The organism is Arthrobacter sp. BB-1 (genome assembly GCF_006151685.1).
GTDB lineage: Bacteria > Actinomycetota > Actinomycetes > Actinomycetales > Micrococcaceae > Arthrobacter.
Window position 1 is genome coordinate 1 of sequence record NZ_VDEV01000043.1, and the last position, 54,367, is coordinate 54,367.

General features: G+C 64.0%; 60 protein-coding genes, 1 pseudogene and 1 riboswitch (1 of these 62 cut by a window edge). Of the genes and pseudogenes, 45 read left to right on the forward strand and 16 right to left on the reverse strand.

What is annotated here, in order from left to right; translation table 11 throughout:
* Positions 1-25: 25 nt before the first annotated feature.
* Positions 26-809: pseudogene (locus FHJ30_RS20245) on the forward strand (IS5 family transposase); the annotation flags it as partial.
* Positions 810-844: 35 nt separating this feature from the next.
* The gene (locus FHJ30_RS21810) at positions 845-940 is read left to right on the forward strand and encodes a hypothetical protein (RefSeq protein WP_373683164.1); all 96 of its coding nucleotides are present in this window, start codon (positions 845-847) and stop codon (positions 938-940) included.
* 44 nt (positions 941-984) lie between these two features.
* On the opposite strand, the gene FHJ30_RS20255 is transcribed toward FHJ30_RS21810, so the two are convergent.
* On the reverse strand, positions 985-1,581 hold the full coding sequence (locus FHJ30_RS20255) for a recombinase family protein (protein ID WP_139031052.1): 597 nt from the start codon (positions 1,579-1,581) through the stop codon (positions 985-987).
* 643 nt (positions 1,582-2,224) lie between these two features.
* Here FHJ30_RS20255 and FHJ30_RS20260 point away from each other — a divergent pair.
* The 3 genes from FHJ30_RS20260 to FHJ30_RS21470 all read left to right on the forward strand — a co-directional run bounded on the left by FHJ30_RS20260 (position 2,225) and on the right by FHJ30_RS21470 (position 3,761).
* Positions 2,225-2,845: a DUF2202 domain-containing protein gene (locus FHJ30_RS20260; protein ID WP_139031053.1), complete on the forward strand. Its 621-nt coding sequence runs from the start codon at positions 2,225-2,227 to the stop codon at positions 2,843-2,845.
* Between the two features lie 121 nt (positions 2,846-2,966).
* Positions 2,967-3,317 carry a hypothetical protein gene (locus FHJ30_RS20265; protein WP_306669399.1) on the forward strand — a complete coding sequence of 117 codons (351 nt, stop codon included), beginning with the start codon at positions 2,967-2,969 and terminating at the stop codon, positions 3,315-3,317.
* Positions 3,318-3,617: 300 nt separating this feature from the next.
* Complete coding sequence (locus tag FHJ30_RS21470; protein ID WP_171059149.1) at positions 3,618-3,761, forward strand: hypothetical protein; 144 nt, start codon at positions 3,618-3,620, stop codon at positions 3,759-3,761.
* Positions 3,762-3,996: 235 nt separating this feature from the next.
* Here FHJ30_RS21470 and FHJ30_RS20270 read toward each other — a convergent pair whose 3' ends face one another.
* Together FHJ30_RS20270 and FHJ30_RS20275 are read right to left on the reverse strand one after the other, a co-directional pair.
* On the reverse strand, positions 3,997-4,500 hold the full coding sequence (locus FHJ30_RS20270) for a hypothetical protein (protein WP_139031054.1): 504 nt from the start codon (positions 4,498-4,500) through the stop codon (positions 3,997-3,999).
* A complete protein-coding gene (locus tag FHJ30_RS20275) occupies positions 4,497-5,810 on the reverse strand; it encodes an MFS transporter (RefSeq protein ID WP_139031055.1) in 1,314 nt (437 codons plus the stop codon). Before FHJ30_RS20275 ends, FHJ30_RS20270 begins: the two co-directional genes overlap by 4 nt.
* A 327-nt stretch (positions 5,811-6,137) precedes the next feature.
* Positions 6,138-6,309, forward strand: a riboswitch (cyclic di-AMP (ydaO/yuaA leader).
* A gap of 4 nt (positions 6,310-6,313) precedes the next feature.
* On the opposite strand from FHJ30_RS20275, the gene FHJ30_RS20280 reads away from it, so the two are divergent.
* From FHJ30_RS20280 to FHJ30_RS20295, 4 genes are all read left to right on the forward strand, one after another.
* Positions 6,314-7,168: a LysM peptidoglycan-binding domain-containing protein gene (locus tag FHJ30_RS20280; RefSeq protein ID WP_171059150.1), complete on the forward strand. Its 855-nt coding sequence runs from the start codon at positions 6,314-6,316 to the stop codon at positions 7,166-7,168.
* 197 nt (positions 7,169-7,365) lie between these two features.
* Complete coding sequence (locus tag FHJ30_RS20285) at positions 7,366-8,100, forward strand: thioredoxin domain-containing protein (RefSeq protein WP_139031057.1); 735 nt, start codon at positions 7,366-7,368, stop codon at positions 8,098-8,100.
* Positions 8,100-8,969, forward strand: coding sequence for a cytochrome c biogenesis CcdA family protein (locus FHJ30_RS20290; RefSeq protein WP_139031058.1), 870 nt, complete (start codon positions 8,100-8,102; stop codon positions 8,967-8,969). Before FHJ30_RS20285 ends, FHJ30_RS20290 begins: the two co-directional genes overlap by 1 nt.
* Complete coding sequence (locus FHJ30_RS20295; protein ID WP_139031059.1) at positions 8,966-9,499, forward strand: hypothetical protein; 534 nt, start codon at positions 8,966-8,968, stop codon at positions 9,497-9,499. The genes FHJ30_RS20290 and FHJ30_RS20295 overlap by 4 nt, the downstream gene beginning before the upstream one ends.
* Here FHJ30_RS20295 and FHJ30_RS20300 read toward each other — a convergent pair.
* Positions 9,496-10,278: a GntR family transcriptional regulator gene (locus FHJ30_RS20300; RefSeq protein WP_240793781.1), complete on the reverse strand. Its 783-nt coding sequence runs from the start codon at positions 10,276-10,278 to the stop codon at positions 9,496-9,498. The two genes, FHJ30_RS20295 and FHJ30_RS20300, sit on opposite strands and share 4 nt — an antisense overlap.
* 197 nt (positions 10,279-10,475) lie before the next feature.
* Between FHJ30_RS20300 and FHJ30_RS20305 the strand changes: the two genes are divergently transcribed.
* From FHJ30_RS20305 to FHJ30_RS20320, 4 genes are all read left to right on the forward strand, one after another.
* Entirely contained in the window at positions 10,476-11,087 is a 612-nt protein-coding gene (locus FHJ30_RS20305; protein WP_139031060.1) for a hypothetical protein, read from the forward strand.
* A gap of 68 nt (positions 11,088-11,155) precedes the next feature.
* Positions 11,156-11,752 (forward strand): copper resistance CopC family protein, encoded by a 597-nt coding sequence (locus FHJ30_RS20310; RefSeq protein ID WP_171059151.1) that lies wholly within the window; start codon positions 11,156-11,158, stop codon positions 11,750-11,752.
* 53 nt (positions 11,753-11,805) lie between these two features.
* Positions 11,806-12,399 carry a copper chaperone PCu(A)C gene (locus FHJ30_RS20315; RefSeq protein WP_139031062.1) on the forward strand — a complete coding sequence of 198 codons (594 nt, stop codon included), beginning with the start codon at positions 11,806-11,808 and terminating at the stop codon, positions 12,397-12,399.
* Complete coding sequence (locus FHJ30_RS20320; RefSeq protein WP_139031063.1) at positions 12,399-13,670, forward strand: Dyp-type peroxidase; 1,272 nt, start codon at positions 12,399-12,401, stop codon at positions 13,668-13,670. The genes FHJ30_RS20315 and FHJ30_RS20320 overlap by 1 nt, the downstream gene beginning before the upstream one ends.
* Positions 13,671-13,778: 108 nt before the next feature.
* Here FHJ30_RS20320 and FHJ30_RS20325 read toward each other — a convergent pair whose 3' ends face one another.
* Genes FHJ30_RS20325 through FHJ30_RS20340 form a run of 4 tightly spaced genes read right to left on the reverse strand, consistent with a single transcriptional unit; the run spans position 13,779 to position 16,140 of the window.
* On the reverse strand, positions 13,779-14,990 hold the full coding sequence (locus FHJ30_RS20325) for a hypothetical protein (RefSeq protein ID WP_139031064.1): 1,212 nt from the start codon (positions 14,988-14,990) through the stop codon (positions 13,779-13,781).
* 60 nt (positions 14,991-15,050) lie between these two features.
* A complete protein-coding gene (locus FHJ30_RS20330) occupies positions 15,051-15,431 on the reverse strand; it encodes a DsrE family protein (protein ID WP_139031065.1) in 381 nt (126 codons plus the stop codon).
* Positions 15,432-15,433: 2 nt separating this feature from the next.
* On the reverse strand, positions 15,434-15,850 hold the full coding sequence (locus FHJ30_RS20335; protein ID WP_139031066.1) for a DUF302 domain-containing protein: 417 nt from the start codon (positions 15,848-15,850) through the stop codon (positions 15,434-15,436).
* Between the two features lie 32 nt (positions 15,851-15,882).
* Entirely contained in the window at positions 15,883-16,140 is a 258-nt protein-coding gene (locus FHJ30_RS20340; RefSeq protein WP_139031067.1) for a metal-sensitive transcriptional regulator, read from the reverse strand.
* Positions 16,141-16,262: 122 nt separating this feature from the next.
* Between FHJ30_RS20340 and FHJ30_RS20345 the strand changes: the two genes are divergently transcribed.
* The 10 genes from FHJ30_RS20345 to FHJ30_RS21815 all read left to right on the forward strand — a co-directional run bounded on the left by FHJ30_RS20345 (position 16,263) and on the right by FHJ30_RS21815 (position 25,439).
* Complete coding sequence (locus FHJ30_RS20345) at positions 16,263-16,883, forward strand: rhodanese-like domain-containing protein (RefSeq protein ID WP_139031068.1); 621 nt, start codon at positions 16,263-16,265, stop codon at positions 16,881-16,883.
* Positions 16,883-17,785 carry a sulfite exporter TauE/SafE family protein gene (locus FHJ30_RS20350; protein WP_139031069.1) on the forward strand — a complete coding sequence of 301 codons (903 nt, stop codon included), beginning with the start codon at positions 16,883-16,885 and terminating at the stop codon, positions 17,783-17,785. Before FHJ30_RS20345 ends, FHJ30_RS20350 begins: the two co-directional genes overlap by 1 nt.
* A gap of 73 nt (positions 17,786-17,858) precedes the next feature.
* Positions 17,859-18,200, forward strand: coding sequence for a rhodanese-like domain-containing protein (locus FHJ30_RS20355; protein WP_139031070.1), 342 nt, complete (start codon positions 17,859-17,861; stop codon positions 18,198-18,200).
* A gap of 50 nt (positions 18,201-18,250) precedes the next feature.
* Positions 18,251-18,547 carry a rhodanese-like domain-containing protein gene (locus FHJ30_RS20360; RefSeq protein ID WP_139031071.1) on the forward strand — a complete coding sequence of 99 codons (297 nt, stop codon included), beginning with the start codon at positions 18,251-18,253 and terminating at the stop codon, positions 18,545-18,547.
* Positions 18,548-18,607: 60 nt separating this feature from the next.
* Complete coding sequence (locus tag FHJ30_RS20365; protein ID WP_139031072.1) at positions 18,608-18,970, forward strand: co-chaperone YbbN; 363 nt, start codon at positions 18,608-18,610, stop codon at positions 18,968-18,970.
* A 4-nt stretch (positions 18,971-18,974) separates the two neighbouring features.
* Complete coding sequence (locus FHJ30_RS20370) at positions 18,975-19,385, forward strand: rhodanese-like domain-containing protein (protein ID WP_240793782.1); 411 nt, start codon at positions 18,975-18,977, stop codon at positions 19,383-19,385.
* A gap of 91 nt (positions 19,386-19,476) precedes the next feature.
* On the forward strand, positions 19,477-20,889 hold the full coding sequence (locus tag FHJ30_RS20375) for a rhodanese-like domain-containing protein (RefSeq protein WP_139031074.1): 1,413 nt from the start codon (positions 19,477-19,479) through the stop codon (positions 20,887-20,889).
* A gap of 77 nt (positions 20,890-20,966) precedes the next feature.
* The gene (locus FHJ30_RS20380; protein ID WP_139031075.1) at positions 20,967-22,241 is read left to right on the forward strand and encodes an MFS transporter; all 1,275 of its coding nucleotides are present in this window, start codon (positions 20,967-20,969) and stop codon (positions 22,239-22,241) included.
* Positions 22,242-23,757: 1,516 nt separating this feature from the next.
* On the forward strand, positions 23,758-24,699 hold the full coding sequence (locus FHJ30_RS20390) for a ParA family protein (RefSeq protein WP_139031076.1): 942 nt from the start codon (positions 23,758-23,760) through the stop codon (positions 24,697-24,699).
* Positions 24,700-25,106: 407 nt separating this feature from the next.
* Positions 25,107-25,439 (forward strand): hypothetical protein, encoded by a 333-nt coding sequence (locus FHJ30_RS21815; protein ID WP_240793783.1) that lies wholly within the window; start codon positions 25,107-25,109, stop codon positions 25,437-25,439.
* A gap of 192 nt (positions 25,440-25,631) precedes the next feature.
* Here FHJ30_RS21815 and FHJ30_RS20400 read toward each other — a convergent pair whose 3' ends face one another.
* The 3 genes from FHJ30_RS20400 to FHJ30_RS20410 all read right to left on the reverse strand — a co-directional run bounded on the left by FHJ30_RS20400 (position 25,632) and on the right by FHJ30_RS20410 (position 28,311).
* Entirely contained in the window at positions 25,632-27,374 is a 1,743-nt protein-coding gene (locus FHJ30_RS20400) for a MarR family transcriptional regulator (protein ID WP_240793784.1), read from the reverse strand.
* A gap of 299 nt (positions 27,375-27,673) precedes the next feature.
* Positions 27,674-27,910: a hypothetical protein gene (locus FHJ30_RS20405; protein ID WP_138605593.1), complete on the reverse strand. Its 237-nt coding sequence runs from the start codon at positions 27,908-27,910 to the stop codon at positions 27,674-27,676.
* Positions 27,911-28,026: 116 nt separating this feature from the next.
* Positions 28,027-28,311, reverse strand: a complete 285-nt coding sequence (locus FHJ30_RS20410) for a hypothetical protein (RefSeq protein ID WP_240793785.1) — start codon at positions 28,309-28,311, stop codon at positions 28,027-28,029.
* Positions 28,312-28,546: 235 nt separating this feature from the next.
* On the opposite strand from FHJ30_RS20410, the gene FHJ30_RS20415 reads away from it, so the two are divergent.
* Genes FHJ30_RS20415 through FHJ30_RS20425 form a run of 3 tightly spaced genes read left to right on the forward strand, consistent with a single transcriptional unit; the run spans position 28,547 to position 30,364 of the window.
* On the forward strand, positions 28,547-28,999 hold the full coding sequence (locus tag FHJ30_RS20415; protein WP_139031078.1) for a hypothetical protein: 453 nt from the start codon (positions 28,547-28,549) through the stop codon (positions 28,997-28,999).
* The gene (locus tag FHJ30_RS20420; protein WP_139031079.1) at positions 29,000-29,446 is read left to right on the forward strand and encodes a hypothetical protein; all 447 of its coding nucleotides are present in this window, start codon (positions 29,000-29,002) and stop codon (positions 29,444-29,446) included.
* A 6-nt stretch (positions 29,447-29,452) separates the two neighbouring features.
* A complete protein-coding gene (locus FHJ30_RS20425) occupies positions 29,453-30,364 on the forward strand; it encodes a hypothetical protein (protein ID WP_139031080.1) in 912 nt (303 codons plus the stop codon).
* On the opposite strand, the gene FHJ30_RS20430 is transcribed toward FHJ30_RS20425, so the two are convergent.
* Positions 30,361-31,509: a S9 family peptidase gene (locus FHJ30_RS20430; RefSeq protein WP_139031081.1), complete on the reverse strand. Its 1,149-nt coding sequence runs from the start codon at positions 31,507-31,509 to the stop codon at positions 30,361-30,363. The genes FHJ30_RS20425 and FHJ30_RS20430 overlap by 4 nt on opposite strands.
* A 169-nt stretch (positions 31,510-31,678) precedes the next feature.
* Here FHJ30_RS20430 and FHJ30_RS20435 point away from each other — a divergent pair, with 169 nt between their 5' ends.
* Genes FHJ30_RS20435 through FHJ30_RS20485 form a run of 11 tightly spaced genes read left to right on the forward strand, consistent with a single transcriptional unit; the run spans position 31,679 to position 43,073 of the window.
* Positions 31,679-32,758, forward strand: a complete 1,080-nt coding sequence (locus FHJ30_RS20435; protein ID WP_139031082.1) for a CHAP domain-containing protein — start codon at positions 31,679-31,681, stop codon at positions 32,756-32,758.
* Positions 32,755-33,267: a hypothetical protein gene (locus tag FHJ30_RS20440; RefSeq protein ID WP_139031083.1), complete on the forward strand. Its 513-nt coding sequence runs from the start codon at positions 32,755-32,757 to the stop codon at positions 33,265-33,267. Before FHJ30_RS20435 ends, FHJ30_RS20440 begins: the two co-directional genes overlap by 4 nt.
* Positions 33,268-33,308: 41 nt before the next feature.
* Entirely contained in the window at positions 33,309-34,781 is a 1,473-nt protein-coding gene (locus FHJ30_RS20445) for a chromosome partitioning protein ParA (protein ID WP_139031084.1), read from the forward strand.
* 35 nt (positions 34,782-34,816) lie between these two features.
* Positions 34,817-35,425 carry a DUF6668 family protein gene (locus tag FHJ30_RS20450; RefSeq protein ID WP_139031085.1) on the forward strand — a complete coding sequence of 203 codons (609 nt, stop codon included), beginning with the start codon at positions 34,817-34,819 and terminating at the stop codon, positions 35,423-35,425.
* 11 nt (positions 35,426-35,436) lie between these two features.
* Positions 35,437-35,706, forward strand: coding sequence for a hypothetical protein (locus FHJ30_RS20455; RefSeq protein ID WP_139031086.1), 270 nt, complete (start codon positions 35,437-35,439; stop codon positions 35,704-35,706).
* A gap of 27 nt (positions 35,707-35,733) precedes the next feature.
* Complete coding sequence (locus FHJ30_RS20460) at positions 35,734-36,486, forward strand: hypothetical protein (protein WP_139031087.1); 753 nt, start codon at positions 35,734-35,736, stop codon at positions 36,484-36,486.
* A 19-nt stretch (positions 36,487-36,505) separates the two neighbouring features.
* Positions 36,506-37,768, forward strand: coding sequence for a hypothetical protein (locus tag FHJ30_RS20465; RefSeq protein WP_139031088.1), 1,263 nt, complete (start codon positions 36,506-36,508; stop codon positions 37,766-37,768).
* Positions 37,755-39,263 (forward strand): SCO6880 family protein, encoded by a 1,509-nt coding sequence (locus FHJ30_RS20470; protein WP_139031089.1) that lies wholly within the window; start codon positions 37,755-37,757, stop codon positions 39,261-39,263. Before FHJ30_RS20465 ends, FHJ30_RS20470 begins: the two co-directional genes overlap by 14 nt.
* Positions 39,263-40,855 carry a helicase HerA domain-containing protein gene (locus tag FHJ30_RS20475; protein WP_139031090.1) on the forward strand — a complete coding sequence of 531 codons (1,593 nt, stop codon included), beginning with the start codon at positions 39,263-39,265 and terminating at the stop codon, positions 40,853-40,855. The genes FHJ30_RS20470 and FHJ30_RS20475 overlap by 1 nt, the downstream gene beginning before the upstream one ends.
* Entirely contained in the window at positions 40,852-42,621 is a 1,770-nt protein-coding gene (locus tag FHJ30_RS20480; protein ID WP_139031091.1) for a type IV secretory system conjugative DNA transfer family protein, read from the forward strand. Before FHJ30_RS20475 ends, FHJ30_RS20480 begins: the two co-directional genes overlap by 4 nt.
* An 11-nt stretch (positions 42,622-42,632) precedes the next feature.
* Entirely contained in the window at positions 42,633-43,073 is a 441-nt protein-coding gene (locus tag FHJ30_RS20485) for a DUF4913 domain-containing protein (protein WP_139031092.1), read from the forward strand.
* A gap of 92 nt (positions 43,074-43,165) precedes the next feature.
* Here the strand turns inward: FHJ30_RS20485 and FHJ30_RS20490 are convergent, their stop codons facing one another.
* From FHJ30_RS20490 to FHJ30_RS20505, 4 genes are all read right to left on the reverse strand, one after another.
* On the reverse strand, positions 43,166-43,498 hold the full coding sequence (locus FHJ30_RS20490) for an Lsr2 family protein (RefSeq protein ID WP_139031093.1): 333 nt from the start codon (positions 43,496-43,498) through the stop codon (positions 43,166-43,168).
* 463 nt (positions 43,499-43,961) lie between these two features.
* The gene (arsA, locus tag FHJ30_RS20495; RefSeq protein WP_139031094.1) at positions 43,962-45,725 is read right to left on the reverse strand and encodes an arsenical pump-driving ATPase; all 1,764 of its coding nucleotides are present in this window, start codon (positions 45,723-45,725) and stop codon (positions 43,962-43,964) included.
* A gap of 8 nt (positions 45,726-45,733) precedes the next feature.
* Positions 45,734-46,132 carry an arsenite efflux transporter metallochaperone ArsD gene (arsD, locus tag FHJ30_RS20500; RefSeq protein WP_139031095.1) on the reverse strand — a complete coding sequence of 133 codons (399 nt, stop codon included), beginning with the start codon at positions 46,130-46,132 and terminating at the stop codon, positions 45,734-45,736.
* Between the two features lie 386 nt (positions 46,133-46,518).
* Positions 46,519-46,869 carry a metalloregulator ArsR/SmtB family transcription factor gene (locus FHJ30_RS20505; protein ID WP_139031096.1) on the reverse strand — a complete coding sequence of 117 codons (351 nt, stop codon included), beginning with the start codon at positions 46,867-46,869 and terminating at the stop codon, positions 46,519-46,521.
* A gap of 85 nt (positions 46,870-46,954) precedes the next feature.
* Here FHJ30_RS20505 and arsB point away from each other — a divergent pair, with 85 nt between their 5' ends.
* From arsB to FHJ30_RS20545, 8 genes are all read left to right on the forward strand, one after another.
* Positions 46,955-48,067 carry an ACR3 family arsenite efflux transporter gene (arsB, locus tag FHJ30_RS20510; RefSeq protein ID WP_139031097.1) on the forward strand — a complete coding sequence of 371 codons (1,113 nt, stop codon included), beginning with the start codon at positions 46,955-46,957 and terminating at the stop codon, positions 48,065-48,067.
* A 147-nt stretch (positions 48,068-48,214) separates the two neighbouring features.
* Positions 48,215-48,889 carry a helix-turn-helix domain-containing protein gene (locus FHJ30_RS20515; protein WP_139031098.1) on the forward strand — a complete coding sequence of 225 codons (675 nt, stop codon included), beginning with the start codon at positions 48,215-48,217 and terminating at the stop codon, positions 48,887-48,889.
* 130 nt (positions 48,890-49,019) lie between these two features.
* On the forward strand, positions 49,020-49,442 hold the full coding sequence (locus tag FHJ30_RS20520; RefSeq protein ID WP_139031099.1) for an arsenate reductase ArsC: 423 nt from the start codon (positions 49,020-49,022) through the stop codon (positions 49,440-49,442).
* Positions 49,443-49,474: 32 nt separating this feature from the next.
* Positions 49,475-50,479, forward strand: coding sequence for a thioredoxin-disulfide reductase (gene trxB / locus FHJ30_RS20525; RefSeq protein WP_139031100.1), 1,005 nt, complete (start codon positions 49,475-49,477; stop codon positions 50,477-50,479).
* Positions 50,480-50,656: 177 nt separating this feature from the next.
* A complete protein-coding gene (locus FHJ30_RS20530; protein WP_139031101.1) occupies positions 50,657-52,048 on the forward strand; it encodes an FAD-dependent oxidoreductase in 1,392 nt (463 codons plus the stop codon).
* A gap of 36 nt (positions 52,049-52,084) precedes the next feature.
* A complete protein-coding gene (locus tag FHJ30_RS20535) occupies positions 52,085-52,759 on the forward strand; it encodes an arsenate reductase ArsC (protein ID WP_139031102.1) in 675 nt (224 codons plus the stop codon).
* Entirely contained in the window at positions 52,756-53,175 is a 420-nt protein-coding gene (locus tag FHJ30_RS20540) for a low molecular weight phosphatase family protein (RefSeq protein WP_139031103.1), read from the forward strand. Before FHJ30_RS20535 ends, FHJ30_RS20540 begins: the two co-directional genes overlap by 4 nt.
* 2 nt (positions 53,176-53,177) lie before the next feature.
* A protein-coding gene (locus FHJ30_RS20545) for an MFS transporter (RefSeq protein ID WP_139031104.1) crosses the window boundary here: on the forward strand, positions 53,178-54,367 show its 5' portion. It continues 22 nt past the right edge of the window; only the first 1,190 of its 1,212 coding nucleotides appear in the window; the start codon lies at positions 53,178-53,180; the stop codon falls past the right edge of the window.

The window sequence follows — 54,367 nt, forward strand, 5'->3', positions numbered from 1 at the left end:
GGGGCCCACTGGCACCTTGGAAGGCATGTCCCGGTTCCACATCCTCTCTGATGCTCAGTGGGAGCTGATCGCCCCGATGCTGCCTACTCGCACGGGCCGGCAGGGCAGGCCGTTCTCGGATGCGCGGATGATGGTTGAGGCCATCATCTACCGGTACCGGTGCGGGATCGCCTGGCGCGATCTGCCCAAGGTCTTTGGTCCGTGGCAGACCGTGTGGACCTGGCATCGACGCATGGCTGAAGAAGGCACCTGGGACACGGTGCTGGCAACACTGACCGCCGCCGCGGACGCGGAAGGCCTGATCGACTGGTCGGTGGCGGTGGACTCCACGATCGCCCGGGCACATCAGCACGCCACGAACACCACCCGCCACACAGGGGAATGGATCGAACTACAAGAATCCGCGTGAAGAGCCGGCCGATCACGGCATCGGACGTTCTCGCGGCGGGCTGAGCACGAAGATCCATCAGCTCGTCGACGGTGCAGGGCTGCCACTGGTCAGCCTGATCACCCCTGGCCAAGCAGGAGACTCGCCCATGCTGCTGCCGCTGCTGGAACAGCTGCGTGTGACCCGGCCGGCAGGTCGGCCCCGCACCCGCCCGGACGCGGTCCTGGGCGACAAGGCGTACTCATCACGGGCGATCCGCACCCATCTGCGCACTCGTGGCATCAAGACCGTGATCCCCGAGCCGGCGGACCAACAGGGCCACCGGAAACGCCGGGGCTCCCACGGTGGGCGGCCCGGGGGCCTCGACGCGGCCGCCCACAAGGGCCGCAACGTCATCGAGCGCCAGTACGCCCAACTCAAGCCACGACAGGCAAGGTTGAAGCCAACAACACCACGATCAAGAACATCAAGCGAACTGCCCGCGGCTACCGCAATGCAGATAACTACAAATCGGTTATTCTCTTGAGAAGTGCCGTCCGGACGGCGGCATGACGCTCATTTCAGGGATCCATTTCCCCACGAACCGTGAAGAGCCCTTATATAGGAGCGGTGTCGCGGGCCGCGTGGGCTTGCTGGTGGCGGTATAACGTGGCGCGGCTCCACCCGACAAGCTTCGCCGCGTCTTCCGCGGTGCGCCCTTTCGCCCGGGCTTCCGCGACGAGGGTCAGCTTGTCGGCGACGACTACCGGGTCCGAGAGTGGACGTCCGAAGCGAGTGCCACCTTTCCGGGCGGCTGTGATGCCGGCGTTGACCCGTTCGGTGATCAGTTCGCGTTCGTACTCGGCCAGGGTGGCAAGCATGTTCAACATCAGGCGGCCCGATGTCGTGGACGGGTCGATGCCGTCCGAGATGCTTTTCACCTGCACGTCCCGCTCCCTCAGCAGCTTCACCGTGTTCAGCACATCGATCAGGGACCGCCCGAGCCGGTCGACCCTCCACACGACGACAGTGTCCCCGGGCTCGGCGTACTCCAAGAGCTTTTTCATCCCGGGGCGCGAAATGGCCGTCCGGCTGCCAGAGGTGACATCAGCGAAAATGTCGCGCTTTTGTACACCTGACTTCACCAGGGCGTCGACCTGCAACTTCGCATCCTGGCTTCTGGTGCTGACCCGCGTGTACCCAAGATGTCTCACCGGACCATTCTGCCTCAAAAACTAGTAGAGGAGGCAGTGCAGAGACGGTTCACGGTAAGACATGTTTCCAAGACAAACCGCGTCCCGGAACTCCGCCATTTCCTTCAACGGCTCACGGACTGGCTCACCTGTCTCAGAAAGCTTTTGTTTATTGAGACGCAGGCGGGGAGTAATCCCACGTTGGCGAGCTATAGCTGCAGATCGTGTTGATCTAGTTGCCTAGGCACACGCCGCACAGCCAGCTCAAGGATTCCTTCTCCGGTTCCGTTGGTCTTCTGACCAAGGAGCGCAGGTGCTTGAGAGGGTAAAACCCAGCCTGTCGGCCGGTGCGTCATCCGGGGTCATCGGTGACTGGATGACTGCCGTGACCTATGGCCCTGTTTGGGCGCTTGGGGTGCTTCATAGAGTTGTTATGCAGTCACTCGTCGGAGGATTTGATGGGCGCTGTTCCGGCTGTTCAGTTGGGCCTTCCGAGTGTTCCTTCGAATACGGCTGCCTCCACAACCCCGTGGAAGCGGTCAAGCCGAGCGGAAATTTCCGCTGAAGGGCGACGGACGCCGCTGAATCGAACCTCTCCAGAGGCGGCCCATTTCGAGCCGTCTCTGCCTCTAGACAAAACGTTCAGCACAAGGTGGACACACAGATGCGGTCACTCAAGGTACTTGCAGCAATTTCGGTCATCGTTCTGCTCCCTGCGGGCTTATCCGCCTGCAACCCGTCCCCGCAAGCGGACCCGACGACGGCCCAGACCACGGCAGGCTCGCCGCAGTCAAGCACAACGGCGGGTGGAAGCGCAGCCGTTACACGGGACTCCTCCCCTACTTCGACCACGGCCGGGGCGGCGGAGCTGACAGCCATGCTTCAATATCTCATTGAAGAGGAGAAGCTGGCCCACGACGTTTATCAGCAATTCGCCCGGATGTGGGACGTTCGGATTTTTGAGAATATCCGGGACAGCGAGGTACAGCACCAGCAGGAGCTGCTGCTGGTGCTCAATGCAAAGGGAATCGCGGATCCCAGGACCGGCGTACCGGGCACTTTTAAGGATCAAAGGGTCCAACAGATGTACAACCAGTTCATCCAGCAGGGTTCCTCGAGTCTTATTGAGGCCTATCAGGCGGGTACGGCAATTGAGGAACAGGACATCGCGGATCTGAACGAGCACCTGAAGTCCACCACCGATCCAATGGTCGTACCTGCCCTCCAGCGTCTGCTTGCCGGGTCAGAGAACCACCTCCAAGCCTTCCAAGCTCGTCTGGACTAGTCTCACCGGGCCCGTTACTACTTCCTGGGGCACGGCTCTGGCGTCCGGCCAAGTGACGCTACCTGCGCGGTAGTTTTGAGGCATAACGCTTAACGGCTCAAGCATTCTTGGGGGAACAAAAATGGAACCCGTTGTTATAGACGGCGGCAAGGGCACGGTGCAGCTCGGGGCCGACGGGATCATTAGCCTCGTATGGAAACCTGGGATCGTTCTGGAAAGCGATGACGTCCATTCGGCCATGACAACAGTGAATGAGATTTCCGGCGAGTTCGAATATCCGATGCTGGTGGACATGGGGACTACAAAAGCCGTTACCCGTCAGGCCAAGTCTGCCTTCCAAATCCCTGTGCAGCCAAGCGGATCGCCTTGCTGGGCTCAAGCCCGGTTGACCGCATCATCGCCAACTTCACCATCGAACGGCAGACACTGCCTTGTCCAACGCGATTCTTTACATCGCGGCAGGAGGCATTGAACTGGCTTCTTCACACTTGACTTGTCTGATTTCTCTCATCAAAGGCGCCGTAGACGTGCGCCGCGGGCTACTTGAAAGAATCCCACCATTGATTGGAGACAGAACAACGCCACATATCGCTGCGGTTCACACGCCTAGCCGGGGGCTTCTTACAAGGCCCATGACATGTCCCTTTAGCTTTGTCGGGGTGATTCGGCGCGGCCTTCGGCATAGGAGTCCAGGGGAACCCGCAGATCGCGGAGTACTGTGTGCGTTGAAAGGGCTAACGAGCCGCAATGCCATTGTTAGTAGGTAGCAAGAATGCCGCAGGAAAAGCCAAGAGGTCTCGAAACCGAACCGAGTGAAAAGCCCGTGCTGCATCCCGAGGATTCCACCGGCGCACTGGACGCTGCTAACTCTCGCTACAACAGCAACTACAACCCGGACTATTGGCCCAAACGCTGAAGCCACCGTTGCCGGAGAAGCTTCTCTGCATCCCCGCCTGCGGCATCAGCATGCGCGCAGCAGGCATTGAGACAATGATTTCGCCCCGGACGTTGGCACCGTGCCCGCAGCTATCACCCACCTGACCCGGCGCGCATGGGTGGCTGGGCCTCGGGGGTCGTGCCAGTCGCCCCGGCACACCATACTGAGTTACCGGCTGGACGATCGGGTCCATACCTTCCCGCTTCCCACCTGTTTAGTGCGGCGGCTGCCTGGAGGGAAACAGCGGGCGACAATCAGTGCAGACATCGACGTCGGAATCCTGTGATCCGCGGGCCAAGGTAACTTTGCGCTCAAGTTCCAGCCGAGCGTGCAGGGCCCAGGCCATCACGGCCAGTGCCAGCAAGCCGACCATGCCCTGGACCGAAGGCAGGGCATCCCTGGGCGAACCAGCCCAGATCGGGCCGAACAGGCCTATAACAGGCCACCGCAGATCACAAAGGGTAGGCGCCGCACCGATTGGCGCGCCGGTATAACTGCCTGCCAGGAAGCCGGCCAGGAGCGACCCCGCGCCGACCAGGGCGTAGCCCGCCCAGCCGGTTCCGGCGCCGAACATCATGCCCGTAGCGGCCATCAGGAAGACGGCGGAGGCACCGGCCGCGATGACTGTCACCGTCACCCGCTGCCGCGACCAGTTGGCAAGCACCTTCGGAAACTGCCGCAGGCGGCCGCTCTTCCTGTGCTGTGTGTTTGCCGTCATGGCTGCTCCTGGTTCAGGGTGGACTGCCGTGACTGCAGGGCGGACCAGATGATGACGATGGCTACCAGGGCCAGGGAGATGAACCCTAGACCCGAATACCCGGCGGCCGCCAGCACGGGGCCGGCCAAAGCCCCGCCCGTGGCTCCGGCGGCGTTCATGGTCAGGTCCGAGATGCCCTGGAGTGCGGGCCGGTCCTGCAGCTGCGCCGACTCAGCGACCAGGGCCGACCCTCCGACCACGGACGCGGACCAGCCGAGCCCCAGCAGAATCAGGCTCACGGTCACGGCGCTGCGGGAGTCGGCGGCGACGCCGGCCAATACCAGCGAAACCAGCAGCATTCCCTGACCCACAAGAATGGTGCGCAGCCGCCCGACCTTGTCCGACATCCAGCCGAAAACGGGGGACAGCGCGTACATGCCTGCAATGTGCAGACTGATGGTCAGTCCCACCACGGTGAGGCTGGCCCCATGATCGCGCAGATGCACAGGGGTCATGGACATGAGCGCCACCATCGTGGTGTGGCTGAGGGCGACTGCCGCTACCGCATACCGGGCGCGGGGGGTGGTGTGCAGAATCCGCAAGCCGCCCTGAGGGCGGGGCGAGGCAGGGTCCGGCACCCGTGCGGACATCGCGGTCAGGAGGGGGTCCGGCCGCAGGCCCGTCGCATAGACGACGGCTGCTGCAAGCTGGGCGGCGACGGAAAAGGCAAAAGCCCCTGTCAGCGGGGGCAGGCCAAGGGCGGCGCCGACGCTCTCTCCCGGATCGAAGAGGTTCGGACCCAGGACAGCGCCGATCGTCGTGGACCACACCACTATGGAGAGGTCCCGGCCCCCGGACCCGGGCAGGGAAAGGTCAGTGGCGGCGAAACGGGCCTGCAGATTTACCGCGGAACCTGCACCAAGGAACATCAGGCCCAGCAGCAACAAAGGGAAGAGACCCACGGCCGCGGACGTGATGGCCGTTACGGCGCCAGTGCCCGCAATCAGCGCACCCAAGGACAGCGAGATCCGGCGGCCGCGGGCTCTCGCCAGCCGGGCCAACGGAACGGCGGCGAGGGCGGCGCCCAGGGTACTCATTGTGGCGGCCATACCGGACCAGGCGTTGGACCCGGAGAGCTGCGCGGCCAGGAGAGAACCCAGGGACAACGTGGCGCCCATGCCGATGCCACCGAGAATCTGCCCACCGACCAGGACAGGAATGACTCGACGCTGGAGCCGCTGGTTCCCCCTCCCGGGCTCGCCGGAAAGAACGCCCAGGCCATACCCCGGACCTCCCTCAGGTCTCAAGCCTTCCGCCGACTCCTTGTCCATGCCTGTCCTCCTGGCGTACTCCAGCGCACCGCGCCGAATCCAATATACCCTCTGGGGTATTGTAGTCCTCGGAGAATGAAATTCGCGGGTACCGCAAGGCGGCCCGGTCGCGGCCAGGCCTCGGGCTTTTGAACACCCGCGGTCACACGCCAGCCGAGCGTCTTGCCCCGCATCGGCCAGCCCGCGCGCATGAGGCCGCAAGGACCCGCGGTACGTCTACTGCCGGTCAAAAGTTCCCAGGCGCAAATGTTTATACATTTGTGATTTTCCGTGTAGATTTGGGCCCGTGCCGCCCGCCAGGCGCTGCACCCTTGGCTTGTTACCGAACCCTGCCGCCTGCCAAGGCCCATACATCACAGTCTCCGGCAGGGGCGGGGGAACCAAAAATACGGATTCGAAATTGAGTCCTTGGGGTTAAGCCGCCGGCGTTTATGTCCGGCGGCCGGGTGACTCCCACCCGCATCCGACAGCTCACCTCGCAGGTATCGGGAGAGGTTAAAGCAATGTCAAAGAAAAACGCCCGCCACAGGGCCGCCTCCAGCAGCACCCTGTCCGCCCTTTCACGGAGCGTCGCCAGCCATGGAGGAGCAGTCGGCCGCCAGGCCGCCCTCGTCGCCGTGGGATCCGGACTCGTGCTGAGCATGGCAGTCCCGGCCCACGCGGGAGCCACAGCCTCCGACCCGCAGGGGGGAACCGGTTCCAGCACCAGCTCCTCCCCGGCAGGACTTCCCGGCCAGGCTCCGGCCCAGGGGGCCTCAGTCCACACCGTGGTCGCCGGGGACACCCTGGGCCAGATAGGAGCGCTGCACGGAATCTCCCTGGAAGAGATTCTCTCGCTGAACGGACTTCACTTGGATTCGATCATCTATCCGGGGGACGTCATAACGCTCTCCGGGACAGCGGCCACCCCCGCCCCGGGACAGGCGCCTGTTCCCGTTCCGAGCACGACCGCAGCATCCGCCCCGGTGGCGTACCAGCCGACGGCCCTGGCGCCGGCGAGCGTCGGTGGCGGGCAGGGGGCGCCGTCTTCACTCAACGGGGTGATTCTGGCCGCGGCCCAAGCCCAGATGGGCGCCATCCAGGACTGCACGGTGCTGGGGGAAGTAGCCCTGCGGTCGGCCGGGATCCCGGGGGTTGGCGATGAATCGCCGGAGTCCTTGATGGCCTACGCCACGCCGGTATCGACGCCGGAACCCGGTGACTTTATCTACTATGCCGACGGTGGAATGGGCTTCTCGCACAATGCGGTCTACCTCGGTGACGGGAAAGCCATCCACAGTGGATGGAACGGCAACCAGACCGTCGTCTTCAGCGTCAATGTGGGTTCAGGCCCTTCCTACTACCGCGTGAACGCCTAATTCCTGACGTCCGCGGTGCCTGGCCACGCAGGCAGGCACCGCGGACTCACAGCGCCTGACCACAGAGCGAAACCTCCGCAATGCGCAGCAGGCGCCCCGTTCGGACCCAGGCTTTACACGCCGACGTCCGGACCACGCACCGTCAACAAAAAAATGTATAAACATTTAGGATTTTTTGGCCATTCTGAGGAGCCAGCATGCCATCGCCTACCACCGGCACTTCCCGCAACCGACCCTGGACCATAGCGATTTCCGCCCTCGGGGTGGCAGTCCTGATCCTGCTGGTTGGGATTTTCGCGTATCAGGGAGGGATATCCCAGGGTGCCGGCACCGAAGCGGCGCCCCGGGAATCCGCGGGTTCCGAGAGCGCGCCGCTGGATATGTCCCGCAGGACAGCGGACGACCCGACAGCACTTGGCCCGGTGGACGCCCCGGTGGTGCTGGTGGAGTACGCAGACTACCGCTGCCCTTTCTGCGGGCTTTTCTCCCGCGATACCCTGCCGCCCCTGGTGGAAAAATACGTCAAGAGTGGTGAGTTGCGGGTTGAATGGCGTGACCTGCCGGTGTTCGGCGAGCAGTCCACCATGGCTGCTGTCGCCGGCCGCGCAGCCGGGAACCAAGGCAAGTTCTGGGAGTTCAACAAGGCAGCTTTCGCCATCGCCCCCGAACGGGGACATGCCGATCTCTCGCGGGAGCGTCTGGTGCAGATCGCACAAGAGTCCGGCGTTCCGGACATGACACAGTTCGAAGCGGACCTGGACTCCGAGGAATTGCAGCAGGCCGTTTCAAGAGATGCCCAGGAAGCGGCATCCCTGGGGGCCACCGGAACACCCACATTCCTGGTCAATGACACGCCCCTGGTCGGTGCGCAGCCCCTGGCGACCTTCGAAAAGGCCATTGAAGCTGCGCTCAAAAAGGCTGAATCCAGGTAATGGTCATCGGATACGCGGGCGCCTTCCTGGGAGGCATCCTCACCCTGTTGAGCCCCTGCTCGGCGCTTTTACTGCCGGCCTTCTTCGCCTACGCATTCTCCACCAGAACCCGGCTCGTCGCGCGGACCGCCCTCTTCTACCTAGGCCTGCTGTCCACGCTGGTGCCTCTGGGCGTGTTTGCCGGCACGCTCGGATCTCTCGTAACCCAGCACCGCGGCATCCTGGTCGCCTCAGGCGCCGGACTCGTGATCGTACTGGGCCTCGCCCAGATCGCCGGAATCCGGATGCCGTCCATACTCCGGAACAACGCCCAGGCAGGATCCTCCCGCCTTTCGGTCTTCGCCCTCGGCGCTGTCTATGGCATCGCCGGGGTATGCACCGGACCCATTCTGGGGTCCATCCTGACCGTGGCGGCAGTGGGCGGTAACGCCCTGTACGGGGGAATCCTCCTGGCGGTCTACGCGCTCGGGATGGCACTGCCCCTGTTTGCGCTGGCCCTGCTGTGGGACAGGCTCGGCATTTCGGGCCGCCGCTGGTTGCGGCCACCGCCGGTAACCATCGGCCGGTGGTCCAACTCCTGGGTCATGATCATCTCCGGCGTTCTCTCCATCGGCATCGGGGTCCTGTTGCTGGTCACCGACGGCACTGCCGGGCTCGGTGGAGTTCTCACCGTCACCGACCAATTCCAGCTCGAATCCACCGTCAGCGGAGCAGCTTCCGGTGTTCCGAACACCGTCTTCGCGCTGCTGGCCGCGGCCATACTGGCGGTCACTGCCGCCCTGTACTTCAAAAGCCAGCGCAACGGCCGACCCGCCAGCACCGACGCAGAGGCGGAATCAGAGGCAGCCATGAACAAGGAGAACCAATGAGCCCCCGTGAGTCTTTGAAGTCAGCCCTGGCCCAATGGCCCGGCCGGCGCTGGCAGACCGCAGCCGTCGCCGCGGTGGCCACATACGTGGTGGTGGCAGTACCCACCGACCTCATCGACACTCCCCTGTTCAGCCGCGAGGTGCCGCCCACCTGGTGGTCCTTCCCAGTCCTGGCTGTCACTGCCGTCCTGACAGGACTGCTACTGGCCACCTATGTTTCCCGCGACCCAGCTTCCTCTGGTGAAGAGGGCGAGGAGGAGGGCCGTAAAGGGAAATTCGGGGCGGCAGGGGCCATCGTTTCCTTTTTCGCGGTCGGGTGCCCGGTCTGCAACAAGCTGGTGCTCCTGGCGCTGGGCACCTCCGGGGCCATGCAGTACTTCGAGCCGATCCAGCCGCTGCTGGCGGCTTTGTCCATTGCCCTGCTGCTGTGGGCGTTCGTTAAGAGGGCAACCTCTGAGGACCGCTGCCCGCTGCCGCGCAGCAAGACCGCAGTGGCGGCGGCGGATGGGGTAAAGCAGGTTTCGCCTTAGTCCCGCCGGGGCGGGTTTGCCTTGCAGCCGAAGGCAGTTGCCATGGTCACGCGGTCGCCCAGGACATAGCTGCGCCGGAACTCGAGGTCACGGGCCCGGTGGCAGCCGGTCCGCTCGATCAACAACAGCGGCGAGCCTTCCGCACACCGGAGCAGGAGCGCCTGGGCGGGGCTTGCGAGTACCGCCGTGAGCTGCTCCGTGCCGCCGTCGAGGACCACGCCGCAACGCCGGTCGAGCTCCCCGTACAGGGACGCGTCACGGAAGTCGGCCTCAAGTAACTTCCCTGCGGTGGCCGCGGGCAGCCAGACCTGGTCCAGGCCGATCGGTTCGTCATCGGCAAGCCGGATCCGGGAGAGGTGGAACAGCTCGGCCTCCGGAGGAAGGGAAAGCTTTGCCGCCGCCTCCGGGTTGGTCACCAGGTGCTGTTCCAGGACCACGCTGGCGTGCTTCATGCCGGACTCACGGATGGAGGCAAGGACACTGTAGATCGGCCCGTAGGCCGTGCTCCTGCCGGCCACCACCGTCGGCTTCCGCCCGGGGTGGGCGGTGATGTGCCCGGCGTCGCGCAGGGGCTTCAGCGCAGCCCGGATCGTGCCCCGGCTTACCCCGTACCGCTGGGCCAGTTCCAGTTCGCCAGGGAAGCCATCTGCGAATTCCCCGGCAAGGACCTCCTGCAGAAGGTCGGCGCTGACGGTTTTCCACAGCGGGCCGCCACCTGCCCGCCCAGCGGCGCCGCCCTCCGCAACTAATGCGGACGCTTGTCCCTGCTGATCCTTCACACCGCTCCCGACGGTTGATTCCACAAAGCTGCTGGCATATCGACGTTACTGCATGCAGCTTTCCAACACCCCGGGCTCAACCCAGCAGGTTCCGGCCGCACCCGGGATTTTTATACCCCGGGAGGTATGTGAAAGAATGCGGGGAGACCCAAGTTGCGCCATCAAGGAAAATAGACCTGTCAGGCGAGGAGGCCAGAGTGACACCACGTGCCCTGCGCCTTATCCGCGGCTGGACCGGCGCCGTCGCCGCTACCTCCGTCGCCGCCGTGTCACACTTCATGGCCGGGGGAAGCTCCCCCGAGCCCCTCCTGCTCCTGCTTGCCCTTGCGCTGTCCGGCCTGGCCTGTACCGCCCTCACGGGGCGCGGTTTGTCCCTGTGGCGTCTCTCGGCCGGGGTTGCCCTCAGCCAGGGACTCTTCCACATGCTGTTCAGCGGTTCAGCAGATCCTCCCAGGCCCGGCGCTCCCGCTGGCGGCCACCCGGGCCATTCGTCCACCCTGGATCTGGCCGGCGGCACCGTGCTGCCTTCCGCTGCGGACCATTCCTCGCCCCTGATGTGGGTTTGGCACTCCGTGGCTGCCCTTCTGACCGTAGCCGTCCTGCGCCACGGTGAGGCCGCCGTCGTCCAGCTGGTGCAGGCCGCGCGGCTGCGCGTGAGCGCTTACCTCCCGCTTTTCCCGCCCTTGCCGGTGCCTCCGGCGCGGGCAGGCCTGCCCGCCAACCGGCCCGTCAGGCCGCTGCCCAATCTCGGCGCGCCACTGCTGGTGATGCGGCACCGGGGGCCGCCCCTGCTTCCGATCGTGTCCTAGGCGCACCGCGCCTTCCACCCGATATGCCCCGGCTTGCCCAGAGGCCAGCGCCGGGGCAGGAAGCAGTCATGACAAGACATCCCTTGAAAACATGGCGGATCCCTGGTTTGGGGGCTTCACTGGTCGCCCTCCTTTTGCTCTGCGTTGCCGCCAGCCTCCCAGCAGCACCGGCGGCTTTCGCCCACGACCAGCTGATCTCCTCCAGCCCGGCTCCCGATGACCACCTGGCGGACACACCGGCCGGCATCACCCTGGCATTCAGTTCACCGCTGCTTGCACTCGGCCACGAGGTCCGAGTGATCGATGACACCGGCAGGAACTGGGTTGACGGCCCCGCGGTCCTCAGCCGCGAAACGCTGACCCAGGCACTCCCGGAACTCCCCGACGGGGCATACCAGGTCACCTGGCGGGTGGTCTCCGCCGACGGCCACCCGATCAGCGGCGGCTTCGGGTTCAGCGTCGGCGATCCGTCCGCAGCTGCACCCACAGTCTCCGCCGCCGCCCCCACTGCCGGCAACGCAACAGAAGCCCCTGCCGGCACAGGAAACGGTATGCCGGGCTGGCTGCCGGCCGCAGGAACCGCCGCAGCCGCAGGCCTCGGCATCTACCTGGTGTTCGCAGGCCTCCGGCGCATCAAGCGCAACGCACAGTCCCCCAACGAATAAAACTTTCCAGGCCGGCCCGCGACGGCCCGCCTGCCACTTTCAGGAGCACCTCCATGTCCAAAAACCCCGTATACCCCGCCCTTTCCCTTCTCGCCGCAGCAGCCCTGGCACTCACCGGCTGCGCCCCCGCGGCCTCAACCCAGACACCGGCCGCGTCAGCCGTTGTGGACTCCACCGCCACGGACGCGCTGGCGGTCAGCCAGCCATGGGTCAAAGCCGCCACTTCCGGCATGACCGGCGGATTCGGCGTCATCACCAACACCTCCGGCGCTGACATCACCATCACCGGCGCCTCCTCCCCCGCAGCCCGGACGGTTGAACTGCACGAAACCGTCACAGCCCCCACCGGGGCCATGCAAATGCAGGCAAAGGAGGGCGGCTTCGTCATCCCCGCCGGCGGCGAACTGCGCCTGGAGCCGGGCGCCAACCATCTCATGCTGATGGGCCTGCCCGGACCCGTCACTCCCGGCGCCGAGGTGACATTCACGCTGGAGCTGGCCGGAGGCGGAAGCTTCGAATTCACAGCGCTGGCGAAGGATTTCAGCGGCGCCAACGAGAACTACGTCGGGGAAGGCGCCGGGATGTCCCACGGCCAGCCCTCGGGCACTGCCGAAAGCAGTGCCGGCGCGATGCCCACCTCCAAGTGATGACCGGGAACCAGCACCCCGCGGGCCAGTCCGTGGAGAGTACGGAACAGGACGTCCGGGCCAAGCTGCCCCGCCGCGGGCTGCTTTTCGGCGGCGCCGCGGCAGGGCTTGGCGCGCTGGCCGCGGCCGGCGCCCAGCTCGCCGGGGCAGCCCCGCAGGACGGGACGCCAGCCGCCCAGCCTGCCGATACTGTCCACGGCGGCGGAACCGTCCCCTTTTACGGGACCCGCCAGGCAGGAATTACGACGGCGGCCCAAGCCCACGGGGTGTTTGTCGCCCTGGACTTGCGGCCGGGAACGACGCGCGCCGGGATCCGGGCGCTGCTTCGGCTCCTCAGCGACGACGCCGCGAACCTCACGGCGGGAAGACCGGCGCTGGCTGACAGCGAGGCCGAGCTCGCCCAGGTGCCCGCCCTGCTGACGGTGACATTCGGCTTTGGGCCCGGGCTGGTCGCGGCAGTGGACCCGGCACGGTCCCCTGCCTGGCTGCAGCCCCTGCCGGCCTTCACCGTGGACCGGCTGCAACCGGGATTTTCTGACGGTGATTTGCTGCTGCAGATCTGCGCGGACGATCCGGTGACCGTTGCGCATGCCCAACGGATGCTCCTCAAAGACAGCCGGAGCTTCGCCACCGTCCGCTGGATACAGACCGGTTTCCGGCGTTCCTACGGAAGCGAAAAGCCGGGAACCACCATGCGGAACCTCTTCGGACAGGTGGACGGGACCACGAACCCCGCCCCGGACAGCGCAGAGCACGAGCGCGTGGTTTGGGGCGGCGGGGACATTCCCGCATGGACGGAGAACGGCACGTCGGTGGTCATCCGCCGGATAGCCATGAATCTGGACAAATGGGACGAGGTGGACCGCGTAGCCCGCGAGGAATCCATGGGCCGCCGGCTCTCCAACGGAGCACCGCTGACCGGGACGCAGGAACACGACGAGCCGGACTTCGCTGCTGTTTCCAAGCTCGGCTTCCCGGTGATCTCGGACGTGTCGCACCTGCGCAGGGCACGGCCCGAGGACGGTTCCCAACGCATCTTCCGGCGGGCCTACAACTACGACGCCGCTCCCGGCAGCGGGGGAATCTCGGATTCAGGGCTGATCTTCGTGTCCTACCAGGCCGATGTCGAGAGGCAGTTCATCCCTATCCAGCGGCGGCTGGATGAGATGGACATGCTCAACCAGTGGACGACGCCGGTCGGGTCGGCTGTTTTTGCCATTCCCCCGGGGTGCCGCGAAGGCGGTTTCATCGGCGAAGGCCTGTTCGCCTGAGCCGGCTGCGCGGGTCACGCACCATCCAACGAGTCTCATCGGACGGATGCTGCGTGGCCGCGTGCCGGACCAGCGGGCGGCTACGTGCAGCACTGAGTCAGGGCGTGCTCATGGTTCGGGTTCCGCGAGCACATATCCGGTGCTGCTTTCGCGGGTGGGAAAGAGGGCTGAGCCATCGGCGAGTACGGCCTCGGGAAGGACAAACTCCCCGGAGTCGAGGATCGCTCCGGATTCAAGATCCATCTTGGCCGACGTGCCGTTAAGCCGCGCATACACCGCTCCGTGCCCGGCGGCGAGGACTTCGGCATCCTTGGCGGCTTTGCTCCAGAGCAAGCCCGCCTCGGGGCGCACGGCCTGGAGAACGTGGTCACCGCTTGGCTGCCGTGCCGTGAACAGCACCGTTCCGGTTGCTGCATCAACCCGGGCGATGCCCGCCGGCGTCCCGGATGCCTGGGCCAGTTCCTTCCCGGTCTGCAGGTCGTACACCACCGGAACGCTGGAACCTCCGCCCGCCGTCCACTCAAGAACCACCACGCCGCCGCTCGAGGGGCCATAGCTTCCGCGGAACAGCGTCTGCGCTTCCGGGTCCGCCCCGGGCGGCCGGCGAAGGTCGCTGGAGTCCCACAGCACCTGGCCGGTGCCGGCGTCGATGGCGGACAGTGCCGGACCGTCGCCGATCAGAACGGTGCCGTGATGCTCGTACAGCGCTGTTCCCGTCTGGGCGTTGAGGTCAACCACTGCACCGGTATCGGCATCCAGGACTGTGCCGGGGGCTTTCTCGGCGGTGAGTCCTTTGGGGGTGTTGGCGAAGATCAGGCCGCCGGTGGAGGGACCTGGCACTTCTGTGGGACCCCAAAGTTTTTCACCGTCATCAACGGCGAATGCCGTTGCCACCGTGACGCTGACGGGTCCCTTCCCGTCCGTACGCGCGTCCGAATCAAGGATGACAATGGAGGGTTCGCCGTTCACAGAGGTCAGTACGGTCCCCACGCAGGAGGGGTTCGTGTCGATCCTCCACCGGGTGCCGGAGGAGTTGAAGCCGTAGAAGCTCAAGTTCTCCCTGCCGCCGGCGGGAAAGACGGAGCCGGTGAAGGCCGAGCCGCTGCCCTTGGGAGCGCTGTCCACGGACACGCTGCTAACGGGGCGGAACCCGGGAAAGTAATCTTCCCTTCCGGGGCTGGACACCGCCCGTGTCAGCGGCTCCCCCACCTCCACCCGCTGGGCGCCGACGCCGGATCCGCCGCCGGAGCAGGCGCTCAACAGCAGCAGTGCGGGGGCGGACAGGGCGGTCACCATCACCCATGAGTAATGTTTGTACATTTGGTGGCAGGCTACCACGCCTTGTCCGCCCCCAAGGCGCGCGGACGTCAGGGGCCTGCGCTACAGCCTGGCGTAGGCCCAGCCGTCCCATTGGCGCCGGGCCAGGTGGGCGATGGCTGCGGGCACCGTGCCGACGCCCGGGGCGAGGTCTTTGTCGTCCATGCCTGCCGAGCGCATGCTGTTGCCGCAGGCGAGGATGCCCACGTCCAGCTGTCCGGCGTTGGTGATGGCTTCGGTGGCGGGTGAATTTTTGGCGAGGAGCTTAACGCCGGGCCCCTGAACGACCACTTCGATACCGGTTCCCTGGCCGAGCGCGGCACGGGCGTTGGCGGCACTGCGCAGCACGCCGGCCAGGGCATCCTGCTCGAGCGGGCCGGCTGAGTGGATCAGCAGGCCGGGTCCTGCCTGCTCAGCCTCTGGAACCGTCGTCTCCACGGACATCCCTACTTCGCCGTTTCGCCCAGGTCGGCCAGGGCTTTCCGGAGGCGGGTACCGGCGTCGTCGGCCACTTCTTTGACTGAAGGGGAGGCGCTGAGCTGGACCATGGTCTGGGGGTCGATGGCTTCCACCGTGGTTATCTCTGCATCCTTGTTCCGGCGCACCACGACATTGCACGGCAGCAGCGCACCGATTTCGGGTTCGGCGGCGAGGGCGCGGCTGGCCAGGGCCGGGTTGCAGGCGCCGAGGATGACGTAGTCACCGACAGCGTCCGCCGCTTCAGTTCCAAGCTTGGTCTCGAAGGTGGAGCGGACGTTGATTTCCGTGAGGATTCCGAATCCCTGGGCGGACAGGGCATCCCGGGTGCGGTCCAGGGCTTCGGCCCACGGAAGGTCGACAGTGGTGGCGAGTGTGTACGTCATGGTTCTCCTTGGCTGCTCGACAGCAGGTCTGTTTAGGCGAGGGAGAGGAAGAGCTTCTCCAGATCTTTCCTGTCCATCGTTGCATCCTGCTGGACGATGCACTGTTCAAGGCCCGTGGCGATGATGGCGAACCCGGCCCGGTCCAGCGCCTTGGATACGGCGGCGAGCTGGGTGACGACGTCCTTGCAGTCCCGGCCTTCTTCAAGCATGCGGGTGACAGCGGCGAGCTGGCCCTGGGCGCGCTTGAGGCGGTTGATGACTGGGGTGAGTTCTGAGGGATTGAGTTCCACGGGTTTCTCCAAAGGTCGGGGGCTTACATCAATTCTATACCCCCTAGGGTGTTTTGACTACCCCCGGGGGTATCTGCAATACTCGGTGAGGTATCCACCCGACCCCTTCCGAGAGGCCAACCATGACTTCCCCTTCCACGGCACCCACTGTTACCGCACTCGCCCCTGAGACCCTCCAGTCCTGGTTCAAAGAGCACCAGGACCTCGTGGTGATCGACGTCCGCTCCGCCGCCGAGTTCGAGTCCATGCACATCCGCGGCTCCTACAACGTGCCGCTGCCGCTTTTGTCCGAGCACACCGACGAGCTCGCCGCCCGGCTGGGTTCCCGCGTGGTCCTGGTCTGCCAGTCCGGCGTGCGCGCCGAGCAGGCCCGCCAGCGCCTTGCGAAGGCCGGAATCGACACCGCCTACGTCCTGACCGGCGGGGCGCCCGGCTTCGCCGCCGCCGGCGGTGACGTGGTCAAGGGCAAGGACCGCTGGGATCTTGAGCGCCAGGTCCGCCTCGTGGCCGGATCCCTCGTGGTCCTGGGCCTGGCCGGCGGCAAGTTCGTCTCCCCGAAGATCCGGACGCTTGCCGGGGTCATCGGCACGGGCCTGACCTTCTCCGCAGCCACCAACACCTGCGCCATGGGCCAGGCGATCTCGGCCATGCCGTGGAACAAGGCCGCCAAGGAGCCCACCCGCGAAAGCGCCATCCTTGCCCTGCCTGCCGTCAGCAACAAGAGCACGGAAGCCGCAGCCTAATGACCGCCACCCTGCTCCTGGTTCTTGCCCTGTCGGTGGTGATCGGGCTCTCGCTCGGTGTGCTGGGCGGCGGTGGATCGATCCTGACCGTCCCGATCCTGGTTTACGTGGCCGGGTTCGAGGCCAAGGAAGCGATCGCTGCGTCGCTGTTCGTCGTCGGCGTGACCTCCGCGGTGAGCGTGATCAGCCACGCCCGCGGGGGCAGGGTGATGTGGCGGACCGGCCTGATCTTTGGCGCGGCCGGCATGGCCGGCGCGTTCGTCGGGGGCCTGCTCGGCGGGCACATCCCCGGCCAGATCCTGCTCATCGCCTTCGCCATCATGATGGTGGCCACCTCCGTGGCCATGCTCCGCGGCCGGAAGAAAACGAACGACGACGGCGCCGCGCCGGTCAAGCACGAACTGCCTCTGGGCAGGGTCCTGCTGGACGGGGCCGTCGTCGGGCTCGTCACCGGCCTGGTGGGCGCGGGCGGCGGATTCCTCGTAGTCCCGGCCCTGGCACTGCTGGGCGGCCTGCCGATGTCCGTGGCTGTGGGCACCTCCCTGGTGGTCATCGCCATGAAGTCCTTCGCCGGGCTCGCCGGATACCTCACCACCGTCCAGCTCGACTGGGGCCTCACCCTCAGCGTGACCGCCGCAGCCATCATTGGCTCGCTCATCGGCTCCAAACTCGCCGGCCGCATCCCCGAAGCCGCCCTGCGCAAAGCCTTCGGCTGGTTCGTCCTGGCCATGGGCACCTTCGTTCTGACCCAACAGGCTCCGGAGGATCTGCGCCTGATCATCGTCGCCGTTGTCGCGGCCCTGGCAGTGGCTGCGGCCGGGATCTGCTGGTTCTTCGTCAGTTCCTGCCCGCTACGCAACAGCCGGAACCTCACCCGAAACGGCCAGCCCTCATCCGCCTGACCGGCCAGCGGCAGGTCACCAGCCGTGGCCTTCCCTCAAGCACCAACCGGTTCTATTCGAAGGAATGAACATCATGGGCCTCATCAGCTCTCTGAAGAAGGCATTCAGCAAACCGTACAAAACCGTCTCGGTGGCAGAAGCCAAGGACCTCCTGTCCTCCGGCGCCACCCTGATCGATGTCCGCTCCGCCCAGGAATGGCGGTCCGGGCGGGCGCCCCAGGCAAAACACGTTCCCCTGGACCGGCTGCAGACCAGCACCGCGGGAATCAACAGGAACAAGCCCGTGATCGCCGTCTGCGCCTCCGGGGTCCGCTCCGCCTCAGCGGCACGGCTCCTCGCCTCCCACGGGTACCAGGCCTACTCCCTGCGCGGCGGCATGAGCGCCTGGCGCGCAGCCGGCGAACCCATCCGCTAACTGCACCTGTCCGCTAACACCAGCCCACCATCCTTCGAAGGAGAAACACCATGGCTGAAATCACCATCACCGAAGCCGACCAGCGGCGCACTACCGCCCGCATCCTCGATGTCCGCGAGGACTTCGAGGTGGAGGAAGGCATGATCCCCGGCGCCCTGCACATCCCCATGGGCCAGCTGCAGGCACGCCTGTCCGAACTGGACCCCGCCGTCCCCGTCATTGCAGTCTGCCGCAGCGGCAACCGCTCAGCCCGCGTGGCCGACGCCCTTAACGGGGCCGGCTTCACCGCGGACACCATGGCCGGCGGAATGATCGCCTGGACCCGCGCCGGCCTCCCCACCGCCTGACCCTCCCCCGCGCGCACGCACACGCACACCAAGACAACCCCCGAAAGGACACGAAAGACGATGGCAACCATCGACGTCACCGAAAAAAGCTTCGCCCAGACCCTGGAGAACAGCGAGATCGTCTTCGTTGACTTCTGGGCAGCATGGTGCGGCCCCTGCCGCCAGTTCGCACCCACCTACGGCGCCGCCGCAGAACGCCACCCGGACATCACCTTCGCCAAGGTAGACACCGAAGCAGAACAGGCCCTCGCCGCCGCAGCGAACATCACCTCCATCCCCACCCTCATGGCCTTCAAGGACAAGACCCTCGTCTTCTCCCAGCCCGGCGCCCTCAACGCCACCGGCCTCGAAGAAATCATCCAGGCCGTCAAGAACGTCGACATGAATGAACTCCGCGCCCAGGCCGGGCCCCAAAACGCCTGATGCGATGCCAGAGGGCCAGACGTACCGCACTGTAACGGCAGACGAACTCGCCACGGTGTGGCCCCGCGCCACGCTGGTGGACGTGCGGAGCCGCGAAGAGCATGCCACCGCGCACGTCCCCGGGAGCCTGAACATCCCCCTGAACGAATTGCCCTCCCGGCTTGCCGACCTGCCCGGCGGCACGCTTTACCTCATGTGCGGGTCAGGAAAACGCAGCAGCCAGGCCGCACGGATCCTTACCGATCGCGGATACCAGACCGTGAACGTGGCCGGTGGGATCACCGAGTGGTACCGCGCAGGCCACCCCGTCACCTATCAACCCACCCCGGAAAACCCGTCACGGCAACAACCCGGCCATGCCCCGGCAGGCCTGCGCAGTCTCCTGCACAAGCTGTTCCACAGAAAAACGGCCTAGGCCGCAGTCCACTTGCACGATACCCCCGGGGGTATCTATACTGGATTCAGAACAAGCCCCCAAACCCCTTTCAACCAAAGGAGAGCACCAGATGCTTATCGAGCGCATTTACGATGAAGACCTCGCCCAGGCCAGCTACCTGATCGGCTGCCAGGCCAACGGCACCGCCGTTGTTGTGGACGGCCGCCGCGACATCGCCGTCTACCAGGAACTGGCTGAAAAGAACGGCATGAAGATCATCGCCGTTACCGAAACCCACATCCACGCCGACTACCTCTCCGGCACGCGCGAACTCGCCGCTGCCACCGGCGCGAAGATCTACGTCTCCGGCGAGGGCGGACCGGACTGGCAGTACGAATTCGACGGCGAACGCCTCTACGACGGCGACAAGATCACCATCGGCAACATCAGCATCCAGGCCGTGCACACCCCCGGGCACACCCCCGAGCACCTGTCCTTCCTGGTCACCGACGGCGCCTTCAGCGACCAGCCCGGCTACCTGCTCTCAGGTGACTTCGTCTTCTCCGGCGACCTGGGCCGCCCGGACCTGCTGGACGAGGCAGCCGGCGGCATCGACACCCGCTTCGAAGGTGCCAAGCAGCTGTTCGCCAGCCTGCGGGACAAGTTCCTGACCCTGCCGGACTACGTGCAGGTCCACCCGGCCCACGGCGCCGGCAGCGCCTGCGGCAAGGCCCTGGGTGCCATCCCGTCCTCCACCGTAGGTTACGAGCGGCTCTACTCCTGGTGGGGCCCCTACCTCGCCGCCAACGACGAGCAGGGCTTCATCGATGAGCTCCTCGACGGCCAGCCCGATGCCCACGCCTACTTCGGCCGGATGAAGCGCGAAAACCGTGAAGGCCCCGCCGTCATGGGAGAACGCGCTCCGCTCAAGGAACTGGACACCGCTGACGTCGCAAAGGACCTGGCGGCGGACAAAGTCACGTTCATCGACACCCGTCCCAACAGCGAAGTCCACGAAGGCACGGTAGCCCGTTCCCTGAACGTGCCGGCAGGCAAGTCCGTTGCCAGCTACGGCGCCTGGGTCGTGAACCCCGAGACCGACAAGAACCCGCTGGTACTGCTCGCAGCAGACCAGGAACAGGCCATGGACATGTGGGACCACCTGGTACGGGTCGGCATCGACAACGTCGCCGGCTACGTCACCAGCATCGAAGGGTTCCCCATGACCAACCCGAAGCTGATCCAGCCAGAGGAACTGCAGGGCTTTGACGCCGCCATGGTCCTGGACGTCCGCAACCGCAGCGAACACATCGCCGGGAACATCCCCGGCTCGTACCAGCTCAGCGGCGGCCGGGTCATGTGGCACTTGGACAAGCTCCCCACGGACGGAACCATCGTGACGTACTGCCAGTCGGGCGTCCGGAACTCGGTGGCAGCCAGCGCCCTCCGCCGGGCCGGGTACGACGTCGTCGAACTCGACGGCAGCTACTCCGCCTGGGACGCCTTCCAGCAGACGCGACAGAACGCCGTCTCAGCAAAGTAACCCCTAAGACCGCCCGGACGCGTTCCCCCACGCGTCCGGGCACCTTTATGTCCCCGGCACGAAAGCGAGCACTCAGGATGGCCAGAACAAAGGCGGGAAGGACCCCGAACGCCGGCGCTGTCGCTCTGGGCCTGCGACAGAATCTGGCGCAGTTCATGCTGCTGGTGGCAGTGAACGCCCTGGTGGGCGGGACGCTGGGCCAGGAGCGCACCGTGCTTCCGCTGCTGGCAGGGCAGGTTTTCCACCTGGACCTGTACACCAGTGCGCTGACCTACATCCTCGCTTTCGGCCTGTCCAAGGCCGCAACAAACTACTTCGCGGGGACACTCTCTGACCGGTACGGCCGCAAACCCGTCCTCATTTCGGGGTGGCTGGCAGCGATCCCCGTCCCGCTCATGCTCATCTTCGGCCCTTCCTGGGGGTGGATCGTCGCGGCGAACGTGTTCCTCGGTGTCAGCCAAGGCCTGACCTGGTCCACGGCCGTGATCATGAAAATGGACCTGACCGGCCCGAAGCAACGCGGCCTCGCCATGGGCCTGAACGAAGCAGCCGGCTACCTCGGCGTCGCCGTCACTGCCCTGGCGACCGGGTACATCGCCTCTACATATGGGCTCCGGCCCGGCCCGTTCCTCCTCGGTGCCGCCTACATCGCCCTCGGGTTAGGCCTGTCAGTCCTGACCATTCGCGAGACCCACCAGCATGCCAAGACGGAAGCCTCCCAGCACGTAAGTGCACACAGCAGTGCCGACGCCGGCCTCACCACGGGACAGGTCTTTACCCTCACCAGCTTCAAAGACCGCTCGCTCTCCGCCGCCAGCCAGGCAGGACTGGTGAACAACCTCAACGACGGCCTCGCCTGGGGCCTCTTTCCGGTCCTCTTCGTCAGCTCCGGGCTAAACCTGAACCAGGTAGGGATCCTGGCCGCCGTTTACCCCGCGGTCTGGGGCGCCGGGCAACTCTTCACCGGCGCCGCCTCCGACCGGTGGGGCCGCAAATGGTTCATCGTGGCCGGCATGACCGTCCAAGCCGCGGGACTCGCAATAGTCGCCGCCTCCCACAGTTTCGGGCCCTGGCTCATCGCCGCAGTCCTCCTCGGGATCGGAACGGCCATGGTCTACCCCGCCCTCCTCGCCGCCATCGGCGACGTCGCCCACCCCACATGGCGCGCCCGCTCCGTCGGGATCTACCGCCTCTGGCGTGACGGCGGCTTCGCCGTAGGGGCACTCCTGTCAGGTCTTCTCGCAGACCTGTATGGGATTCCCGCAGCTATCGCCGCCGTCGCTGCACTCACCGCAGCCTCCGGCCTAGTGGTCGCCATGCGCATGCGCGGCAATGACCACACAACGGGCTAGAAATTGATGCGGTACATCGGGGGTTGTATCCGTTTTCTTGATCTGGGATGGTCAAAGTGTCTTCAGCAGCGGGACGGCGCACACTAGCCACTGATCACACCCGTCGCAGGGCCATGGAACTGAGATACCCATGAACGACCCTAGAATCGCAGCTCAAATACTGTTGCAGCAGGACCCCGACTGGTTTGAAGACCTGTGGCTTCAGTACTGGGCGAATGGCGGGAACGCAGACAAATTCAACTTTGACGCCTACGTCCACCGGCTTTGCGAACTGGACCTCTTTCGACCTGCAGATCCTTACCTGGGCACTGGAAGACCTTCACCGACGGCTCTAATGCCCTACACCTCCTGCGCCAACTAACGGCCAAAAAATGCCGCCACCTAACGAACATATCCACAGGTTTGCGGAGGCTCGCCGAGGCACACATCAAAAACGGTCGTTTATGACCCTTGCAGTCCTAGGACAAGTTACATGGGAACCACGGGCTCCCGCCACCTACAGCGTGCCGGTTCTGTCCATGATTGGCGTCGCATCGGGTTTATCCACGGCTGTTGATGCGGAGCCAATGGGGAAAGCACCCCTTGGCCAGCCGTTGCAGTCGACAACCCGGATCGGATTGTGCCTAGTCGTGAGCAGTCCCGCCCTGAGAACACCGCGCCAGATCCCCCCGCGTCGAGAGAACGCATATATCAACTAAAGGCTTAGCCCGATTCCAGTTCGGCGTGGGCACAAAGTTCGGATCGAGTTGGGCCAGCCAGGACGTGCATCTGAACGAAGTTCTGCCCCGCTGCCACACACCAGAAGGGCTGATCCCAAGCCCTCGAGCGGCCAGGCTGGGCCTTTGGTCCGGGGGCAAACCTAACCGCACTCTCTCGGGCTGCTTGCCAAACCCGGCCATCGCCGAATAGCCCGACTGTGTTAATTTGCCGCCTCTGGGCAGGCGCCCAACTAGCACGATTGAAGGCCCTCGTAGGCGCCAGCCATGCTCCTTTGTTGCGCCACAAGTTATGCAGTCCGTTTCGGAGTCGATAACCGTTCATGCCATAACCAATGCCATACATCCTGTTTGACGACCAATTCAAAGACGAGCCGGAGCTATGATTGGTACTCCTGCCTTTTGATCAACTAGACGCCAAGCCTCTGTCCAAACAAGATGACCCACTAATCGCCCCATAGGTAGCCATGCGAGTCCTCAAGGGTGGCTACTAGCCGCTCGTCCTGCGTGAAAATCAACGCAAATAACCATGCGGAAGACAATGGGAGTTTCTACGTGCATCTCCGCCGTAACCACTGTGGGAGGGCACATTGAAGTCCCAGTGACAAACATTGTTTGAGAGCACGTGGACAAACCGGCATGATAACTAGCCATGTCCACCACGTGGTGCACCGTGTAGGGCCCTGCTTTACGAACTGTTATTCCTCTTACGCGTGTCATTGCCAGCATTTCTAGAGGAACCCAGATAGCGTCGACATCAGGACTACACGTACCCCATCAAGTAGGAGAGTCGTCGGCCAATGGCACGATCACTGGAAATCCCAGTACCCCCGAAACCCCAAGAGACACGGGCCCTTGACCGTGTCGTCTCTCTGGCGAACGGCAAAGGCGGAGTCGGTAAGACGACCACTGCAGCCAACGTTGGCGGGTACGTGGCGCTGGCCGGCTCCCGTGTGCTGCTGATCGACCTTGACCCACAGGGCGATCTGGCCCGCGACCTCGGATACGAGCGGCAGACAGGGAAGGAATTCTTTCAGGCCCTGATCGCCGGCACGCCACCGATGATCCTGCGCGACGTTCGGGAAAACCTTGACGTAATCCCGGGCGGCCAGGACCTCGAAGATATCCAAGGCCTAATGGTGTCCCGCTCCAGCCGCTCCGGCGCCGGCGACTTCGGCGACATGCTCTACGCCGTCCTGGCCCCGTTGGCAGACGAGTACGACTTGATCCTGATCGACACCCCGCCGGGGGAGCGGATCCTCGTAGAAGGTGCCTTCGCGATCTCCAGTGCAGTCGTCATTCCTACCCGGTCCGACGATGCGAGCATCGACGGTGTCGAACGCATTGCGCGCCGCTTCATGGCTGTACGTGACCGGAACCCGTCCCTGCAGTTGGCAGGCATCGTCTTGTTCGGTGTAGGACCGCGCTCCATGCGCTTGGAACGCAGCGTCCGAGACACCTTGGAAGAAATGCTCGGCACCGTCGCCCCGGTCTTCGCAACCCGCATAAGGAACCTCGAGAGCGCAAGCGCCGATGCGCGGAAAAAGGGCCTGCTCTTCCACGAACTTGAAGGTGCCGTTACCGACGCTCAGAAGAACCGCCTGAAGGCGCTTCGGGCGGGGGAGAAGCCGACGGACGGCTTCTTCTCGCGAAATGCCGGGGGACTCGCTGAAGAGTACGAGCAGCTGACCGGCGAGATCCTCGCCCGACTAAACGAGATCGAAAGCGGAAACGAAGCATGAGCGGCCGACAGAGCCTTGCGGGGGCTTTCGCACCCGTAGCGCCTGCCCGCGGTGCAGCACTCCAAGGGTTGCTGGCTCCGAAGCGGGGGAGGGGCACTCCTGCACCAGAACCCAAAACCGGAAAGTCCGTGGAGGCAGCTGCGTCCGAGCTTGTCCAGGTGCAGCCGGCAAAAGCACCCGACCCCGCACAGGTACCTGTTGAGCAAGCGCAAGCGGATAGGATGCCAGCTGAGCAGGTACCTGTTGAGGAGACACCCCTTGAGGGGGCCGGAGAGCAGGAGGAGCCCGCGCCTACAGCCGTCAAGGCCCCAAAGGCCACGCGACATCAGCCTGGTGGCAAGAAGGCGGCTAACGCAACCAAAGCCTCCGAGCTGGTTCCAGGAGCGCTGCGAAACGTCGGAGTGTACTTGCCTCCGGCGCTCCTGGCCCAGGTCAAGGATGCCGTCCACCAGGAACGGACCACGTACGCGGACCTGTTGATTGATGCCTTCGAAGCCGTCGACGACAATCAGATCGCCAGGGAGTTCACTCCCGAAACAATGCTGACCAGCTCCGGCATGCCCCGCCGTGCACCGCGAAAACGGGGCGAGGCTGGCATTCAGATCCAGCTGCGCCTCGACGGGCTGCAGATCGCTTGGCTGGATAAGAAGGTCACCGAGTTCGACGCACCGTCACGCAGCGCGCTCGTCTCGGCCGTCTTCAAGCTTCATATCCAAGCGAGCTCGACTTCGGGAAAGTGATCCAAGAGCTCACTGATACAAGGCAAGCATGGCTTGCCTTCCAGTAGTGCTTATGGCATGACTTATGGCATGAGAACGACGATGCGAAAGTTACACCGGGGGAGTGGAGGCGGCGGCCGGTCCGAATCGACACCCGTCAAGGTGTACGGGCAGGGAATAGGCTCACAACTGACAGGCCTTTGACGCTGACCCTCATCCTGTTCTGTTGAACGCCATATCGGACAGTAACCATTCATCGGGTGGCCCTTCGAACGTCTCCCAGGGATAGTCTTCGTCGGCGGAGAGCAGCTCCGGGACGGTATTGACGTTCTTGGCGAGCCATTCCCGCCAAATGATCCGGTCATTGCGGTAGCGCTGTACCTGGACTGCCACCGCTTCGAGAACCCCAAATTGCTCGGCCAGCTGCTTCAGTGATGTCCCGGCCACAATTGACCAGGCACGGCGAGAACTTCGGACAGCCAGGTTCCATGCGGCGAGGACTTCCAAGGCTTCGTGCACCGCGGATCTGGAAAGCCTGCTCACCCGCACAATCTCGACGATCGGCATCCCGGGGGAGTGCTCCAGCGCTTCGTAGACAAACGCGGCCGGCAGCCCCAGTTCCCGGAAAACAGGCCGCAACGCGTGAATCTTCCCTTTCTGCCAAGTGGTATCCTCAGCGACACTTTTCAGCTCTTCGGGGACGGTCAGCATGTAGAGGTCGCCTTTAGTTCCCCTGGCCTCTTCAACGAGGGTAATTAGGGGATCCTTTTCCTCACGCAGCTGCCTTAGGTGCAGCCCAACAGTGGTGTGATCGAGACCAGTAGCCACAGCAATAGAACGGACCCCGAATTCAACAAAGCGGGATGCCGTCTTATGGGCTGCCTCCCCGAGCGCCCTTAGCACCATTCGCCGTCCCATCCCGGACCGGGATTGTTGGTAACTCACCTCCCGGATCCTGAGCGCACTGCGCCAGGTTCGAATGTACCGATGCTCTGCATCGGGATTCGAAGTTGGGGAGGACCCCTTCATCCCTCCCCCCTGTGTAGGGGGCTGGCTTGTGGGGGATCTGCGGACATTACCTTGCTCGGTTTCTTCTGCCTGATTTTTAGTGAGGTAGCTGAGGGCGTTCGACCAGTCCCTGCGCAGTGACGGGAAGCGGTGGCGGGCAGCATAGCGAGCGTAGAAGGAGGCAAGTCCGGGCCAGGTTCCCTGCAGAATCCGGCGCTCCACATCCACCAGCTTCAAGCCGGCAGCCGCGGCACTGAGGATGATCGCCTGGCGGGCGTCGGAGTCAGAGGCGTAGCGGTTGGTGTCGTACATCCCGGTCTGGGCTAGCACCTGCATAGCGCGGGACATGCGCCCGACCGGCTGGTCGAAGATGGGTGCGTCCGAGGTGACAGGGGTAAAGGTTTCTTCCTGGCGCAGCGCCCGAACCGCCTTGATCTCTGCAGCCAGGTCCTTGGTCATGGCGGCCCAGACCGTTTGCCTGTTGGGCCGGCGGGCGATGTCATAGGCCACCGACAGGCTCATTGCCAGCTCCTGGTGCCCGCCGCGTTTGTGCGGCGAACCGGGAGTTCGCATGCAACCGTGAAGCAGGTTCTGGTGCGGGGTCTTATCCAGGGTCCGGTACCGGGTGCCCAGCGCCTCGACAAGATCACGCGCTTCTGAAAAGGTGACCCGCCGTGCGAGCGGGACATAGACGTGGCGACCGCCGTTGGGGGAGTAGTCCTCAATCCAGCGGGCCCCGACCGAGTGCAGCCAGGACTTGACCGCTCGGACGTCGGCCTGTACCCAGTCGAGTCCGGCTACTGAGGAGTCAAAGTCGAGAAAGATCGCCGCGCAGGTGCCGTCCTTACCGAAAATTCTCACGGCCGCGGGCAGCGAGGGGAGTGCTTCGGTCAGGTTCCGTTCGTGCTTCTGCGGATACGTTTTACCTGCATCACGAGAGAGGCGCATTCTGGGCTGGCCGGCTAGCAAGGGAGCTAGAGCTGCCCAAACGGTTGCTGGGTCGTCTGGCTGCGTTGACACGCCAACAGCGGGGCGTGCTGGCAGCACGGAGACGTGCTGATGTACGATGTGGGTAATCCTTTCGGGGATTGAGGTACGAAAAAGGGCCGATCCTGCCAGATCGGTTTCATAGCAAAACAAAGGATGGCCTGTTCAGGCTCTCCACGACTTACAATCTGATCCGCCGGCAAGCAATCCAGAGGGTAAGTCTCAAGCTTCGAAGGCCCGCCTAGTGCGGGCCTTCTCTTTTAAGAGGCGATGCGGATTGGCAACTCCTGCTGATAGTCGTCTTGGTCGAGGGCAGCCAGGTCTTCCTTCAGTTGTGGCTCGACAACGGACAAAAGATACTCAGTGACGGTCAGGCCTTTATGAGCTGCCACTTTGGCAATACCGTCAGCGGTGGGTTCCGGTGAGCGAAAACCAATGAACTTGCGCAGGCCTTTACTGGGGCGCCCGCCGCCTCGATTAACTGCTACTGCCGTCATTTGCTGTGTCCTTTGATTTTGTAACCGCCTAAGCGGCTACAGCTTCATCGTTGTGGTGCCCGTCGCTGAGAGTGACTCGCACCCTTTGCAACTGCTCCGAAGCTATCACCGGCCGGTCAATCCGATTGGGATTTGTTTTCAGAAAACGGAAGCGTGTCGCGTTTGTGACGTGGCGCATTTTTGGCGTCCCAGGACTCTGCGATAGGCAATGTCCCTTGTTGCATCCCATCGAGCTTGTTGGGGCGTCCTTCTGCACGGTCTATCAGAGCGCCGACATACTCACCGAAGGACATGTTGTAACGCTGCGTCGCCTTCCAGGCGGCGAGATGCTGGCCTGGGAGAACAAGGCAGTTCAGTGGCGCCTTCTGTCCGATCTTTTTGGGTGGCCGGTATTCCTTCACGTCGTCACCCCTAATTCCGGTTTAAGAGAACCTGTTGATAGACAGGCTCTGTCGCGGCGGCAGCCGGAGCTCCCCTAAAAGACCAAGCAAGCGACAGACTACATACATGCTCCGCACATGCACAACTCACTGCCTGTACCCTCAGGTAGGCATCGGGTAACATCTTTCTCAGCTGCCCGCCTGCTTTGTGTGGCGGTGTCTACACATGGCTGAGCTTGGCTAAGGAGCTGTACAGATGGCAAATGGGGGCCGCAGCGTGTTTCTTACGCAGCAACAGAAGAAAGAGCGGCTAGCCGATCGCATGGGCATCCTGGTGGATATCTGGGAGGCAGATAACAACACTGCACTCACTTACCCTCATGTGGAAGAAGCACTTTCCGCCCACGGAATCCATTTGTCGCGGACACGGTGGTCCTACTTGATCAATGGCACTGGCAGCCTGGTGACGGATCAAGAACTGCTGAAGGGCATAGCAGAGTTTGTTTTTGCCGTACCAGCCAGTTATCTGTGTGATCTCAACAGTGAGACTCCCACTGAGGTAGAAGCGCGCATGGAGTTTCTTGTGCAGATGCGCAAGCTCAAGGTGAAGAACTTTGCGGCGAGAAACCTGGGGGCCACCTCGCCCGAAATGCTGCGGACGATTACCAGGATCATCGATGCGTCGATGAACGGGGAAGAGGAAGACTGAATGGGCCTGCCACCGGTCGCAGAAAAGGTCCGTGAGTTATGCGGAGACGGTACGACGTCAATGGCAGAAGTCCTCGAACGTCTGGCCGTCATCTGCGAAAAGCCGATCAAGCTGATCGAGCAGGAGGGGTCTTGGGGAACTCTAACAGCCTTCAAATTGGACTTTGAAGATCACTTCAAGATCTATGTCCCGCCGCAAAACTCGACGCAGTACAAGCTTCACTGCATCTATCACGAGCTCGGACACATATATCTGGAGAGCTTCCAAGGCCACTTGGTTCTGCCCGACTTATCTGAAGAGATGCTGAAGGAAGCTGCCGGCGCGAAAAGCATGAGCTGCTGTTCTGTTCCGAATCATCCCGTAGAACGTTGGGTGGAGGATTTTGCATTCGAGATGTCAAAGAAGACCCGCGCGCGTAGCTCCTCCGAGACTGATCCTTTCCTCTGATAGACCATGAAACAGTTACTCTTTGCGCTGCTGAGTGCCCTATGCCTCCTTCGGATCCCCTCGGTAGTCAAGGTGGCGGAAGCCCGGGCATCGTGGGTGGCATCGATGTTCGGCCTTGCGGCGCTTTATGTCCTGGGAACGGTCAGGCCGCTGGCGTCCATCGACAGCTACCTCGGTGGCGTCAACGTGACGAACCTTCTTCAGGCCATCTTCGCGCTGTTGGCGATCTTCTTCTTCAACGACAGTGTGCGGCGGTTAGCAAACGTACCAGTCAGGTGGACTTACTATGCTCCGTTGCTGAGCATTCCCATCATGATTGTCAGCTTCGCCCTCATTGAGGACAAAGGTCCAACCTCTGCGGACTTCATTGATTACCGCATGGACCAACTCGCGACTGCTACGTACAGCGGCACGTACATGTTCGCGTTGCTGTTCACCGTGCTTAGGATCATCTACATGCTTCGGCACAAGGCCAGAGGCCTGTACGCAACATTCTCAGCGGGCTTGGTCGTGGTTGCGGCGGCCGTCTCGTGCCACATTGCATATGTTCTGCTGTTCCACTTCACGCCCTGGGATGCCTTCGCAGAGGCGATCGGAGCCTGGTTTGACCGTCTTTTCTATGCCGGCCTCTCGCTGACGGCTGCGGGGTGGCTGATTCTTTTTCTGTCCAAGCAGCTGCCGAGGTTGCGGCTCTGGATGATCGATGCGCTTTGGCTTAGTGCGCTGAGGATCCGGGTGAATGCAGATCAGTCTCGGGTTAGTCCGGCCTGGGACCTGTTTAATGAAACGCTGGAAAATGGGGTCTACAAAAGCCTCATTGTTCTGCACAACTACCAGCGGGGGAACATGTGCCCGTTCCCGGAGTCTGTTCAGGGCAGGATCAGCCAGATCGAGGCGAAGTTGGACGCGCGGGTCTAGCCTTTGGACAGGATCCTTTTGTTGATCCAACTCGTGAGTTCGTTGGTGAAGGTGTGAGGTGACACATTCCACTCCTGGGTGTGGTGCGCCTCAGGTAAGTGAATCAGGGTGACGCTGTCGGGGTTCGCGCGTTGGAACGCCGCCGAGATTTCCCAAGGAACCTCCTGATCCGCGCTCGAATGCAGGACCAGGGTGGGAATTGAAACCCGGTTGGGTATGTCGACCCATTCAAGGGCATCGAAGTTGATCGGTTCGTCCAGCCCGAGCATCTTCGCGAATGGGGGAGCCTGCAGCAAGGACATGACAAGGCCGGCTCCTACCGCAGGCACGCCGGCGGCCTCCGCTCCTGCCGTTATGGTTTTACGCCAGCTCGTGACTGGCCCTACCAGGACGATCCCTGCGATCCGGTCACGGTAGGCGCTGCGCTCCGCTGTGAGCAGCGCGATCGTCCCACCCATTGACCAGCCCGAGAGCATGATTCGCTGCGCGCCGTGAGCCACGGCGTAGGCCACAGCGCTATCCACGTCCCGCCATTCGGTTTGACCAAGGTGGCTCGATTCGGCCTGTGGCGGGCTGACCTCCAGGTCGCTGCGGAATGAGGGCACCAAGGAGGTGAATCCCAAGGGGCTGAAGGCATGGACGTCACGGAACATGATTGAGCGGTCGGTCCAGCTGCCATGGATGTGGATCACCCATGTGTCCGCGTTCCTACCTTCGAATAGCCACGCCGGCGCCGCACCATAGGCGGTGGTGATGTGAACCTCTTCAAACCGCCCGGCCACGGCGGAGGGTTCGAAGAACACGTCGGGCGTCCAGTCGACCACTGGTCCCAAAGTCACCGGCCCGGACCCCGACGGATGAATTCGACGCTCCACGAACTTTTGATCCTCGTCGATCAGGGTGACCTCGCCGACCCTGGTGTAGCGCGCGGTCGCAGGGTCGAACACGGCGAAGTCGCCGTGGGCTTTGGTGTAGGCATCCAAGTCGATGCGGACTCTGCGGCCATCAGCTGTCAGCTCGGCGCGACGGTAATCCTTTGGGCCCCGTCTAACAATCTTGCGGGCCATGATGACCGCGAATCCGAATAGTGAGCCCACGGCTACGAGGAACGCCAGGCAGGCGATGCCACGCCTTGTGGTCAGCATATGTCCCGCCCTCCAGCGCCGATCCGGGAAGAGTATTGAAGCCCAATCATCGTAAACGTTCCTCTAACCTTGGATATGCATGAGGCGTGTCCACTACAGGCATTGCACATGTCCACTACAGGCAGGTATTCTTGGCGTGGGCCAGTTGGGGGCTCGAAGGGGGATTTGCATGCAGCGGAAGTCACTTGGTCTCGTGGCGCTGATCGTGGTCCCTGGCACCTTGATAGGGCTGGTCTTTTCCATCCTCTTACTCCTTGCCCCGGCAAAGCCCGCGGCTGCCGACTGCGGCCCGACCGCGTCAGTGGTTATCAACGGCGACACCAAGGTCGATGGCTACTCCCAGGAGCAGTTGAAGAACGCTGCGGTGATCCTGGGAGCGGGCAAGGCCCTGGACCTGTCATTGAGGGGACAGATGATCAGCGTCATGGTTTCCCTGGGGGAGTCGGGCCTGCGGGTCCTGGATTACGGCGACGGGCCGGGCCCGGACTCGCGCGGGTTGTTCCAGCAGCGCGACAACGGCGCGTGGGGCTCCTACGCGGACCGCATGGACCCGACTATTAGCGCCACGAACTTCATCAAGGCCCTGCAGAAGGTCGAGGGCTGGGAGTTGCTGGAGCCGACCCTTGCCGGGAACAAGGTCCAGCGCAACGCAGACCCGTACCACTACGAGAAGTACTGGCCCGGGGCGGTCAAGCTCGTCCAGGCACTCTCGGACGGGGAGTACTCCCTGGAAGGCAACGACTGCGCCATCCCGGGGAAAGCGGGTGCCGGGGATGACTACCCGTGGAAAGACTCTCCGACCTGGATGCAGGTCGGGGCAGGAGCAGCCGCCGCATCACCGCTGGGCATGTTCTACCGCGAGTGCGTGGACTTCGCGTTGTGGCGGGTGAACCAGCAGATGGGGTCCACCGGTGAGCCGTTCAAGTTCCTGAACGGCAACTTCCGCCCGGACGGGCAGGGCCTTGGCTCGGCCCTGACGTGGAAGTCCGGCTGGGACGCCAAAGGCTGGCCCACCGGTTCTGTCCCCCGCGTCGGGGCGGTTGTCTGGTACGCGCCGGGGGCAGGGGGAGCGGACCCGACCTACGGCCACGTCGCCGTGGTCAAGGAAGTCAAGGACGACGGGACCTACGTCGAAGAGGGCTACAACGGCAACCCGCCGCCGGACGACCACAACTATTACACCCGGACCGTCAGCAACGAGATCCCTTCAGCATTCCTGTACCTGCCCACCCAAGAGGAGAAAAAGTGAAGAAGCCCCTGGCCCTGATCGCAGGAGCCCTGCTCTGCGCCGCGTGCGCACCGGCAGCGAACACCACCCCTGCACCGGCGGAACCCACGACCGTCACGCCTTCCGCGCCGGTTTCGCTGAGCGCCAGCAGTGGCCCGCAGGCTCCCGGGGGCACGGTTCCGGCCACGATCGGCATCACCTGGGACCAGGCCAGCAAGGACGCAGCCGTTGACGTCGCTGAGAAGGCCATGGCGGATTTTGCCCGCCCTGGTGTGGAGGAAAAGCAGTGGGCCAATGATCTTGCCCGCTGGCTCACGCCGCAGGCCACTGCTGATTATTCGGCTGTGGACCCGGCCAACATTCCCGGCAGTCGCGTCACCGGCCCGGCCATGCTGAGCGTCGATGAAGCCAACGGGTACGGGGTTATGGCCGCGGTGCCAACCGATGCCGGAACCTACACGGTGCAGCTGCTGCGCACGGGCAAGGAAGCCCTGTGGAAGGTCAACCGTTTCACGCCCCCCTCGTCCTAAGCGTCGGAACTCCCCATCTCACACATGTAAGGAAGAAGCTCATGAGCACCGCATCAGCCGAGGTCCTGGCGTTTCCCAATATCAGGGCCATCGTCCGTGACAACGGAACCGCTGAGGTCGTCGTCGCGGGTAATTCCCGGATCGTCCCTGCCGGGGAATCTCTGCAGGATCTTCGCAACAACGCCCTGGCTCTGGTTGTGGGAGAGGCACAGACGCTGAACCGTCCTGTCAGGGTCCGGATCGAGGATCCCGAAGGGCACGGTGAACTGATCGTGCACCCGGACGGTCAAATTGAGTCCGTCTCCTACGAGGCAAGCCCCGCCCGACGCCGCGCCGACGCACCGGGAACCGCGCCTGAGACGGTGGCTCCTGCCGTCATTGATACCGTCCCGGCTCCTGCATTTGAGCCTGTGTCCGCCCCGGCAGAACCTACGGCTGCCGCCGTCGCCGCGGTGGACCGCCAGCCGTGGCCGCCGAATCCCGGCGCAGCAGAGTCGACGCCAGCACCGGTCACCTCGCAGCCGGAAACGGCGGTGGTCATGGAGGAAGCACCGGCGACCCGGCGCAGCTTGAAGGAAACCTCATTCCTGGTCAGCGCCCCGGTCCTGGAACCGGCAACCCAGGGCTGGCGGGGTGCGCTCACACGCCTCGGCTTCCGGATGGACCCCTCCGCCGAAGAACTCTCCGAGCGGGAGGACATCCGCACGGTTAGCCAGCACTGGCCAGGTCCGCGGACCATTGCCGTGGTCAACCGTAAGGGCGGTGCGAACAAGACGCCCACGGTGGTCATGCTCTCGGCCATCCTCGCCCGCTACAGCGGGGCCGCGACCGTCGCTTGGGACAACAACGAGTCCCAAGGCACGCTGGGGTGGCGGACGGAAAAGGGCGCCCATGACCGGAGCGTCCTGGATCTGATTGATTCCTCGACCGAACTGCTCTCTCCGGCAACGAACGCTGCCGAGATTGCCAAGTTCGTCCACCACCAGACGGCCGACAAGTTCGATGTCCTGCGTTCGGATGAGAACGAGGAAGGCGACCACGAAGTCACGGCTGAGGAAGTCGACATCGCCCATCAGGTCCTCACCCGCTATTACCGGCTGGTGGTCATGGACTCGGGCAACACCGCTCGGGCGGCGAACTGGCGCAGGATGATTCACCACACGAACCAGCTTGTCGTGCCTGTAACGGCCATCGAGGACCGCGCCGAAGCCGCCCGGCTGACGCTGCAGACCCTCGAATCCCGTGGTGGCCACGATGCCGAGTTGGCCCGTAACGCCGTCGTGATCGTCTCTGAATCCACTGACGCAAAGCGCGCCATGTCAGGGGATGCGTTGAAGCGGGCCAAGGACGAGGCCCAGCGGATTGCGGACGGCTTTGAGCCGTTTGTTCGGGCCGTCGTGAGGATTCCCTACGATCCGGCGCTGGTCAACGGACCCATCCGCTATGAAGCTCTCCAGCCCGCCACGCAGCGGGCATGGCTGGCGGCCGCGGCCGCCGTAGCCAAGGGCTTCTAAACCCACCCATCAACGGACTTTCGAAAGGAGGAACCATGCGACAGTCCCTGAATCCCTGGATCACCAGCCCCGCCACCGAGACTGCGGAAGAGGAAACACCGGATGCGTATTCGCCGCCGGCGGCAGTTATCAGTGCGCCTCTGAAGGGAATGGTTGAACCCGACGCAGCGGACCGCCTGGCCTGCCGCACCATGACCGGTTCCGCCGCGTTATGGATCATCGGCACTCACGGGGGAGCAGGCGAAAGCAGAATCGCCGACCTCCTAGGTGCACGCGCCACCGATCACTGCTGGCCTGTCCTCCAGGGCGGAAGCAAGCCACGCGTGCTGCTGGTCTGCCGCGCAGACATGCGCGGCCTCACGGCCGCCAGAAGCGCACTGACCCAGTGGGTGTCAGGTGCCACACCGAAAGTCGACCTGCTCGGCCTTGCAATCATGGCGGACGCCCCAGGTAAGACCCCTAAAGCGCTGCGTGACTTCACTTCGATCGTCGGCGGAGGAGCACCCCGGCTCTGGACCCTGCCCTGGGTTGAAGCCTGGCGAATCGGAGACACCACAACGACGGCGTCCCGCGAATTCCAGCGCTTCATTACTGACATAGCCACCTTGGCTACCGACACCACCACATCAAACATCGCTCACTGAAAGGTCTCACCATGAACGACTTCTCCGCACTTGCAACCAGCGTTATCCCCAACCCCACTCCGACCATCCCTGCAGAGGCAGACGGGCTGCTCCTGGTCCTGAACTGGGCCTCCGGTATCGGCCTGGTCCTCGGCGTTCTCGGCGTGATCATCGTCGGCATCGGCATGGTCATCCAGCTCCAACGAGGCGAAGGCGCACAGGCCATCGGCAAGCTCGGCTGGGTCCTCCTGGGCTGCATCATCATCACCGGTGCCGCCGGCATCGTCCGCGCCTTCGTCTAAGCCAGCACCAAGAACGGGAGGTTCACCATGAGCCAGTCAACAGAGAGCACCACCGAAAGCAATCCGTTCACCAAGCCCGGTTTCATCATCGCTGCCGCGCTGGTGGTCGCGCTGATCGCAGCAACCATCGTGATCTTCCTTCTCCCCAAAGGACAAGGCAACACGCAGCCCGCCCCTGCGCCTGTGGAGTCCAGCAGTTCAGCCAGCCCCAGCGCTTCAGCTGAGGGTGGCAGCAGCGTTTGTGGACTTCCTTCGTCGTCGGAGACGGCGTTAGGCTCGGCGCCGGATACGAATTGGGAGCTTGTTGGCAAGATGGCTACGCCTACCGAGCCGGACACCTTCGGTCCAGGAACCACAGACGAAGATGGGTTCCGTTCGTGCTTTTCCCAAACGCCAACAGGAGCCCTCTACGCCGCTGCCAATTTGCTTGCGATGGGCTCATCAGGGGACCGTGCCATCAATCAGAAACTGACGGGTAGGCTTTTGCTTCCCGGGCCGGGCAGGGATATCGCCAAAGCAGAATCGCAGGCCATGCCGGCAACGGCGGCGCCAAGTTCAACCGTTCAATTTCGCGGCTTTGTCATCAAGAGCTACTCAGGTTCAGCAGCCAATGTGGACATTGCCTTTCAGACCGACACAGGGGTGTTGGGACACACGGTACTTCCCCTGGAGTGGGTAGATGGTGACTGGAAGCTGGCAATTGCTGACTCAGGTCGACTGGTTAACGACATAACCCAAATCCGGGACCTCAGCGGCTTTATTCCTTGGTCGGGAGCCTGACGTGGCGGAAAAATGCCAAATGCTCGACGCCGGATGTGAGTTGAAAAACTGGGCTTCAGGCTTGGCTGATGACGCCTTGGGCAACATGGCTAAAGCCATCATGGAGGGCATGAGTCAGATGGTGACGACTCTGTCTACCTTCTGGGTCTCCATGCCTACGGTGAACCTGATCAGCGAGGACAGGACTGGGCCGAGTTCCGTGGTGTCGATAATCAACGGCGAGTTGATGACTTGGACGCTGACGCTGGCGGTCCTCGCCGTCATCATCGGCGGCATCCGGATGATCTGGGAACAGCGCGGTGCTCCGCTAAAGGACCTGCTCCGCTCGCTGCTCACCCTCACCCTGGTGTCCGGCCTTGGCCTGGGAGTCATCTCTATTTTGGTCATTGCCGCAGATACTTTTTCGGCCGCCATCATTGAGCGTTCCACGGACGGGAAGGGCTTTGCTCAGTCGATGAGCGTGCTTGTCATGACTGGGCAGACGGAGGTTGGGGTATTCATTCTCATCGTCCTGGGTTTGATCGGATTGATTGCGTCACTGGTTCAGATTGTGCTGATGGTGGTCCGGAGCGGCATGCTCGTGATCCTGGCCGGCATCCTGCCAACGACCGCCGCGTTCACGAACACTGAGATGGGCCGGCAGTGGTTTCAGAAAGCCGTGGGTTGGACGATCGCGTTCATTCTCTACAAGCCGGCAGCGGCCATCGTGTACTCGGTCGCGTTCCTTCTCATGGGCACCGGTGAGGGGCGCGACGCGCTGGTTAAGTCCATCACGGGCTTCACGTTGATGATCGTTGCCTTGTTCGCGCTTCCGGCGTTGATGCGCTTCGTCACGCCGATGGTCGGAGCCGTTGCCTCGGGCAGCGGAGCAGCCGCAGGAGCAGCAGTTGGTGCCATGGCCACCGGTGCCGTGTCCCTGGGCCGTAGCGGCAGAGGACGAGGCAATGCCGCGCCAACCCCTGCAACCACAAGCACTACGGCCAGCGCCCAGAGCACTTCCGCCGGCGCTTCGCCGAAGGGCAGTGACGGAGCGTCTGGTCCTCGGAGCGGGGGAGGTCAGCCCACCCCCGGTGTTACGGGTCCGGGCGGAGCCGCTGGCGCTGCAACCGCAGGCAAAGCAGGCTCCGCAGGAGCCGTGGCAGGGGCAAGCGGCGGGGCAGCAGCAGCTGGGCCGGCTGGCATGGCTCTAGCCGCCGGGGCCCAGGTGGCGTCCAAGACGTCGCAGGCAATCGAAAAGACCGCGCAGGATTCAACGGGGGAGGGCCCCAGTGGCAGCAATTAACACCGAATACAAGGAACCGTCCTACGGCAACTGGCGCGTACCGCGCTCCGCCGGCCTGGGCAACCTCGGCGCCATTGGCACCGGAATTGTCATGGCCGGACTGTTGATGGGCATCACCACCTTCGCTATCTGGGGCCTGTTCCCGGGCCTCGCTGTCCTCGCCGTTGCCGGGGCCAGCGCCTTGTTGCTCACGGTCAAGGACAAGCATGGCCAGTCCGTTGTAGACCGCTTCGGCACCCGCATGACGTTCCGGCTCTCCAAGTCTTCCGGGACGAACCTCTACCGTTCCGGCCCTTTGGGTGTGACCGAGTGGGGCATGTACCAGCTGCCCGGTCTGGCCGCGAAGTCGACCCTGTACGAGTTCGCCGACTCTTACAAGCGCCCGTTCGCCATGCTGCACGTACCGGCCACCAGCCACTTCACCGTGATCTTCTCCACCGAGCCCGATGGAGCCTCTCTGGTGGATCCTGAGCAGGTCGATGCATGGGTCGCTAACTGGGGCGGTTGGCTCGCCGGTCTGGCCGATGAAGCCGGGCTGGACGCCGCGGCGGTGACGGTGGAGACCGCGCCCGATTCCGGGTACCGGCTCCGGCACGAGGTCGAGATGAACATTGACCCGAACGCACCGGAATTTGCCCAGGCCATTCTGCGCGAGGTCGTTGATACCTACCCGGAGGGATCGGCCACGGTCCGTGCCTGGGTGTCCCTGACTTTCAACGCCTCCCTGCGGTCCGGGTCAAAGAAGCGCACTCCCGAAGATGTTGCACGGGACCTCGCCTCCCGGATCCCCGGCCTGTCAGCCCGCCTGCAGTCCACCGGAGCAGGTATCGCCCGGCCGATGTCGGCGCAGGAACTCTGCGAGGTCGTCCGCATCGCCTACGACCCCCCTGCAGCGCTGATCATTGATGAAGCCCACGCCGCCGGTTCCCCCGTGGCCCTGACCTGGGGTGAAGTCGGCCCCACCGCCACGCAGGCGAATTGGGATGACTACCGCCACGATTCCGCGTTCTCTGTCTCTTGGACCATGACCGGTGCGCCCCGGGGTTCGGTGAACTCCTCGTTCCTTTCCCGGCTGCTGGCCCCGCACGGTGACATTGACCGCAAACGCGTCTCCCTGCTCTACCGTCCGATGGATTCCGCGAAAGCCGCCACCGTGGTCGAGCGCGACCAGAACAATGCCAACGTCCGCATCACTTCCGGAACCCGGCCCAGCGCCCGTGCCCTGGTCGATGCCCGCTCCGCTGTGCAGACCGCCCAAGAAGAAGCCCGAGGCGCCGGCCTGGTGAACTTCGGCATGGTCGTCACCGCCACAGTGACCGACAGGGAACGGCTGCCTGATGCCGTGGCAGCCATCGAACAGACCTCCGGCACCGCCCGGGTGCTCCTTCGCCGCGCCTACGGCGCGCAGGACACCGCCTTCGCCGCCTCCCTGCCGCTGGGACTCGTTCTGCCCAAGCACAGCATGGTCCCCTCCGAAATCAAGGACGCGCTCTAATGGCCCTCAAAGACCTTTTGACGTCAATGACAGTAAAGACAGTGAAGCCGGCGAAGGCGGCTCCGAATAGGACCGGGAATCAGCCGCGCGAGGCCGGGCCGGGTGCCCGTGGCTGGTCCGGACGTGGCGGTGGCATGGCTCAACTCGTCCCGTCCGTGAAGGAGTATCGGGGGACCACGGTCCAGGTCTGCGGCCTGTGGCCGTTTTCCTCCGGCGCGTCCTCACCCATGATCGGCGTCCCGCTGGGGCGTCACGAGGAAACCCAGGCGACGGTCTGCTGTGATCCGATCAGCTGGTTTCAGCGTGCACGCCTGATCTCCAACCCTTCCGCTTTCATCCTCGGCAAGCCCGGATTGGGCAAGTCCACCCTGGTCCGACGCATGTTTCTGGGCCTCGCCGCACAGGGCGTCAATCCATTGGTTCTGGGTGACCTGAAAGGCGAGCACGTCAAAGCCGTCGAAGCTCTCGGCGGGCAGGTTATCAAGCTCGGTCGCGGCGTCGGTTACCTGAACATTCTCGATCCGGGCCAGGCCGTCGAGGTTGCCCAGCTCCTCGAGGAACACGGCCACCACGAAGCAGCCACCCGGGTCCGCGCCGACGCGCACGGCCGCCGCCTGAACATGGTCGTCTCCATGATCACCATCAGCCGGAACAACCCGCCCACCGACCAGGAACAAACCATCCTGGACCGGGCCCTGCGGGTCCTCGATGACCGATTCGACGGCATCCCGGTCCTGAAAGACCTCCTGGACGTCATCGTCTCCGCCCCGGATGAGCTGCGGCAGGTCGCACTGGATCGCGGCGACATGAACGTCTACCTGCAGGAAACCCGGGCGCTGGAGGCAACCCTGCTGGGCCTGACCGGGGGAGGGAAGCTGGGAGAAATTTTCTCCCGGCAGACCACAAACCCGATGAAGCGGGACCGCGCCGTCGTCTTCGACGTCTCCAGCATCGACGAGACCGAAACGGACTTGCAGGCCGCCGTGCTGCTGGCCTGCTGGTCCTACGGATTCGGAACCGTGAACGTCGCCAACGCCCTGGCCGACGCCGGCCTGGAACCGCGCCGGAACTACTTCGTGGTCCTGGACGAGCTGTGGCGGGCGCTGCGCTCCGGCAAGGGCATGGTCGACCGCGTGGACGCCCTTACCCGCCTGAACAGGTCCGTCGGTGTCGGGCAGATCATGATCTCCCACACCATGTCCGACCTGCTGGCACTGCCGGCCGAAGAGGACCGGATGAAAGCCCGCGGCTTTGTCGAACGCTCCGGCATGGTGATCTGCGGCGGCCTGCCGGCCTCGGAGATGCCGCTGCTGACCTCCGCGATTCCCCTGTCCCGGCAGGAGCAGCAGAAACTCATCTCCTGGCAGGACCCGCCTGCCTGGGACTCACGCGGCCTCGATGTGGAACCCCCGGGCCGGGGCAAGTTCCTCATCAAGGTCGGCGGCCGCCCGGGCATTCCCGTCCAGATCGGGCTGACCTCCATCGAGAAGAACGACGGCCTGAACGACACCGACACCCGCTGGCACGCACCAGCCGGAACGCTCATGGACCCGGCAGCACCAGCGCTGCCCACTGAAGGAGGCGCGCTGTGAGTGCACCGAACCGCAAAGGAATGGGCCTCGAAGATGCCCTGCTGGTCTGGCTGGCCATCGGTGCCATCGTCGTCTTCGGTGGCGGCTCCTACGCCGCCGCACACCTCGGGTCATGGATGGCAGGCATCGACGCCCCGCCTGCCCACCCCATCGACCTGGTCGCCGGGCTCATCAAGGGCAAGGTGCCCTGGCCAACCCAGTCCACCGTCGCAGCGTGCCTTATGACCGGCCTGATACTGGTTCTTGCCATCGTCGTACTCGTGGCGTGGCGGAAGGGCGCATCCAAGCGTGCCCGTGTCGACAAAGCCGCCCGCTACCTCGGCCGCGGCAAGTCCCTCGCCGCGTTCTCCGAAAAAGGCGCGCAGGCCAAGGCAGAGCGGCTGGGTGTAAAGGACACGCCGGGGATCGTCGTGGGCAAGGTCGTCTCCACCGGCCAGAAGTTCGTCCAGTCCTGGGAAGACCTCAGCCTCGACATCTGGGGACCACGAACAGGTAAGTCCACCTCCCGGGTGATGCCCGCCATCCTGGACGCACCAGGCGCCGTGGTCTCGACGTCCAACAAGCGCGACGTCGTGGACGGCACCCGCGGCGTCCGCGAGGCCACGGCCCCGGTGTGGGTCTTCGATCCGCAGAAGATCGCCCAGGAAGAACCGGACTGGTGGTGGAACCCGCTCTCTTACGTCACCGATGAAGAAAAGGCCTACAAACTCACCCAGCACTTCTCGGTCGGTTCCCGGGTGCCTGGCTCCAAGCCGGATGCCTACTTCGATCCCAAGGCCGAGGACATTCTCTCTTCGTATTTCCTGGCGGCCGCACTGGGCGATTTGCCGATCACGCAGGTCTACCTGTGGGTGACCGAGCAGGTCAGCCAGGAACCCATCGAAATCCTCCGGGAGCATGACTACGAGCTGCAGTACAAGGGCCTGGAGTCCACGCTGAAGCTGGCTGACAAGCAGCGCGACGGTATCTTCGGCACCGCCGAGAAGATGATTCAGTGCCTCAAGAGCAGGAACACGCTCCGCTGGGTCGCCCCGACCGGCGGCGCAAGCGTGGCCAGTGATGCCCGCCGGCAGTTCGACCCGCACGCCTTCGCCGCCTCTCAAGAGACGATCTACATCCTCTCCAAGGAAGGGGCCGGCTCAGCTGCCCCGCTCACCACGGCACTGACCGTGGCCATCGCTGAGGCGATGGAAGAACGGGCCGAGCGCAGCGGCGGCCGCCTGCCCAAACCTGCGCTGTTCGCCCTCGACGAGCTGGCCAACGTGGTCCGCTGGGCCGGGCTGCCGGACCAGTTCAGCCACTACGGCTCCAAGGGCCTGATCGTCATGGGCATCCTGCAGTCCTGGTCCCAGGGCGTCGAACTCTGGGGCGAAGCGAACATGCGGAAAATCTGGTCAGCCGCGAACGTCAAGGTCTACGGAGGCGGCGTCGCCGAAGAAGGATTCCTCCGCGCACTCTCAGACCTGATCGGGGACTACAGCTACATCAACGTTTCCGTCTCATCAGGGAAGTCCGGGTCCAGCCGCTCCCGTCAGGAGAGCAAGGAACGCATCTTCGATGTCTCCAATCTGGCCGAACTGGACCGCGGCCGCGCCGTGATCCTCGCCTCCGGTGCGCCCGCCACCCTGGTCCGGACCATGCCCTGGTACACAGGGCCACACAAGGACGCTGTGGAAGCGTCCATCAAGAAGTACAGCCCGCAGCCAGAGGAAGAACCCGTACCGGTAGCAGCGGCACCGGCCGCAAATCCATGGGTGACCGGGTAGGGGATTAGGGCATGACCATCGAAATTGGCCGGTTCAGTGAAGCTCCCAGCTCGGACGTCGAGGACACTGGCGCTAAGGCCGCCGAACAGCAGAAGCCCCCGGAGCTGGTCTACGGCTCTGCCGAAGAGTTCCTGCACGAGCAGCTGCTCCCCACTTACGTCCGCGATGTTGACGGGCGCGCCGCAAAATGGTGCATCGAATGGTACTTCCACCCCGAAGCCGTCTCCCGTGTGGAAGCGCTGTGGCGGGCATGGGAACACCTACGACTCGACGGGGCCACCGGAATCAGCGTGTGGTTCAAAGACCACGCAGACCACCACATGAGCGTGCTCCTGGACCCACGCGGACCGTTCTACAAATGCGACATGCAAAAGCACCGAGACCCTGAACACCTCGAACCAAACAAAGCCCCAGCGGGCTGGTTCCCAGACGTGCGAACTATTCCTGTCTGAAAAGTGCAGTTCAGGATGCAGTTCCGGCAAACAATAAATCGGGGCTGGAATCAATAATGATTCCAGCCCCGATTTTGTTTTTTCCTAGCGCGCTAGTGAGCCGCTTCGTACTTCTCTACAACATCGGCCTGAATACGGCCTCTGGTATTTACCTGGATGCCGTTCTCGGCCGCCCACAACCGTACCGCTTTCGCGTCCGGGCCACCGTGCGAGGAGGACTTAGTCCGGGCTGCCGGACGGCCACGTCCGCCAGCTACCTTGCGGCCAGCGTTGGTAAAGCGTGCCAGTGCTTCACGCAGTTCATTAGCATGCCCCTCACTAAGGTCAATTTCATAGTCACTGCCGTCAAGGGCGAAAGATATCGTTTCGCTAGCTTCCGAGCCGTCAATATCATCTTCCAGCAGCACTACTGTCTTTTTTGCCATGAAATAAGGCTATCAGTTTGTTGAACAATTGAATGGCAATGAGGAGGTGGCACACGTCGTAATGGCATGTAGAGAACGGAGCAGTCCACAGTTGGGGTCAAGCCGGGTTATCCGCGGCTGGAAATTGGGAGCCGTTGGGGTAGCTCCCTCATCCTCGGTAGCGGTGGATAACCCATCAGGATTGTCCCCGGCTGTGGGCAGCGGAACCGACTGTCCAGACAGTCCCTGGACAAATTGCGCAACAGGCTGTTGCACAATTGCCAGGCCCCCGCCGAATCGAACTCATCACCAGGGTCGGCTGTCAGGTTTGAGTCTGAGACTGTTCGCCGGGGATGTGCAGGAACTGCCTTTGGCACTCTATTCTGACGCTCATTCTGTGTCCGCCTGGCGTCAGGTTGGGGTGTGCTCTACTACCTGGTCCCAGCCCCCTCGCGCATTCGCGTCGCAGGGGGCTGGGTCCATGTCAGGCGGGCTGGGAGCTGAATGCTGTCATGGCCGACAGCTTTTCTTCACCGGTGGGTTCTTCCGGGAGCAGCGGTATGAGCGCGATCCGGTCTGTCAGGGTGTGCACTTTTGTGATCTGTTCCATTTCGCTCGCGGCGCGCGCTTGCAGGAACGGCGTCTCCGGGTGCGCAGCGGCAATCGAGTTGTTGATGACCCAGGCCCAAGGATGGATACCGGCCCTTTCAAGGTCACCCTGAAGTTCTTCGGCTTCGAGCACCGGTGTCGTTTCGGCCAGTGTGACGAGAATGACCTTGGTCTGTGCCGGGTCCTGAAGCCGCATCAGGGGCGTCACGAAACCCATGGTATCGCCGACCTGGCGGGCGATCTCACGGTGGTACGAACCGGTGGCGTCCAGGAGCAGGAGTGTGTGGCCCGTCGGTGCCGTATCGATCACGACAAAGTGCCGGCGGGATTCCTGGACTACCTTGGAGAACTGCCGGAACACGGCCACCTCGTCGGTGCAGGGCGACAAAAGGTCCTCGGCAAGGGCCGCGCGACCGTCATCGTCCAGGTTCCTGCCCTTGGTCTCCATTACATGGCTTCGATATTCCTCGATGGCCGCTTCCGGATCGATGCGGGATACCGTCAGGCCCGGGATGGAACCATGGAGTGTTTCGGTGAGGTGCGCTGCGGGATCCGTCGTGGTCAGGTGCACCGCATGCCCGCGTTTGGCGAGGGCTACCGCAATGGCGGCCGCGACGGTGGTCTTCCCGACCCCGCCTTTGCCCATGCACATCACGAGGCCGTGACCATTGAGCTCCACTTCGTTTACCAGTGCGGCCAGCGGGGCGTCCTCAACCTCGGCGCCCAGCGTAACGTCGTCAGTGATGTCGGCGTCGGAAGTGGGTGTGAAGAGGGACTCGAGTGCCGGGATGCCGACCATATTGCCCGGCTTCAGATCCAATATGTCGCGCGGAAGTGAGGCCACCGCCCCGGGAATGGCCGCGATAGCGGCAGCCTCCCGGGCCCGCAACGCCTGAGCCAGATCCTCTTCTCCTGCGGCCTCCGGAAGGACGCCGTTGATGACAACGTAACCGCCGCTGATCCCGATCTGGTTGAGTTCGAGATACGTCCGCTCAATTTCGGCCAGTGATGACGTCTGTGCGCGGCTGACCAGGACAAGCCGGGTCCTCGCCGGGTCGGTGAGGGCCTGGACCGCCTTGGCGTAGACCTGTTTGTGCTTCTCCAGTCCGGACAACGGGCCCAGGCAGGAGGGGTCTCCCTTGCCGGCCGCCAGGAAATCGGTCCACGAACCGGGCAGCTGAAGAAGCCGGATCGTGTGGCCGGTCGGCGCGGTGTCGAAGACGATGTGGTCATACTCCCCGTAGGAACTGTCGTCGGCGAGCAGGTTGGTGAACTCATCAAACGAGGCAATCTCGGTGGTGCAGGAGCCCGAGAGACTCTCAGCGATGCCGACCAGCTCAGATTCCGGCAGGAGGCCGCGGACCGGGGCGATGATTCGCTCGCGGTAGGCTTCTGCGGCCTGCTCCGGGTCGATTTCCAGCGCCGATAGGCCCGGCGCATCCTGGATGGGGGTGATGGTGTTCCCGATGGTCACGCCGAAGACCTGCCCGACATTGGATGCGGGGTCGGTGCTGACCAGTAAGACCCTCTTACCGGACTTGGCGAGGGTGAGCGCTGTTGCGCAAGCCACGGAGGTCTTGCCCACACCGCCTTTGCCGGTGAAGAACAGGAACCGGGGGGTGTTCTGGAGAAACTCCATGGCGGGACCTAGCAGCTGCCCGTCGAGCCGCCACCGCAGCAGCTACCGGAATTGGTTTCGGTGAGCCCGAGCTCGGGGCGGGACTGCTGCTTTTCTGCAGCCTCACTGATCCCAGCGAACGCCAGCAACTGTCCCCTGCTGGGGTAGGTGCCTGTGGCGACCGTGACGCCGTCGACGATTGTGAGCGGAAGGCCCTTGGAGCCGACCAGGTGCATGAAACCGCGGACCGTCTCGTCCTCCGCGAAGGCCGTCGGTTCGCTGGCGAGGTTGTGGCGGGCGATGTCGGCACCGAGGCCCTGGAGATGGCGGACATCCGCGGTCACATCCACCAGAGACTGGTCTACATCGGGGCCGCAGACACCGGTATCGCAGCACAGAGCGGATTCGTAGATTCGGATAGCAGGCATGCAGTTCTCCTTGACTTTCGTGGTGATTCGATTCGATGCCGAAACACGGGGCCCTATGCGGGCTTCATCCGGGACGGACGTAAGCCTGAGTGCGACCACTCCGAGCATATCGATAATCATCGATGAACGGAAGGGTTGCCCGGGTGGCCCTGGCAACGGTATTGACATCCGCTTGGAGTGGTAGGGGGATGGAGGAAGGCGGCAGCTCGGCAGCTTGGCTCTGTGTTGTTGCGGTGAGGAGCCTCTATGGCCGGAAGTCCGGAGGTCCCGGACGTGTCCCTGCAGCGCCGCTTCGAAGGTGGCTTGGCCGGAATTGGTCGCTCCGGCTCCGGCGGGCAGTCAGGCTCTTTGGCCGCGGTTGCTCAGTGTCATCTGACCAGCCGCTATCACAAGCTTTCCAGTAGCCCTGCCGTGCGCTCCAGGGAGCCGGGGACGAGCGAATAGTACGCCCAGGTTCCGCGCTTTTCACGGTTCAGCAGCCCGGCGTCGACGAGGATTTTCAGGTGGTGGGACACGGTGGGCTGGCCGAGGGCCAGTGGCTCGGTGAGGTCGCAGACGCATGACTCTCCGCCCTCCGCCGCTTTGACTATGGATAGCAGCCGCAGGCGATTGGGGTCGGCCAATGCCTTGAATACCGCTGCTTTCCGTTGCGCTTCGGCGGCACTCAGGGCTGGTTCGGCCGGGGAGCAGCAGGTTTCAGCGCCGGTGGCCGCTTCAAGGACAGGCAGCAAATTCATTCACCCATTATGCCCGAAATTGACATCCATCGATATGGTGGCAAGAGTTTCGTATCGAAACCTATCAATCTTTTGCAGGAGAACCATGAGCTTTCAGACCGCAACAGTTCCGCCCGGGGGAGAGGCAGCCGTTGTCGGCAAGCTCTCGACCCTGGACCGCTTCCTTCCCGTGTGGATTATCGCTGCCATGGTGCTCGGCCTGCTTTTGGGCAGCGTTGTCCCGGGATTGAACACCGCGCTGGAGGCAGTGAAGATCGGGGAGGTTTCCTTGCCCATCGCCGTGGGTTTGCTGGTGATGATGTACCCCGTGCTGGCCAAGGTCCGGTACGACCAGGCGCATCGCGTCCTGGCCGACCGGAAGCTGATGGTCACCTCGTTGGTCATCAACTGGATCCTGGCGCCGGCATTCATGTTCGCTCTGGCGTGGATCTTTATTCCGGATCTGCCTGAATACCGGACCGGTCTGATTATCGTGGGTCTTGCCCGGTGCATCGCGATGGTGATGATCTGGAATGACCTGGCCTGCGGTGACCGCGAATCGGCCGCCGTGCTCGTCTTTATCAACTCCGTTTTCCAGGTCATTGCTTTCGGTGCGCTCGGCTGGTTCTACCTCCAATGGCTTCCGTCCTTGCTGGGACTTCCCACTACCAGTGCAGACTTCTCTTTCTGGGCCATCACGGCATCCGTGCTCGTCTTCCTGGGCATCCCGCTGCTTGCCGGATTCCTCACCCGCACCATCGGGGAAAAAGCTAGGGGCCGGGACTGGTATGAATCCCGCGTCCTGCCGAAAATCGGCCCGTGGGCCCTTTATGGCCTCCTTTTCACCATCACGCTCCTGTTCGCGCTCCAGGGCGGCACCATCACCTCACGGCCGCTGGACGTCGTCCGGATCGCACTTCCGCTGCTGGTGTACTTCCTCGTGGTCTTCGGCGCGGGCATGGCAATCGGCCGCTGGCTCAACCTGGGCTACGCCAAGAGCACCACCCTGGCGTTCACGGCGGCAGGCAACAACTTCGAGTTGGCGATAGCTGTCGCTATCGGCACTTTCGGCGTAACGTCCGGCCAAGCGCTGGCCGGTGTCGTCGGACCACTGATCGAAGTACCCGTCCTGGTGGCGCTCGTCTATGCAGCCCTCTGGTCGCGCCGCCGCTTCTTTCCGCTCGAATCACCCTCGAGTACCGCGCCAGCCGCGAAGTGAGTCAGTGCGCTGGGCTGCGCAGATCCCCCTGCAGTCCAGCGCACTACGCGCAATCCCGCGGTGGCGAAACATTTCTGGAGCGATCACAGCCTCCTGCTTGCCCCGATTGACTTGACCGGCCGGTTTAGTTCAGTAAAAATTGAACCAATGAAAATTGAACCATCAGGTGCCATCGCCCTGCGCGCCGCCAGGCACGCGGCTCTGGCCGACCCTGCCCGACTGCGCATAGTTGACCTGCTGACCCTGGGGGATTTTTCACCCACGGAACTGCAGGCCGAGTTGGGGATGCCGCCAAACCTGCTCTCCCACCACTTGAAAACCCTGGAAGGCGCAGGACTTGCAGTCCGGCACCGCTCGGAGGCCGACAAGCGCCGCAGCTATCTGCGGCTTGCCTCCGGGGCCCTGGAAGGACTGACGCCGGGGGTGGAGCAGGGAGCGCGCCGGGTCCTGTTTGTCTGCACGCATAACAGTGCCCGCTCCCAGCTGGCTTCGGCACTCTGGCGGCAGGTAAGTGACGTTCCCTCCACCTCTGCGGGCACCCATCCTGCGTCCCGTATCGCCAGGGGGGCCATCGAAGTTGCCCTCCGTCACGGCCTTGACCTGCCGGACGCTCCTCCCCGCAGCCTGGAACAAGTCGCAGGGGAGGGAGACTTCGTCGTGACCGTATGCGACAACGCCCACGAGGAGCTGTCCAGCCTCGACGGCCTCCACTGGTCCATCCCCGACCCCCTCCGCGAAGGCACGAAGCACGCCTTTGACCAGGCTTTTGAGGACATCTCCCGCCGCGTCACCGACCTGGCTCCCCGCATTACCGCAGCCTGACTTCTTCATAACCACATATTGACATCCATCAATATATGGACCGATACTCTCTATATCGATCATCATCAATGTTCGGTTGGAGATCCCGTCGACCAGAACCATCCACCAACCGAAACCCCAGGAGAACAGCGTGACCACCGAAACTGCCAAGAAGCCCTCCGTCCTGTTCGTCTGCGTCCACAACGCAGGCCGCTCCCAGATGGCCGCCGCTTTCCTCACCAGCCTCTCCAATGGTGCGATCGAGGTACGTTCCGCAGGCTCCCAGCCCGCGGACAAGATTAACCCCTCCGCCGTCGAGGCGATGGCTGAGGTGGACATCGACATGTCCGCGGAGGTTCCGAAGGTCCTGACCACGGAGGCCGTGAAGGAATCCGACGTGGTCATCACCATGGGCTGCGGCGACGAATGCCCGTACTTCCCGGGCAAGCGCTACGAGGACTGGGTCCTGGAGGACCCGGCTGGCAAGGGCGTGGAGTCCGTCCGCCCCATCCGTGACGAGATCAGGGGCCGGATCGAGGACCTGATCGCGTCCCTGACCCCAGCCGCCAAGTAGATCCCCAAGATTCCGGACCCCAGGAGATTCCCGTGAGTGAGACCGCGAACGCAGAGAGCGTAAAGACAGAACAGCTGATCATCATCGGTTCCGGCCCTGCCGGCTACACCGCCGCCATCTACGCCGCCCGGGCAGGGCTGGAGCCCCTGGTCCTGGCCGGCTCGGTCACCGCCGGTGGGGCGCTGATGAACACCACGGAAGTGGAGAACTTCCCCGGCTTTCCGGGCGGCATCCAGGGCCCTGAACTGATGGACGGGCTGCAGCAGCAGGCGGAGAAGTTTGGCGCCAAGGTGGTGTTCGACGACGTCACGGAGGTTGCGCTGTCAGGCCACCTCAAGCGTGTGGTCACCGGCGGCGGCGATGTGCACGAGGCGCCAGCCGTCATTCTCGCCACGGGGTCCGCCTACAAGGAGCTCGGACTGCCGGAGGAGAAGAAGCTCAGCGGCCACGGCGTGTCCTGGTGCGCCACCTGCGACGGGTTCTTCTTCCGCGAGCAGGACATCATCGTGGCGGGCGGCGGGGATTCGGCCATGGAGGAGGCGATGTTCCTGACCCGGTTCGGCAAGTCCGTCACCGTCGTCGTCCGCAAGGGTGAACTGCGCGCCTCCCGCATCATGGCGCAGCGTGCCAAGGACAATCCCAAGATCAGCTTCGCGTGGAACTCTGCCATCACCGCCATCCACGGTGACAGCAAAGTCACCGGCGTCACGCTCACCGACACCCGCACGGGGGAAACCCGGGAACAGGCCGCCACCGGGATTTTCGTCGCGATCGGCCACGTGCCCCGCACCGAACTGGTTGCCGGGCAGGTGGACCTGGACGAGGAGGGCTACATCAAGGTGGACGCCCCTACTACCGTCACCAACCTCTCCGGTGTCTTTGCCTGCGGCGACGCGGTGGACCACCGTTACCGGCAGGCCATCACCGCCGCCGGCACAGGCTGCGCCGCAGCCCTGGACGCCGAACGCTACCTCGCGGCGCTCGAGGACGCGGACAGCATCGCCACCGCACTGGTGGAAGAACCCACCCACGCCTAGAGACACTGCCAGGGGAGGGGGTGAGCTGAATGGGTACAGGATGCTGCGGCGATTCCGGTTGCTGCGACGACCACGACTGCTGCTGACCCCAATCCCCGGACGCCTTCCGGCCCGCACGGGCCGGCAGGCGCCCCCCGATCAAGAACTGCACCACCACTACGGATGAAAGAGGACACCATGGATTCAGCGAAGAACCTCCCGGTCGCCGTGATCGGCGCCGGCCCGGTCGGCCTGGCCGCCGCCGCCCACCTGCTCGAACGGGGACTGGAACCGCTGATCTTTGAAGCCGGCACGTCGCCGGGGGCGGCCATTGAACAGTGGCGCCACATCCGCCTGTTTTCACCGTGGCAGTTCAACACGGACGCCGCTGCCGTCCGCCTCCTCGAAGCCGCCGGATGGGAAGCCCCCCGGCCCACGGCCCTACCCTACGGCGGGGAGCTGATCGACAACTACCTGGCACCCCTGGCCGCACTTCCCCAGATCGCGTCCCGCCTGGAGACCGGTGCCCGCGTCACCGCCGTCACCCGGCAGGGTCTGGACAAGACCCACATCAAGGGCCGCGACACCACGCCCTTCATGGTGCGGGTGGAACACGCGGACGGCGAAACGCGGGACCATGCCGTGGCAGCAGTCATCGACGCCTCCGGCACCTGGTCCACCCGCAACCCACTGGGTACCTCGGGCCTGCCGGCCATCGGAGAGGAGGCAGCAGGGGACCGGATTTCCGCGCCCCTGCCTGACGTCATCGGCCGTGACCGGGCAGCCTTCGCAGGACGCCGGGTCCTGGTTGTCGGTGCCGGGCATTCCGCCGCCAACACGCTGATCAACCTCGCTGACCTCACCAAGGAAGAGCCGGATACCCGGATCCTTTGGGCCGTGCGCGGTGACTCGGCCGCGAAGGTCTACGGCGGAGGGGACCTGGACGGGCTGCCCGCCCGAGGCCAGCTGGGAGGCCGGGTGCGCCGGCTTGTAGAGGCCGGAAAGATCGAACTGCACACCGTTTTCGGTATCAGCGCCATCAAGTCCCTGGACACCGGACTTACCATCGATGCCGTGGACGGCCGCACCCTTGAAGCCGACGTCATAGTGCCCTGCACCGGATTCCGTCCCGACCTGGACATCCTGCGCGAAGTCCGCCTCAACCTGGACCCCGCCGTCGAAGCACCTATGGAGCTCGGCCCGCTGATCGACCCCGAATTCCACTCCTGCGGTACCGTCCCCCCGCACGGCGCCAAACTCCTGGCCCACCCGGACAAAGACTTTTACATCGTGGGGATGAAGTCCTACGGCCGCGCCCCCACCTTCCTGCTCGCCACCGGCTACGAACAGGTCCGCTCCGTCGCCGCCGCCCTGGCCGGTGACCAGGAATCAGCCGACACCGTGCACCTTGAGCTGCCCGAAACCGGGGTCTGCTCCACCGACGCCGGCACGAGCTGCGACGTCCCTGCGGCTATATCCGCTGCGGCGGAAGCTGCACCTGCTGAGTCCGGTTGCTGTGGAGCACCTGCACCGGTACTGGTCGGCTTCCCAACGGGACTGGCCCACGGCCGCTCCGGCACCAGCAACTAAACCGGCCGATCGAACCCACCACTTGGAGCGCCCGTCATGACCGAACACCGCGACATGAGCCATGGCTTGCAGGACAACACCGAGCTCCTGCACCGCATCAGTGAGCGGCTGGCTGAAAGGTTCGCCGGGGTCTTCGCCGCAGAGACAGTTGAGCGGTACGTCTTTGAGTCGTACACGGCCCTGGCACGCACCGCCCGGGTCACGGCCTACCTGCCCGCCACCACCGAACACTTCGTCAATGACCGGCTTGCCGCACTCGCCAAATCCAAGGGAGCCGTAGCCTCGGAGGTCCCTGAGGTCCTGTTTGTCTGCGTGCAGAACGCCGGCCGGTCGCAAATGGCCGCCGCCCTGCTCACCGTCGAAGCCAAGGGCAGGATCCATGTCCGGTCCGCCGGGTCCCTGCCCGCGGCCGAACTGGATCCCGGCGTCGTGACCGTGATGGCCGAAATGGGACTGGATCTGACGAAGAACTACCCCAAGCCCCTCACCGATGATGTCGTCCGAGCCTCCGACGTGGTGATCACCATGGGGTGCGGTGATTCCTGCCCGATCTACCCTGGCAAACGCTACGAGGACTGGGACCTGCCCGACCCCGCCGGCCAGCCCCTTGACACTGTCCGGGACATCCGGGACCAGATCCACGAACGGGTCAAAAACCTCGTCGCCTCACTCACCGCTGTCTCACCCGAAAAGGAAAACACCTCCTCATGACCCAGGAAAAAACTCCCTCCGTACTATTCGTCTGCAGCAAGAACGGCGGCAAATCCCAGCTCGCCGCCGGTCTCATGCGTGAGCTTGCCGGAGACAAAATATCTGTCTATTCCGCCGGAACCAAACCGGCCAAAGGCCTGAACCCGCAGGCGGTGGAATCGCTGACCGAACTGGGCATCGACGTCACCGGCGAATACCCCAAACCCGTCACTGACGAGGTCCTGGACACCGTGGACGCCGTCATCGTTTTGGGCACTGAAGCCAAGCTTGAACCGGTCGAGGGCAAGCGCTTCGAGGTCTGGGAAACCGACGAACCCTCGGAGCGCGGCATCGAAGGCATGGAGCGGATGCGCCTGGTCCGGGACGACATCAAAGCCCGGGTCCAGGCGCTCTACACGGAGCTCGCCGGGAACTGACCATGTCTGCCCCGGCGCCGTCACAGACACTGGCCGCGGAAGGAGCACCCCGCGGCGGGCTGGCCGCGCTGTGCATCACCCAAACAACCAGTTGGGGCGTGCTGTACTACGCGCTGCTGACAGCGGTCAGGCCCATCAGCGACGACACGGGATGGGATCCGGCCCTCATCACCGGGGCATTCTCGGCCGGGCTGGTGGTATCCGCGGTGGCGGGGGTCGCCGTCGGCAGAATCCTGGACAGGACCGGTCCGCGCAACCTGATGACCGGTGGAAGCCTGGTGGGTGTCCTGGCCCTGGTCCTGGTGGGCCTTGCACCAAACCTGCCCGTGTTCGCCGCGGCATGGCTGCTGGCCGGGGCAGCACAAGCCGCGGTGCTGTACCAGCCGGCGTTCACTGTGATCAGCCGCTGGTACGGCCCGGCCCGGGTCCGGCCGCTGACCTTCCTGACCCTCGTGGCAGGGTTCGCGTCCACGGTCTTTGCCCCGCTCACTGCGGCACTGTGCAACGCGGTGGGGTGGCGCGGAGCCTTCCTTGTCCTCGCCGGACTGCTTGGAGCCATAACGGTGCCGCTGCACCTCCGCTGCCTCAACCGGTCCTGGCAGCACGTCAGCCGCGGTGCCCAACTGACCGAGGACAGGGCGCTGGTCCGTCGCATCCGCCGAAGCCCCGGCTTCCTTGGCCTGCAGGCACTTATGGTCCTGTTCTGCCTTGGCCTGTACACGGTGACGCTGAACATCATCCCCCTGCTCATGGAAAAAGGAGTCGGCTACACCGCCGCAGCCCTTGGCCTCGGACTTGTTGGAGCAGGGCAGGTCGCCGGACGCCTGCTCTTCGCAGCCATCCCTGCCAACGAACGCATCGTCGTTGTCACCGGAACAGCTGCCGCTGCCCTTCTGCTGCTCGCCCTCCTGCCGGGACCGGCACCCCTGCTCATAGGGGCAGGGATGCTCGCCGGGGCCGTCCGCGGCTGCCAGACACTGCTGCAGGCCACCATCGTTGCCGACCGGTGGGGGACAACCAGCCTCGGCACTCTTCAGGGCATCTTCGCCGCGCCCCTCACAGTGGTCACCGCACTGGCTCCGGCCGCCGGCGCGGCCATCACCGCCGTGGTCGGCAGCTACACGAACATGACCTATGCCATGGCTGCCGCTGCCGGCGCCGCCGCACTCATTGCCGCCGGCACGCGGCACAG

What these genes read in the sequence shown, in the direction of transcription:
- FHJ30_RS20260 (WP_139031053.1), top strand. Translation starts at nt 2,225, where the DNA reads ATGCGGTCACTCAAGGTACTTGCAGCAATTTCGGTCATCGTTCTGCTC.
- FHJ30_RS20265 (WP_306669399.1), top strand. Translation starts at nt 2,967, where the DNA reads ATGGAACCCGTTGTTATAGACGGCGGCAAGGGCACGGTGCAGCTCGGG.
- FHJ30_RS21470 (WP_171059149.1), top strand. Translation starts at nt 3,618, where the DNA reads ATGCCGCAGGAAAAGCCAAGAGGTCTCGAAACCGAACCGAGTGAAAAG.
- FHJ30_RS20270 (WP_139031054.1), bottom strand. Translation starts at nt 4,500, where the DNA reads ATGACGGCAAACACACAGCACAGGAAGAGCGGCCGCCTGCGGCAGTTT.
- FHJ30_RS20275 (WP_139031055.1), bottom strand. Translation starts at nt 5,810, where the DNA reads ATGGACAAGGAGTCGGCGGAAGGCTTGAGACCTGAGGGAGGTCCGGGG.
- FHJ30_RS20280 (WP_171059150.1), top strand. Translation starts at nt 6,314, where the DNA reads ATGTCAAAGAAAAACGCCCGCCACAGGGCCGCCTCCAGCAGCACCCTG.
- FHJ30_RS20285 (WP_139031057.1), top strand. Translation starts at nt 7,366, where the DNA reads ATGCCATCGCCTACCACCGGCACTTCCCGCAACCGACCCTGGACCATA.
- FHJ30_RS20290 (WP_139031058.1), top strand. Translation starts at nt 8,100, where the DNA reads ATGGTCATCGGATACGCGGGCGCCTTCCTGGGAGGCATCCTCACCCTG.
- FHJ30_RS20295 (WP_139031059.1), top strand. Translation starts at nt 8,966, where the DNA reads ATGAGCCCCCGTGAGTCTTTGAAGTCAGCCCTGGCCCAATGGCCCGGC.
- FHJ30_RS20310 (WP_171059151.1), top strand. Translation starts at nt 11,156, where the DNA reads ATGACAAGACATCCCTTGAAAACATGGCGGATCCCTGGTTTGGGGGCT.
- FHJ30_RS20315 (WP_139031062.1), top strand. Translation starts at nt 11,806, where the DNA reads ATGTCCAAAAACCCCGTATACCCCGCCCTTTCCCTTCTCGCCGCAGCA.
- FHJ30_RS20320 (WP_139031063.1), top strand. Translation starts at nt 12,399, where the DNA reads ATGACCGGGAACCAGCACCCCGCGGGCCAGTCCGTGGAGAGTACGGAA.
- FHJ30_RS20325 (WP_139031064.1), bottom strand. Translation starts at nt 14,990, where the DNA reads ATGTACAAACATTACTCATGGGTGATGGTGACCGCCCTGTCCGCCCCC.
- FHJ30_RS20330 (WP_139031065.1), bottom strand. Translation starts at nt 15,431, where the DNA reads ATGTCCGTGGAGACGACGGTTCCAGAGGCTGAGCAGGCAGGACCCGGC.
- FHJ30_RS20335 (WP_139031066.1), bottom strand. Translation starts at nt 15,850, where the DNA reads ATGACGTACACACTCGCCACCACTGTCGACCTTCCGTGGGCCGAAGCC.
- FHJ30_RS20345 (WP_139031068.1), top strand. Translation starts at nt 16,263, where the DNA reads ATGACTTCCCCTTCCACGGCACCCACTGTTACCGCACTCGCCCCTGAG.
- FHJ30_RS20350 (WP_139031069.1), top strand. Translation starts at nt 16,883, where the DNA reads ATGACCGCCACCCTGCTCCTGGTTCTTGCCCTGTCGGTGGTGATCGGG.
- FHJ30_RS20355 (WP_139031070.1), top strand. Translation starts at nt 17,859, where the DNA reads ATGGGCCTCATCAGCTCTCTGAAGAAGGCATTCAGCAAACCGTACAAA.
- FHJ30_RS20360 (WP_139031071.1), top strand. Translation starts at nt 18,251, where the DNA reads ATGGCTGAAATCACCATCACCGAAGCCGACCAGCGGCGCACTACCGCC.
- FHJ30_RS20365 (WP_139031072.1), top strand. Translation starts at nt 18,608, where the DNA reads ATGGCAACCATCGACGTCACCGAAAAAAGCTTCGCCCAGACCCTGGAG.
- FHJ30_RS20370 (WP_240793782.1), top strand. Translation starts at nt 18,975, where the DNA reads ATGCCAGAGGGCCAGACGTACCGCACTGTAACGGCAGACGAACTCGCC.
- FHJ30_RS20375 (WP_139031074.1), top strand. Translation starts at nt 19,477, where the DNA reads ATGCTTATCGAGCGCATTTACGATGAAGACCTCGCCCAGGCCAGCTAC.
- FHJ30_RS20380 (WP_139031075.1), top strand. Translation starts at nt 20,967, where the DNA reads ATGGCCAGAACAAAGGCGGGAAGGACCCCGAACGCCGGCGCTGTCGCT.
- FHJ30_RS20390 (WP_139031076.1), top strand. Translation starts at nt 23,758, where the DNA reads ATGGCACGATCACTGGAAATCCCAGTACCCCCGAAACCCCAAGAGACA.
- FHJ30_RS20400 (WP_240793784.1), bottom strand. Translation starts at nt 27,374, where the DNA reads ATGCGCCTCTCTCGTGATGCAGGTAAAACGTATCCGCAGAAGCACGAA.
- FHJ30_RS20405 (WP_138605593.1), bottom strand. Translation starts at nt 27,910, where the DNA reads ATGACGGCAGTAGCAGTTAATCGAGGCGGCGGGCGCCCCAGTAAAGGC.
- FHJ30_RS20415 (WP_139031078.1), top strand. Translation starts at nt 28,547, where the DNA reads ATGGCAAATGGGGGCCGCAGCGTGTTTCTTACGCAGCAACAGAAGAAA.
- FHJ30_RS20420 (WP_139031079.1), top strand. Translation starts at nt 29,000, where the DNA reads ATGGGCCTGCCACCGGTCGCAGAAAAGGTCCGTGAGTTATGCGGAGAC.
- FHJ30_RS20425 (WP_139031080.1), top strand. Translation starts at nt 29,453, where the DNA reads ATGAAACAGTTACTCTTTGCGCTGCTGAGTGCCCTATGCCTCCTTCGG.
- FHJ30_RS20430 (WP_139031081.1), bottom strand. Translation starts at nt 31,509, where the DNA reads ATGCTGACCACAAGGCGTGGCATCGCCTGCCTGGCGTTCCTCGTAGCC.
- FHJ30_RS20435 (WP_139031082.1), top strand. Translation starts at nt 31,679, where the DNA reads ATGCAGCGGAAGTCACTTGGTCTCGTGGCGCTGATCGTGGTCCCTGGC.
- FHJ30_RS20445 (WP_139031084.1), top strand. Translation starts at nt 33,309, where the DNA reads ATGAGCACCGCATCAGCCGAGGTCCTGGCGTTTCCCAATATCAGGGCC.
- FHJ30_RS20450 (WP_139031085.1), top strand. Translation starts at nt 34,817, where the DNA reads ATGCGACAGTCCCTGAATCCCTGGATCACCAGCCCCGCCACCGAGACT.
- FHJ30_RS20455 (WP_139031086.1), top strand. Translation starts at nt 35,437, where the DNA reads ATGAACGACTTCTCCGCACTTGCAACCAGCGTTATCCCCAACCCCACT.
- FHJ30_RS20460 (WP_139031087.1), top strand. Translation starts at nt 35,734, where the DNA reads ATGAGCCAGTCAACAGAGAGCACCACCGAAAGCAATCCGTTCACCAAG.
- FHJ30_RS20465 (WP_139031088.1), top strand. Translation starts at nt 36,506, where the DNA reads ATGCTCGACGCCGGATGTGAGTTGAAAAACTGGGCTTCAGGCTTGGCT.
- FHJ30_RS20475 (WP_139031090.1), top strand. Translation starts at nt 39,263, where the DNA reads ATGGCCCTCAAAGACCTTTTGACGTCAATGACAGTAAAGACAGTGAAG.
- FHJ30_RS20485 (WP_139031092.1), top strand. Translation starts at nt 42,633, where the DNA reads ATGACCATCGAAATTGGCCGGTTCAGTGAAGCTCCCAGCTCGGACGTC.
- FHJ30_RS20490 (WP_139031093.1), bottom strand. Translation starts at nt 43,498, where the DNA reads ATGGCAAAAAAGACAGTAGTGCTGCTGGAAGATGATATTGACGGCTCG.
- arsA (WP_139031094.1), bottom strand. Translation starts at nt 45,725, where the DNA reads ATGGAGTTTCTCCAGAACACCCCCCGGTTCCTGTTCTTCACCGGCAAA.
- arsD (WP_139031095.1), bottom strand. Translation starts at nt 46,132, where the DNA reads ATGCCTGCTATCCGAATCTACGAATCCGCTCTGTGCTGCGATACCGGT.
- FHJ30_RS20505 (WP_139031096.1), bottom strand. Translation starts at nt 46,869, where the DNA reads ATGAATTTGCTGCCTGTCCTTGAAGCGGCCACCGGCGCTGAAACCTGC.
- arsB (WP_139031097.1), top strand. Translation starts at nt 46,955, where the DNA reads ATGAGCTTTCAGACCGCAACAGTTCCGCCCGGGGGAGAGGCAGCCGTT.
- FHJ30_RS20515 (WP_139031098.1), top strand. Translation starts at nt 48,215, where the DNA reads ATGAAAATTGAACCATCAGGTGCCATCGCCCTGCGCGCCGCCAGGCAC.
- FHJ30_RS20530 (WP_139031101.1), top strand. Translation starts at nt 50,657, where the DNA reads ATGGATTCAGCGAAGAACCTCCCGGTCGCCGTGATCGGCGCCGGCCCG.
- FHJ30_RS20535 (WP_139031102.1), top strand. Translation starts at nt 52,085, where the DNA reads ATGACCGAACACCGCGACATGAGCCATGGCTTGCAGGACAACACCGAG.
- FHJ30_RS20540 (WP_139031103.1), top strand. Translation starts at nt 52,756, where the DNA reads ATGACCCAGGAAAAAACTCCCTCCGTACTATTCGTCTGCAGCAAGAAC.